General features: G+C 64.1%; 49 protein-coding genes and 1 riboswitch (2 of these 50 cut by a window edge). Of the genes, 21 read left to right on the top strand and 28 right to left on the bottom strand.

All coding sequences use genetic code 11. From position 1 onward, the window contains the following. The 3 genes from J7355_RS06785 to J7355_RS06775 all read left to right on the top strand — a co-directional run. A protein-coding gene (locus J7355_RS06785) for an acyl-CoA dehydrogenase (RefSeq protein ID WP_209061135.1) crosses the window boundary here: on the top strand, window positions 1-435 show its end. 2,037 nt of this gene lie to the left of the window's left edge; only the last 435 of its 2,472 coding nucleotides appear in the window; the start codon falls outside the window, past its left edge; the stop codon is at window positions 433-435. A 493-nt stretch (window positions 436-928) separates the two neighbouring features. Beyond that, window positions 929-4,510, top strand: coding sequence for an Ig-like domain-containing protein (locus J7355_RS06780; RefSeq protein WP_209061133.1), 3,582 nt, complete (start codon window positions 929-931; stop codon window positions 4,508-4,510). A gap of 87 nt (window positions 4,511-4,597) precedes the next feature. Further along, window positions 4,598-5,530 (top strand): OmpW family protein, encoded by a 933-nt coding sequence (locus tag J7355_RS06775; protein WP_209061132.1) that lies wholly within the window; start codon window positions 4,598-4,600, stop codon window positions 5,528-5,530. A 140-nt stretch (window positions 5,531-5,670) separates the two neighbouring features. Here J7355_RS06775 and J7355_RS06770 read toward each other — a convergent pair whose 3' ends face one another. The 7 genes from J7355_RS06770 to J7355_RS06740 are packed head-to-tail and all read right to left on the bottom strand — an operon-like array spanning window position 5,671 to window position 15,413. Next, window positions 5,671-6,222 (bottom strand): PqiC family protein, encoded by a 552-nt coding sequence (locus tag J7355_RS06770; protein ID WP_209061129.1) that lies wholly within the window; start codon window positions 6,220-6,222, stop codon window positions 5,671-5,673. Further along, window positions 6,219-7,202: an MlaD family protein gene (locus J7355_RS06765; protein ID WP_209061127.1), complete on the bottom strand. Its 984-nt coding sequence runs from the start codon at window positions 7,200-7,202 to the stop codon at window positions 6,219-6,221. The genes J7355_RS06770 and J7355_RS06765 overlap by 4 nt, the downstream gene beginning before the upstream one ends. Continuing rightward, on the bottom strand, window positions 7,203-8,036 hold the full coding sequence (locus J7355_RS06760) for an ATP-binding cassette domain-containing protein (RefSeq protein ID WP_209061126.1): 834 nt from the start codon (window positions 8,034-8,036) through the stop codon (window positions 7,203-7,205). A 2-nt stretch (window positions 8,037-8,038) separates the two neighbouring features. Continuing rightward, a complete protein-coding gene (locus J7355_RS18015) occupies window positions 8,039-9,178 on the bottom strand; it encodes an ABC transporter permease (protein WP_209061124.1) in 1,140 nt (379 codons plus the stop codon). A 31-nt stretch (window positions 9,179-9,209) separates the two neighbouring features. After that, entirely contained in the window at window positions 9,210-10,775 is a 1,566-nt protein-coding gene (locus J7355_RS06750; protein WP_209061122.1) for an efflux transporter outer membrane subunit, read from the bottom strand. Further along, window positions 10,768-13,959, bottom strand: a complete 3,192-nt coding sequence (locus tag J7355_RS06745) for a multidrug efflux RND transporter permease subunit (RefSeq protein ID WP_209061120.1) — start codon at window positions 13,957-13,959, stop codon at window positions 10,768-10,770. Before J7355_RS06745 ends, J7355_RS06750 begins: the two co-directional genes overlap by 8 nt. 2 nt (window positions 13,960-13,961) lie before the next feature. Continuing rightward, a complete protein-coding gene (locus J7355_RS06740; RefSeq protein ID WP_209061118.1) occupies window positions 13,962-15,413 on the bottom strand; it encodes an efflux RND transporter periplasmic adaptor subunit in 1,452 nt (483 codons plus the stop codon). A 126-nt stretch (window positions 15,414-15,539) separates the two neighbouring features. Between J7355_RS06740 and J7355_RS06735 the strand changes: the two genes are divergently transcribed. Beyond that, on the top strand, window positions 15,540-16,229 hold the full coding sequence (locus J7355_RS06735; protein ID WP_209061117.1) for a TetR family transcriptional regulator: 690 nt from the start codon (window positions 15,540-15,542) through the stop codon (window positions 16,227-16,229). A 13-nt stretch (window positions 16,230-16,242) separates the two neighbouring features. Here J7355_RS06735 and J7355_RS06730 read toward each other — a convergent pair whose 3' ends face one another. The 7 genes from J7355_RS06730 to tkt form a co-directional block, all read right to left on the bottom strand. Beyond that, the gene (locus J7355_RS06730; protein WP_209061115.1) at window positions 16,243-17,106 is read right to left on the bottom strand and encodes an ElyC/SanA/YdcF family protein; all 864 of its coding nucleotides are present in this window, start codon (window positions 17,104-17,106) and stop codon (window positions 16,243-16,245) included. A gap of 93 nt (window positions 17,107-17,199) precedes the next feature. Further along, window positions 17,200-18,378, bottom strand: coding sequence for a VWA domain-containing protein (locus J7355_RS06725; protein ID WP_209061113.1), 1,179 nt, complete (start codon window positions 18,376-18,378; stop codon window positions 17,200-17,202). Between the two features lie 57 nt (window positions 18,379-18,435). Then, window positions 18,436-18,825 carry a GxxExxY protein gene (locus J7355_RS06720; protein WP_209061112.1) on the bottom strand — a complete coding sequence of 130 codons (390 nt, stop codon included), beginning with the start codon at window positions 18,823-18,825 and terminating at the stop codon, window positions 18,436-18,438. 41 nt (window positions 18,826-18,866) lie between these two features. Next, a complete protein-coding gene (locus tag J7355_RS06715; protein WP_209061110.1) occupies window positions 18,867-19,709 on the bottom strand; it encodes a MoxR family ATPase in 843 nt (280 codons plus the stop codon). A gap of 158 nt (window positions 19,710-19,867) precedes the next feature. Then, window positions 19,868-21,040, bottom strand: a complete 1,173-nt coding sequence (locus tag J7355_RS06710) for a phosphoglycerate kinase (RefSeq protein ID WP_280637583.1) — start codon at window positions 21,038-21,040, stop codon at window positions 19,868-19,870. Window positions 21,041-21,089: 49 nt separating this feature from the next. Next, complete coding sequence (gene gap / locus J7355_RS06705) at window positions 21,090-22,097, bottom strand: type I glyceraldehyde-3-phosphate dehydrogenase (RefSeq protein ID WP_209061107.1); 1,008 nt, start codon at window positions 22,095-22,097, stop codon at window positions 21,090-21,092. Window positions 22,098-22,164: 67 nt separating this feature from the next. Then, on the bottom strand, window positions 22,165-24,168 hold the full coding sequence (gene tkt, locus J7355_RS06700) for a transketolase (protein WP_209061105.1): 2,004 nt from the start codon (window positions 24,166-24,168) through the stop codon (window positions 22,165-22,167). 502 nt (window positions 24,169-24,670) lie between these two features. On the opposite strand from tkt, the gene J7355_RS06695 reads away from it, so the two are divergent. Next, window positions 24,671-25,906 carry a ferritin-like domain-containing protein gene (locus J7355_RS06695; RefSeq protein ID WP_209061103.1) on the top strand — a complete coding sequence of 412 codons (1,236 nt, stop codon included), beginning with the start codon at window positions 24,671-24,673 and terminating at the stop codon, window positions 25,904-25,906. Window positions 25,907-26,183: 277 nt separating this feature from the next. On the opposite strand, the gene J7355_RS06690 is transcribed toward J7355_RS06695, so the two are convergent. Then, window positions 26,184-27,353 (bottom strand): methionine aminotransferase, encoded by a 1,170-nt coding sequence (locus tag J7355_RS06690; RefSeq protein ID WP_209061101.1) that lies wholly within the window; start codon window positions 27,351-27,353, stop codon window positions 26,184-26,186. Between the two features lie 120 nt (window positions 27,354-27,473). Continuing rightward, window positions 27,474-27,622, top strand: a riboswitch (FMN riboswitch). An 81-nt stretch (window positions 27,623-27,703) separates the two neighbouring features. Between J7355_RS06690 and ribB the strand changes: the two genes are divergently transcribed. The 5 genes from ribB to J7355_RS06665 all read left to right on the top strand — a co-directional run bounded on the left by ribB (window position 27,704) and on the right by J7355_RS06665 (window position 32,198). Then, entirely contained in the window at window positions 27,704-28,357 is a 654-nt protein-coding gene (gene ribB, locus J7355_RS06685) for a 3,4-dihydroxy-2-butanone-4-phosphate synthase (RefSeq protein WP_209061099.1), read from the top strand. A gap of 73 nt (window positions 28,358-28,430) precedes the next feature. Further along, entirely contained in the window at window positions 28,431-29,240 is an 810-nt protein-coding gene (locus J7355_RS06680) for a MerR family transcriptional regulator (RefSeq protein WP_209061098.1), read from the top strand. Window positions 29,241-29,361: 121 nt separating this feature from the next. Further along, window positions 29,362-30,312: an alpha/beta fold hydrolase gene (locus tag J7355_RS06675; RefSeq protein ID WP_209061095.1), complete on the top strand. Its 951-nt coding sequence runs from the start codon at window positions 29,362-29,364 to the stop codon at window positions 30,310-30,312. Between the two features lie 10 nt (window positions 30,313-30,322). Beyond that, entirely contained in the window at window positions 30,323-31,219 is an 897-nt protein-coding gene (locus J7355_RS06670; RefSeq protein ID WP_209061093.1) for a metal-dependent hydrolase, read from the top strand. A 61-nt stretch (window positions 31,220-31,280) separates the two neighbouring features. Then, window positions 31,281-32,198 (top strand): metal-dependent hydrolase, encoded by a 918-nt coding sequence (locus J7355_RS06665; protein ID WP_209061091.1) that lies wholly within the window; start codon window positions 31,281-31,283, stop codon window positions 32,196-32,198. Between the two features lie 91 nt (window positions 32,199-32,289). Here the strand turns inward: J7355_RS06665 and J7355_RS06660 are convergent, their stop codons facing one another. Beyond that, window positions 32,290-32,952, bottom strand: a complete 663-nt coding sequence (locus J7355_RS06660) for a TetR/AcrR family transcriptional regulator (RefSeq protein ID WP_209061090.1) — start codon at window positions 32,950-32,952, stop codon at window positions 32,290-32,292. Between the two features lie 159 nt (window positions 32,953-33,111). Here J7355_RS06660 and J7355_RS06655 point away from each other — a divergent pair, with 159 nt between their 5' ends. Then, window positions 33,112-33,924, top strand: coding sequence for an SDR family NAD(P)-dependent oxidoreductase (locus tag J7355_RS06655; protein ID WP_209061088.1), 813 nt, complete (start codon window positions 33,112-33,114; stop codon window positions 33,922-33,924). A 93-nt stretch (window positions 33,925-34,017) separates the two neighbouring features. On the opposite strand, the gene J7355_RS06650 is transcribed toward J7355_RS06655, so the two are convergent. The 7 genes from J7355_RS06650 to fadI all read right to left on the bottom strand — a co-directional run bounded on the left by J7355_RS06650 (window position 34,018) and on the right by fadI (window position 43,855). Beyond that, window positions 34,018-35,469 carry an NAD-dependent succinate-semialdehyde dehydrogenase gene (locus tag J7355_RS06650; protein WP_209061087.1) on the bottom strand — a complete coding sequence of 484 codons (1,452 nt, stop codon included), beginning with the start codon at window positions 35,467-35,469 and terminating at the stop codon, window positions 34,018-34,020. 203 nt (window positions 35,470-35,672) lie between these two features. Continuing rightward, a complete protein-coding gene (locus tag J7355_RS06645; protein ID WP_209061086.1) occupies window positions 35,673-36,236 on the bottom strand; it encodes a thioredoxin family protein in 564 nt (187 codons plus the stop codon). Between the two features lie 71 nt (window positions 36,237-36,307). Next, window positions 36,308-37,504 carry a CoA transferase gene (locus J7355_RS06640; RefSeq protein ID WP_209061085.1) on the bottom strand — a complete coding sequence of 399 codons (1,197 nt, stop codon included), beginning with the start codon at window positions 37,502-37,504 and terminating at the stop codon, window positions 36,308-36,310. Beyond that, entirely contained in the window at window positions 37,501-37,911 is a 411-nt protein-coding gene (locus tag J7355_RS06635) for a hypothetical protein (RefSeq protein ID WP_209061084.1), read from the bottom strand. The genes J7355_RS06640 and J7355_RS06635 overlap by 4 nt, the downstream gene beginning before the upstream one ends. A gap of 20 nt (window positions 37,912-37,931) precedes the next feature. Then, entirely contained in the window at window positions 37,932-40,178 is a 2,247-nt protein-coding gene (locus tag J7355_RS06630) for an acyl-CoA dehydrogenase (RefSeq protein ID WP_209061083.1), read from the bottom strand. 46 nt (window positions 40,179-40,224) lie between these two features. Next, window positions 40,225-42,468, bottom strand: a complete 2,244-nt coding sequence (gene fadJ / locus J7355_RS06625; protein WP_209061082.1) for a fatty acid oxidation complex subunit alpha FadJ — start codon at window positions 42,466-42,468, stop codon at window positions 40,225-40,227. A gap of 40 nt (window positions 42,469-42,508) precedes the next feature. After that, entirely contained in the window at window positions 42,509-43,855 is a 1,347-nt protein-coding gene (gene fadI, locus J7355_RS06620) for an acetyl-CoA C-acyltransferase FadI (protein WP_247739819.1), read from the bottom strand. Between the two features lie 187 nt (window positions 43,856-44,042). On the opposite strand from fadI, the gene J7355_RS06615 reads away from it, so the two are divergent. Next, window positions 44,043-44,657: a TetR/AcrR family transcriptional regulator gene (locus J7355_RS06615; protein WP_209061080.1), complete on the top strand. Its 615-nt coding sequence runs from the start codon at window positions 44,043-44,045 to the stop codon at window positions 44,655-44,657. Between the two features lie 297 nt (window positions 44,658-44,954). Here J7355_RS06615 and J7355_RS06610 read toward each other — a convergent pair whose 3' ends face one another. Continuing rightward, a complete protein-coding gene (locus tag J7355_RS06610) occupies window positions 44,955-45,230 on the bottom strand; it encodes a hypothetical protein (RefSeq protein ID WP_247739818.1) in 276 nt (91 codons plus the stop codon). Window positions 45,231-45,233: 3 nt separating this feature from the next. Further along, complete coding sequence (locus J7355_RS06605) at window positions 45,234-46,094, bottom strand: SDR family NAD(P)-dependent oxidoreductase (RefSeq protein WP_209061078.1); 861 nt, start codon at window positions 46,092-46,094, stop codon at window positions 45,234-45,236. 367 nt (window positions 46,095-46,461) lie between these two features. Here J7355_RS06605 and metK point away from each other — a divergent pair, with 367 nt between their 5' ends. From metK to metF, 3 genes are all read left to right on the top strand, one after another. Continuing rightward, on the top strand, window positions 46,462-47,637 hold the full coding sequence (gene metK, locus J7355_RS06600; protein ID WP_209061077.1) for a methionine adenosyltransferase: 1,176 nt from the start codon (window positions 46,462-46,464) through the stop codon (window positions 47,635-47,637). Window positions 47,638-47,735: 98 nt separating this feature from the next. Continuing rightward, entirely contained in the window at window positions 47,736-49,157 is a 1,422-nt protein-coding gene (ahcY, locus tag J7355_RS06595; RefSeq protein WP_209061075.1) for an adenosylhomocysteinase, read from the top strand. A 121-nt stretch (window positions 49,158-49,278) separates the two neighbouring features. After that, window positions 49,279-50,154, top strand: a complete 876-nt coding sequence (metF, locus tag J7355_RS06590; protein ID WP_209061073.1) for a methylenetetrahydrofolate reductase [NAD(P)H] — start codon at window positions 49,279-49,281, stop codon at window positions 50,152-50,154. An 87-nt stretch (window positions 50,155-50,241) separates the two neighbouring features. Here the strand turns inward: metF and J7355_RS06585 are convergent, their stop codons facing one another. Beyond that, a complete protein-coding gene (locus tag J7355_RS06585; protein ID WP_209061071.1) occupies window positions 50,242-50,733 on the bottom strand; it encodes a MarR family transcriptional regulator in 492 nt (163 codons plus the stop codon). A gap of 208 nt (window positions 50,734-50,941) precedes the next feature. On the opposite strand from J7355_RS06585, the gene J7355_RS06580 reads away from it, so the two are divergent. Next, a complete protein-coding gene (locus J7355_RS06580) occupies window positions 50,942-51,895 on the top strand; it encodes a D-2-hydroxyacid dehydrogenase (protein WP_209061070.1) in 954 nt (317 codons plus the stop codon). 19 nt (window positions 51,896-51,914) lie between these two features. On the opposite strand, the gene J7355_RS06575 is transcribed toward J7355_RS06580, so the two are convergent. Continuing rightward, the gene (locus tag J7355_RS06575) at window positions 51,915-52,517 is read right to left on the bottom strand and encodes a DUF938 domain-containing protein (RefSeq protein WP_209061069.1); all 603 of its coding nucleotides are present in this window, start codon (window positions 52,515-52,517) and stop codon (window positions 51,915-51,917) included. After that, window positions 52,514-53,158, bottom strand: coding sequence for a class I SAM-dependent methyltransferase (locus tag J7355_RS06570; RefSeq protein ID WP_209061068.1), 645 nt, complete (start codon window positions 53,156-53,158; stop codon window positions 52,514-52,516). Before J7355_RS06570 ends, J7355_RS06575 begins: the two co-directional genes overlap by 4 nt. 96 nt (window positions 53,159-53,254) lie before the next feature. Between J7355_RS06570 and J7355_RS06565 the strand changes: the two genes are divergently transcribed. The 5 genes from J7355_RS06565 to J7355_RS06545 all read left to right on the top strand — a co-directional run. After that, window positions 53,255-54,025: a metallophosphoesterase gene (locus J7355_RS06565; protein WP_209061067.1), complete on the top strand. Its 771-nt coding sequence runs from the start codon at window positions 53,255-53,257 to the stop codon at window positions 54,023-54,025. Between the two features lie 507 nt (window positions 54,026-54,532). Then, the gene (locus J7355_RS06560; protein ID WP_209061066.1) at window positions 54,533-55,315 is read left to right on the top strand and encodes a hydroxymethylpyrimidine/phosphomethylpyrimidine kinase; all 783 of its coding nucleotides are present in this window, start codon (window positions 54,533-54,535) and stop codon (window positions 55,313-55,315) included. Continuing rightward, window positions 55,312-55,968: a thiamine phosphate synthase gene (gene thiE / locus J7355_RS06555; protein WP_209061065.1), complete on the top strand. Its 657-nt coding sequence runs from the start codon at window positions 55,312-55,314 to the stop codon at window positions 55,966-55,968. The genes J7355_RS06560 and thiE overlap by 4 nt, the downstream gene beginning before the upstream one ends. Then, window positions 55,965-57,290, top strand: coding sequence for a glutamate-1-semialdehyde 2,1-aminomutase (hemL, locus tag J7355_RS06550; protein ID WP_209061063.1), 1,326 nt, complete (start codon window positions 55,965-55,967; stop codon window positions 57,288-57,290). Before thiE ends, hemL begins: the two co-directional genes overlap by 4 nt. 17 nt (window positions 57,291-57,307) lie before the next feature. Continuing rightward, on the top strand, window positions 57,308-57,671 hold the start of the coding sequence (locus tag J7355_RS06545) for a VTT domain-containing protein (protein WP_209061058.1). 1,718 nt of this gene lie beyond the right edge of the window; only the first 364 of its 2,082 coding nucleotides appear in the window; it begins with the start codon at window positions 57,308-57,310; its stop codon lies off the right edge, out of view.

Here is a 57,671-nt window from a genome sequence, read left to right as displayed (position 1 = left end):
TGGCTCGCGGGCTTTCTCATATTCCCGCTCGGCCTGCATGCGCGTGTGCCCGGCGACGCGCTTGGTCAGCGCATCGCGCAGCTGTTGCAGACGCCCGGCAAGACCCGCGATCGCCTGACACCCCGCTGCTATATCTCGCAGAACGAATCCGAGGGTATCGCTCTGTTCGAGCGCGCCATGCAGGCCACGATCGGCTGCTCGGATCTCCTCGGGGAAATGACCAAAGCCGGCAAGGACGGCCGCATCACCGCCGACCACCCCCGCGATCAGATCGAGCAAGCGCTGGCGGCCCATGTGTTCGACGAAAGCGAGACCGAACGCATGCGCGAACTCTACGCGCTGCAAATGGCCGTCATAAGCGTGGATGATTTCGATCCCGCCGAAATGCGGTCCGTGCGCAAGAAAAACAACGACGACAGCTCGCGCGCGGCCTGATAAAAGCAGGGCTACGCGATCTCGCCCCGCGGCATCAGGGCCGCGGAATCGATCGTGAATCAACGTCTTGGCGGGCCTTTCGAAAAACGTCTGAGCCAGGTCGCGAAAGCCGCTATTGCGAAAAAGTTTGCGCGCAGCGATGCGTGCACAAGCGCACCGCCGCATCAACGGCGTTCGTAATGCCGACCGCAGCAACGAACCGATGACAGGGTCTCGCAGGGAAAACCGTCCCCGAAATCCTTTAATTACGGGCCGCCGAACACGTGGCGAGACCTCCCTGCCCGATTGCTGCAATGCGACAAATTCTATTGCATTCAATATTTTCCCGGCACGGGTGGCGTGCAGTTCGAATCTAGTTTATTGTCGCTTTCGGGGTATTCTAAAAAGAACGCGTGTCGCAATTGACACGCCACACAGCAAGGGAGACAAAGCCGTGCTATCGATGCATTCCCGTCGGATGCGTTGTGCCGATTCTGCTCAGAATTCGGACACCATGACGCTCGCCCGCGCCTACACCGCGCGCCATCCGCGCTCCGGCCGCCTCGCGGTCGCAGCACTTCTCATCGCGGCAGCGGCCGTTCTGCCCGCCTGTTCCAGCGGCGGCGGCGGCGACAATGGTGAGCCGAACCCGCGTGACGAAGTCACCGCAAGCGGACTGAACTTTACCTACCCGTTCAACGGCCAGCAGGATGTCGTACTCGATACCCAGATGGTCGTGAACTTCGATGGCGAAGTCTCCGGCCGCACCGAAAACGCGCTGGAACTACAAATCGATGGTGAGACTGCGCAGCCGCAGATCGCGGTCGAGCAGGATGAAGATCAGCCGAATATCCTGCGTTTGACCTACACAGGCGACCTGCAGCCGGCTCAGACCTATTCGGTCGTTGCTACGCGCAGCCTTTCCGGCGGCAACACCGCGTTCGCCGACGGCGACACATTGTTCCAGTTCACCACGCGTCCTGCCGAAGGGCGCCCGGCCGACAGCGACAACCTCGAGGTTGTGAGCACGACCCCGGGCGACACCAATCCGGTCACTGATCGTACGTCGATTGTCACGACGTTCAGTACGTTCCGCGTCATTCTGAACGAACCGGTCGACCCGGCAACCGTGGATGCCGAGAGCTTCACCGTCACCGGCGACAACGGTCCTGTGGAAGGCCGTATTACTGCGCTGGGTCGTTATCTGGTATTCGACCCGATCGACGATCTGGAAGCCGGCAACTACACGATCACGGTCGCCCCCTCCGTCACGTCGCAGTTCGGCAAGACCCTGACCAGCGCCTATACGGCAACGCGTAGCGTTATCGATCCGGGGGAGCTGATCAAGGCCAACCTTGAGCTCACCCCTTCGGAGGATAACGTCGGCGATCTGCCAGCCAACAGCCTTAACGGTCTGGCGATCAACAACGTCAACATCGACTCCCAGCTGATCGGCTCTAACGACCAGCCGGCAAGCGCTTCTCCCCAGCGTAATACCGTTCAGACCGAGCTTCCGAAATCCGGCGCGCAGGGCTTCGGCGATGTCATCCCGGCCACCATCCGCGCCGGCCAGAAGATTCAGCTGACCGGACTTCGTCTGTTTTTGAACGGCGATGTGGAAACCTCGATTAACCCGAGTGGCCCGATCGATGTCAACTTCATCAGCGACGTCGACGTGACCCTCATGTCGAACGACTACCGCAATATCGAAGCGCCCACGGCTGTTCGTCTGCGTTTCGACCTCGGCATTGGCACGCTCATCACGGAAGCTGCCGGCACGCCTGAAAACATCAGGCAGTCGCTCGCCAACGGTGTCTTCAACCAGAGCGCGCTGAACATCCAAGCGGCCGGTCTGGCGACCCCCATGCCGAATGGCGATCTCAAGATTGCCACCCTGGGTACTTTTCCAATCAACGTAAACCGTACCGACAATGCAACCGTGGATCTCGAACTCACGTTGTTGCTGCCCAACGAGGCCTTCGAACAGCAGGATAAATTGGTGGCCGATACGATCGCCCCGATCGTGACAGCCCAGTCGCCCAGCGCCTGTCTGTATGCGTTCGGCTCACCGGGTTATACGGGTTTCTACACGCCCACGCAGACGAATCCCGCGCCCGCGAATCCCACGTCCTTCCCGGAAGCCTTCTGCCAAGCAACCTTGACTGGTAATCCGCCACCCAACGGTGGTCTGGGTGTCTCGGTCAACAGCTTTCCGATCGACTCGAGTCCCGCGATTACGTTCAGCGAGCCGCTGAATCCGGCTACAGTGACTGCCGACAGCATCGAACTACAGGATGAAAATGGCGAGCGCGTCGCGGCCACCTACCGAGTGGAAGGCTTCAGCGTGGTCATCGATCCCGCAGACCTGCTCACACCGGACAGCCAATACCGGCTCGTCATCAACCAGATTGAGGAGAGTCGGCCCAAGGACCTGGCCGGTAACCCGGTGAGTTTCGAAAACACGCTCGGCCCCGGTCAGACGATTGCCTTCACTACCGAACCGCAGGTGTTGACCGACTCGACACCGCCACTGCTGGGCACGCTTTCACCCGGCGTTCCTTGCGCACTGGAAGGCGGCAACTTCCAGACGCAGGCAGACGGCGCAACTGCCGGGCATTGCGTCGGCGACGATCCGGCCGACGGTTCCGAATCGACCAACTTCCCGGTATTCGAAAATCCAGCCAATGTCGCGATCGACGGTTTCTTCTCGAAGTTCGTCAGAACCGACTCGATCGTTCTTGCCGACGGTTGTCTGGCTGGCAATGGCCCGCCGGCGGGTAACAGCGCTACGGCAACCATGGCCGTTCAGCGCATGAACGGCACGCAGTGCGAAGGGGTGGTTCCCGGCGAACTGGCGTTTGGCAATAGCACCGGCAGCAGCGGCGATCTGGGCGGCAACGGCATTTATACCCGCTCGTTCTCGTTCCGGCCGAGTTCGCCCTTCGAAGAGGGCACGCGTTACTGGATCGTGATCTGCGGTACCGACGGTACGGTATGTACCGGTGTCAACCAGATTCAGGATGCGGACGGCGCGGCGCTGAATACCGATCCGTTGAACGGCACCGGTTCTACGACCGCATCAGCTCTGACACCTGCCGCCGGCGGCCCGAGCATCGTGATGCCGTTCGATGCCGTGGCCCCGACCCAGAAATACTACGCGAACCAGTTCACCCTGCCGGAAGCCGATACCAACGGTAACGGCCAGTTTGACGATGGAGAGAATGCACAACCGGGCAACCGGAGCATCGTTACCATCCTTGGCTCGGACTACAACTCCTACCTGTCCCTGACCCGGCCGATCATCATCGGCGACTCTCAGGACAGCTGCCAGGAGGAGCTAAGCAACTTCGCGACCGGCACGCTCTCAGTCGAAACTGATGCGTGCATTCAGGTGGAGTTGTTGCCGGGTGGCATCAATTCGCTGACCAGCGTCAATATCGGTGTCAGCGCCCTGACCAATCCGCTCACCGAAGTGTTGGATGGTGCTAGCGAAGCGCTTGGCGGCGACACAGCCAACTTGGCTGACCTAGGCTTACTGGGTAGCACGCTGGGTTCGCTCGGCAATCTCGCCGACACAATCCTGACCGGCGGGCAAGGCACCGGCACGATAGGCGATGCACTCGCAGGCGTTGGCAGTATCGTCGATGGCATTCTGGCTCAAGCCGGCCTCGACGGCCTGCTGGAGCCCGTACAAACGGGACGCATTCTGCTTCGATTCCCGAACGATTCCGGCGAGGATGTTGCAGACGGCGTCGCACAGACTGGGTATATCGTCGAAAAATGCCGCGGTTCTATCGCTGGCCTGCCTTACGACTTCGAACCCTGCTTCGTCGCGTCGTTGTCGTTGGTCGCGAATGCCCCCGACGGCCAAGGCGCAAGCGTCGATCAACAGTCGTTCCCGGCGAATATCGTCGGCCCTGTAACGTTCGAGCAGAACGGCCGTCTCGTGATCTCGCTGAAGAACACGAACACGATCGAACTCGAAGCCACCGCGCTGGGGTTGCTGCCGGTTACAGCCACGATTGATCCGGGCAACCTGAACTTCCAGCTGGCAGGTTCACCCACCCACGGCGGCCGGGAATTCCCGGATCGCTAACCGCTAGCGCTCGATGATCGATCCCGGCCGCGGGGAGCGGCCGGGATCCTGACTCTCTACAAGACAAACGAGACAAGGAGAAGGGAGATGATTCAGGACAACATGTCCGTACGTCGTGCGCTGGGGAAGCGAGCGGCCGTTGCGATTCTGGGCTGCGCCAGCCTGCTTGCCGCGGGCAGTGCCCTCGCTCAAGGCCAGATGCGCGACGACGATTCGTCCGATACCGTCGAGGACAAGGGCAGCCTGCTGCACCAGGTCTTTGAATATACGAAGAACAACAGCTATTTCCGTGTCGGCGTACTGCACTTCCAGTACTACGGCACCAGCTCACGACTCAAGGTCGAAAACGCCCAGGGCCTGGCAGCCCAGGGCTTCGGGTCCGGTGAAAGCCGCCTGGACCACACGGGCTCGTCCACCGGCAACCTCACCACGCTCGGCGGCACCTTCGGTATGTATATTCCGAAGACCGGCAAGCATCTGGCCATGGAAGTCACACTCGCGCCGCCGCTCAAGCTGGACTTCGAAGTCAGCAAGAATGCGATCGACGAATCGCTCGCGCCCGAAACGAATGGCGGCCTGCAAACAGGGATTCCACCGCTGGGTCAGTCCATCGGTACCCTCAAGGCGCTGCCGCCCAACCTGACCATCGTCTACCGGCCGTGGGTGGACACGATGTTCCAGCCCTATATCGGCGCCGGCGCGATGTATCTCTACACCTATGACACCGACGTGAACAACGAAGTGCTCAACGCCTATGGCAACGAGCCGACGCTGAACCTGACCAAGCCGGTCGCCTGTGTGGGCCAGCTCGGCATGGACATGAAGCTGACCGAGAAGATGTTCCTGACGGCCGATGTGAAGTACGTCGGTTGTGCCGAGGTGGAAGCCAAGGTGAACAATATCGTGGTCAACGCGCCCAATCTTAGCCCGACGGTCGGGCCGATCAATGTGGGTACCGTAAGCTCCACGAACGACTTCAAGGCCGTGCTCTATCAGCTGTCGTTCGGCATGCATTTCTAACGCTGGCCTAGCCTGTAGCGAGGCCATAAAGAAAAAGGCCGCCCAGTTGGGCGGCCTTTTTTGTGTGCGCTCCTGCCGAATAACGCGACTATCGAGTTTCTCGACTCAACGCAGATGGGCGATCCGCGACGCCCGCCGTATCAGCCCGCCTTGGCGACAATTTCGAATGCAAGTTCCCGGACCGCATCCGACATAGCCTGACCAATCGCCGCCGCATCGCGTGGCCTGGCCGGCAATGCCTGCTGGATCACGGTGTTATCGCGAGCGACCACGGTTTCGGATTTCGATTGGGTGACCTTCCAGCGCGCAGCAAGCACCACCTGCCCGGACGGCTGTGGCTCGAAGGCATCGACCACGACATCCACTTCGTAGTCGCGCCCCCGATTGCCAACGAGTTTTTCGTCGATGGTCTGCTGCAGCAGCCGTGTCATAGCCACCGGCAACCGCTCCGCCCATTTTGCATTCGGCATACGCGTAAGCACGTACTCATCGGTACGCAGCTGAATATCATAGTTGTCCAGATATTCCGGTACACGTACCCGGCGCACCTGCCAACTGCTCGCCTGACTGTTCGCGCGGGCGGTCTGCGGCGGTGATAGCAAAACCTGTTGTAACGGCGGTACACCACTACAGGCCGCAGTGGTCGCCACGAACAGCGCAGTCACACCGCCACGCACTAGTCTTGTCATCATCGCTGGCCTCCACCGAAGAGCAAAGCGTTGGGATCACGTTCGAGTGTTTCGGCAAATCGCCGCATGGAGGACGCACCGGCCGACAGATCCCGGATCGCGCTTTCCACGTCCTGGCGCGTACCCGAATTGGGGTCGGTCAGATCCTCCAGATTCTCCGAGAGCTGTTGCAGATTGGCGCTGGTCGCTTCGGCATTGTCGAGCAGCCGCGTGAGCTGTTCGTCACGCGATTCGATCTGCGTATTCACGTTATCGGTAAGTGCACGCACGCTTTCCAGCGTCTTTTCGAACTGGCGACTGTTCATGTACACGGCATCACGCGCGGCCGCGATCGCTTCGCGCGTGGTCGTCGTGGTCTTTTCGAGATTCGGGCCCATGCGGTTGAGCAACTGATCCATGTCGTTGGCCAGAGTGACCACCGATTCCATGGTCTCGTTCACCGTTTCGAGCGTTTCCTTCCACGGCAGCCCGGTCACCGTATCCTTCAGCTGCTCGATCTCGGAGGGTACCGCCGGGATTTCCGTCAACTCCATGTCGTCGCGGTTGGCAACAAACCGCGGCTTCGTATCGGGTTGAAAATCCAGGTTCACGGCCAATTGCGAGGTCACGTAACTCCAGACGACGAGTTGCGCGCGCAGGCCGCGACGCACCAACTCCTCGGTGGTCACGTCCGAGCTCGTCGGCGAGCCGTTCATCATGACCGTGTTGTTGCCGGCCATCTCGATCGTGACGCCGATACGCGCCTTGCCCACGTTCGGATCGAGCCGCAGCTGCACGTTCTTGACCGTGCCGACCTGCACGCCGCGAAACAGCACTTTCGAACCATTGCTCAGACCGAGCACGGACTGGTCGAAGAAGATGATCGCCTGACGGCTGTTGGACAGCAGACGATTGCCGCCGAGGGCGAGCACGCCCACGACGACCAGCGCGATCGCGCCGAACATGAACAGCCCGATTACGGTGTAGCTGCGATTGCTTGCCATCTAGAGAACCTCTGATCTGGCCGGAGACTCCGGACCGTCGCCCTCGGCACGCGTGCTGGCGTCCACCGACTGGCGATTGAGAAAGGCGCGCACACGCGCGTGTTCCGCGTCGGCCGCCAGTGCGCGCGGATCGCCGTGGGCGATCGCGCGGCGGCTTTCATTGTCGAGATAGATACTGTCGTCGGCAATCGTGAAGATGCTCGGCAGCTCGTGGGTCACGGCGATCACGCTCAGCTGCAGCGCGTCGCGCAGATTCATGATCAGCGAATCCAGCCGCTGCGACGTGATCGGGTCGAGGCCCGCGCTGGGCTCGTCGAGGAACAGATAGTCCGGGTCCAACGCGATCGCACGGGCCAGGCCGGCCCGCTTCTGCATGCCGCCGGACAGTTCGCTCGGCATGCGCGACTCCTGGCCGGCCAATCCTACCAGCGCGAGCTTGAACGCTACCTGGTCGCGGATTTCCGCAGCGCTCAGGCGTGTATGCAGCTGTAGCGGCAGACCCACGTTTTCGCCGACCGTCATCGAACTCCAGAGTGCAGTGCTCTGGAACAGCACACCGATACGTCGTTGCAACGCCCGGCGCTCGGCGACGTTTTCGGTCCAGAGCCGCTGGCCGTCGAAGGTGATGTCGCCCTGCGCCGCCTGTTCGAGATCGATCATGTGCCGCAGCAACGTACTCTTGCCGCAGCCCGACACGCCCATGATCACGAAGATGCTTGCCGGGCGCACATGAAACGACAGTTCATGCTGAACGACCGTCGAGCCGTACGCCAGCGTGAGGTCGCGCACGACCACACCGGAATCCGGCGGGCGCGTTCGATCCAGAACCGCCATCGCTAGACCCCCAACGCGTTGGTACACAAGGCAAAGATGGCGTCGATCACGATGATCCCGATGATCGACACCACAACGGTACGCGTGGCGGCGCGGCCCACCTCGGCCGCGTTGCGTCCCGCGCGCATGCCCAGATAACAGCTGGCGAGCGCGATGAGAATGCCGAAGCAGACCGCCTTCACGAAACCGATCACGAAGTGGCGCGCGGCGACGGCGTCCTGCAGACGGCCGAGAAAACTCGCCGGCGAGGTATCCAGCACCAGATCGGCGACGATCATGCCGCCGCCGATGCCGAGCGCGGCGGCGTAGAGAAACAGCAGCGGCATCATCAGGGTAAGCGCTGTGAGCCGCGGCAATACCAGAAACTCGAAGGGCGAGACGCCGATCATGCGTAGCGCATCGATTTCCTCGTTGGCCTCCATGGTCGCCAGATGCGCCGCGAACGTCGCCCCGATACGCCCGGCCATGATGAACGCTGTCATGATCGCCGCCATCTCGCGCGCCACCGCGATCCCGACGAGATCAGCCAGATAAAGGCCCGCCCCGAACGCCGCGAGCTGTACCGCGCCGACGAAACCGAGCACGGCGCCGATCAGCAGATTCACAACCGTGACCACCGGCAACGAAGACGCGCCCGTCTCGCGCAGCAGCGCCATGAAGTCCACCCACCGGGCCTGCGCTTTGCCGACGCTGAGCCGCGGCGTGGCCACGAAGGCGTTCCCGACCATCTCGGCGGCCCGCGTGAACGCTTCCATACGGTTGCGCCCCACCGCGCCCAGCCGCGTGAGCCAGTGCGCACGACTGCCCGGCGCCGCGTCCGCCGCGGGTGGGCGCGCAAGCGCGACCAGAGACGACACGCTTGCCGGCAAGCCGGTGAACGCCACCGCAATCTCGCGGCTGCGCAACCCCTGACTCACGGCATAGACGAGCGCGGCCACGCGCGGGTGCGCGCTCTCCAGATCGTGCCCCTCGATGGTTATAGGCGCTTCACTGTCCCCACGCGCGGCGACCAGCTCGGCGACCAGACGCTGCGACGTCGGCAATCGCGACGCGCCTCCCCAGTCGCCGCCCAGCACGAGAGCCGCGGCGCCGTTCCGGGATTCGATACGATAGAGTTGGCTGTGCGACGCGCTTTGCGGCACGGATGCTCGCGAGATCTCGAAGCGGATACCGCTATTCTGACACGGGCTGCGCGGCCGGTTCTTCCGACGCCTCCCGCGGCGTGTCTTCGTCGCTGCGGTACACGTCTCGGGCGGCTTCGAGTTCATCGTTCAGCGAGTCGCTGTTTTCTGTCCAGCCACCGCCGAGCGCCTTGAACAGATTCGCGGTCGCGGTGAAGCGATCCCGGATTGCCTCCGCCAGGTCGAGCTGACTGTTGAACAGCTGACGCTGCGCGTCAAGCACCTCGAAATAGGCGGTACGGCCCACGTCATAACGCACGTTGGCGAGTTCCAGCGTCTCGCGGTAGGCATCGACCTGTCGCTGCACCGACTCCAGCCGACGATCCGTGAGGTTCACCGCCACCAGCGCATCGCGCACTTCCGAAAATGCCTGGCGCACCGTCTGCCGATACATGATCTCGGCCGCATCCTTCTGCGCGATCGCGGTGTCGTAGTTGGCCTGTCGCCGCCCGAAATCGAAGATCGGCGCGGTGATCGCACCGGAAATGCTCTGCGTTTCGGAGTACGGCTCGAACAGATCGTCCACATCGAGCGCTTCGGTACCGATCATCGCCGTGAGATCGAAGGTCGGAAAGAACCGCGCCTTGGCGACCCCGATGCTGGCGTTGGCCGCGATCAGGGACGCCTCCGCGGCTCGGATGTCCGGCCGGCGCTCGACCAGCAACGAGGGCATGACGACCGGCAGGTCTTCTGGCAGGTGCACGTCCTCGAACGAACCCGGTTCCACGTTCGATCCGGCCATTATCTCGCGCGGCGTATGGCCGGTAAGCACGGCGAGCGACGAGCGCAGCTCGCTGGCCTGCTGCTGCAACGGCGGCAGCTGCGCCTGCGCGGTCTCCAGCAGGGAGCGCGTTTGCAGCAGCGTCAGCTTGTCGATCGCACCGTACTTGTAGCGCTGCTGATCCAGTTCCAGGCCCTTCTGGCGGGTCTTGATCGTCTCTTGGGTGACCCGGATCTGGCGCTCGAGCGCGCGCAGGGACATGTAGTTGGTGACCACGTCGCTGACCACGCCGAGGCGGATCGAGTCCTGCGTATAGGCTGACGATAGCAGCTGGGCGCGCGCCTGTTCACTGGCACGGCGCAGCCCTCCGAACACATCGAGCTCGTAGCTGAGAGTGGCCGCGACCGAGAAGTAGTTGTAGCGCTGCCCGGCCGCCTGGGTCGAACCCGAGCCCGACGATGGGCCGCCGCCTGCACCGCCACTGCCACCGCTGCTCGCGCCCAGATAGCTGGTCTTCTGGCGCGCCGCCTGCGCCTGGCCCTGGATCGACGGAAACAGGTTGGCGTTGGCCAGGCCCAGCTGAGCACGTGCCTCGCGGAAACGCGCGGCCTGCAGGGCCACGTCGAGGTTGTCGTCCAGCGCGTCGTCAATCAGTTCGTTGAGAACCGGATCGCGATAGCGCGTCCACCAGTAGGCCATGGCGTCCTGCTGGGTCTTGCTCAGCAGCGTGGCATCGAGCGCCGAGTCCGGCAGATCCATCGTCGGGCGCTCGTAGTCCGGGCCAAGCGTACACGCCGACAGTCCGGCCACCGCGAGCAGCAGAATGGCCTTACGCATTGTCATGTCCCTCGTTGTTGGCGTTGCTCGCAATCCTGCCGTTGTCTTCATCTTTTTTCTTACGCCCAATCACGCTGGACACCTTCGCGCTGCCACGTTCCACAAGGTCGTAGAACATCGGCACGAACAGAATCGCAAAGAACGTCGCGGCAAGCATGCCGCCTATCACCGCCGTACCGATCGCGTTACGGCTATTCGCCGATGCGCCGGAAGCGATGGCCAGCGGCACACAGCCGAGGATGAACGCCAGCGACGTCATCACGATCGGCCGGAAGCGCAACTTGGCTGCTTCGTAGGCCGCAGCCGCGGGCGATTTGCCTTGATCGCGGCTGATTACGGCGAACTCCACGATTAGAATCGCGTTCTTCGCCGCCAGACCGATGAGCACCAGCAGACCGACGGAGAAATACAGGTTATTGTCGATGCCTCGCAGCCACACCGCCACGAACGCGCCGAGCGCCGCGAACGGCACCGCGGTAATCACCGCCAGCGGCAAGGTCCACTTTTCGTACTGCGCGGCGAGAATCAGGAACACCATCACCATGCCGAACAGCACCGCAATGCCACCCGAGCCGGCGGCGGTTTCTTCCTGATAGGCGGTGCCGGTAAAGCTGAACTGGTAATTCTCGCCACCCAGCACGTCGGAAACTACCGACTGGATCACCGCATTCGCCTGCCCAGAACTGTAACCGGGGGCCGGCGAACCCAGGATCTTGGCCGACGGGAAGATATTGAACCGCTCGACCACGTCCGCGGCCAGGCGGCGCTCCGTACTCACCAGCGAACTGACCGGAATCATGTCGCCCGTGGTAGTGGAACGCACGAACACCTTGGCAAGATCCTCCGGCTTCTCGCGATACGGCGCGTCCGACTGGATATTGACCTGCCAGTTACGCCCCAGATAGGTGAACTGATTGACATAGAGCGAGCCGAACGTCGCCTGCAGGGTCGCGAACAGCTGATCGATCGGCACGCCCAGCGTCTTGGCTTTCTCGCGATCGACATCGAGCTTGTAGCGCGGCACGTTCGTGGTGAGCGTTGTACGCACCTGCAATAGCTCGGGCCGCTTGTTGGCCTCGGCCACCACGCGTCCGGCCGCCTCGCGGATATCATTGAAGCTCGCGCCCGCACGGCTTTGTAGATAGCCCTCGAAGCCGCCGGTCGTGGACAGGCCGATGATCGGCGGCGGATTGAAGGCAATGATCTGCGCATCGGGGATGCCGGCGCCCAACCCGAACGTCTGGCCGACGAGTGAAAATGAATCCTGGCCGTCACCGGTGCGCTCGCCCCAATCCTCGAGCGTCAGGAAGGCAATACCTGAATAGGTCCGGCGCGCGCTGGCAAGGAAGTCGTAGCCGGCAACGCCAACAATATCGGCGACGCCCGGCATGGCCTCAAGGCTTTGGTCTATGAGATCGTCGCGCACGTCTTCGGTGCGTTGGAGCGACGCGCCCGGCGGCAGAGTATAGGTCGCGAAAATATAGCCCTGGTCTTCCTGCGGCAGCAGACCACCCGGCACTTGGGTCGAGACGAGCCAGGTCGATACCAGCACGCCGACGAACAGAAGCACGCCGAACACGACACGCTTGAGCAACAGGTCGACACCCCAGAGATAGGCCCCCGTCGCCTTGTCGAACATCGCATTGAACTTGCGGAAGAACCAGTTCGGTTTCTTTTCGCGCGGCTTGAGAAAGGCCGCGCACAAGGCCGGCGTGAGCGTGAGTGCCACCAGGCCAGAAATCGCCACCGAAACCGCGATCGTGATCGCGAACTGTCGGTACATCTGGCCGGACAGCCCGCCAAGGAAACCGACCGGAATGAACACGGCAGAAAGCACCAGCACGACTGCGATCACCGGGCCGCTGACTTCCTCCATGGCCTTGATCGCGGCCTGCTTGGGCGACTTGCCCTCCTCTTCCATAATGCGTTCGACGTTCTCGATCACGATGATCGCGTCGTCGACCACGATACCGATCGCGAGAATCAAGCCGAACAGCGTCAGCAAGTTGATCGAGAATCCGAGTGCGAACATGCCCGCGAAGGTGCCGATGATCGACACCGGTATCGCCAGCAATGGAATCAGCGTCGCGCGCCAGTTCTGCAGGAACAGGAACACCACCAGCACGACGAGGATGATCGCCTCGATGAAGGTGTGTTCCACGTCCGTGATGGAGGCATCGACGAACTTAGTGGTATCGAACGGAATCTCGTATTCCAGCCCGTCGGGCAGGTTCGCGCCGAGCTCTTCCATGCGTGCGCGGATGCGCTCCACGGTGGCCAGCGAGTTCGCGCCCGGCGCGAGGTAGATCGCAAACGGAACCGCCGGATTACCCGAGAACGAGCCGCTGGTGCTGTAGCTCTGCGCCCCGAGCTCGACACGCGACACATCCCCCAGACGCAGCACCTGGCCGTTTTCCTCGGTGCGCAGGATGATGTCCTCGAACTGCTCGGCGTTGGAGAAGCGACCCTCGGTGCTTGCCGTATAGGTGAACGCGATCTCGTTGGCATTGGGCATGGCGCCGAAGCTGCCGGCCGCGAACTGCGAGTTCTGCTCGGCAAGCGCGGACTGCACGTCGGCCGGCGTGAGCTCATAGCGCGCCATCTTGCTCGGGTCGAGCCAGATGCGCATGGAATAATCCTGCGAACCGAACAGGCTCGCATCGCCCACACCTTCGACACGCTTGAGCGCGTCGATGATGTTCACCAGCGCATAGTTGCTGATATAGGTGGTGTCGTAGCTCTGATCCGGCGAGAACAGCGTGAGCACGGTGAGAATGTTGCTCGAGCGCTTGTCGACCTGAACGCCGGTATTGCGCACCGTCTGCGGCAGCTGAGACAGCGCCGCCTGCACGCGGTTGTTGACGTTGATCGTGTTCTGGTCCGGATCGGTACCGATCGCGAAGGTCACGGAGATTTGCAGCGTCCCGGCGTCGGAGGCCGTCGAGGTCATGTAGAGCATGTCCTGGACGCCGTTGATCTCCTGCTCGATCGGCGCTGCCACCGTTTCGGCAATATCCTCCGCGCTGGCGCCCGGATAGGTCGCCTGCACGACGACCTCCGGCGGCACCACGTCCGGATACTGCGAGATCGGCAAGCCGCGCATGGCCATCAGGCCCGCGAGCGTGATCACAATCGACAGAACGGTCGCGAATACCGGCCGTTCGATGAAGAAACGCGAGATCATGGTTAGCTGCCTCGGCCGACGTTGGCGGCATACGCATTATCGGCGGCGTGATACCCGTGCGCGCTGGTGCGCAGACGCGGCTGCTGCATTGTCTGTAGCGGCTCACGCGGGCTCAGCCGAAGCCGTAGCGAGGGGTTTTCGATGCCGGCCAAGGCATCGCTTGCGGCGTCGTCATCATCCGAGGACGCCGACTCGCCCGTCGTCTGCGTGCCCGACTCGCCCTGTCCACTCTGCTTCTGGCCGGGGCTCTCGCCCTGGCCTTTCGGCTGGCTCTGGTTCGAACCCGCGCCATTGGACGCATTCTCAGGTTCGGCCTTGACCGATGCGCCCGGCTTGACCTGACCGAGGCCGGATACGATTACCTGCTCGCCGCCCGACAGACCGGATTCGACGAGCCGGCCTTCCTCAACCACAGGCCCCAGCTCCACCGACACCGGTTTCGCCTTACCGTCTTCGACGATGAACACCTGTGTTTGCTGCTCGCCGTCCGAAACCGCGATGTTCGGCACCACGATTGCGTTGTTGCGCGTATCCAGACGGATGCGTGCCCGCACGTACCGGCCCGGCATCAGCGCGTTGTTGGTGTTCTTGACCACCGCTCGCAGCTGGACGGTGCCGGTTTCCGGATTGATGGTGCTCTGGGTGAAGTCCACGACCCCCTTGACCGGAAACTCGCTGCCGTCGGGCAGGATAATCGTCGCTTCGCGCGTACGCTCGTCGGTGCTTCGGTTGCCCATGGCCGCAAGCGCGGTGCGACGCGCGATCGCATCGTCTTCGGGCAGCGCGAACAGAATCTGCACCGGGTCGAGCTGGGTGATCGTCGTGAGCTGCGTGCCGCTGCTCACCAACGCGCCCTCATCCACATCGCGCAGGCTGGTCACGCCCGTCAGCGGCGCTTCGACCTTGGTGTAGCCGAGATCGATCTGCGCAGCGTCCAGGTTGGCCTGAGCCTGCTGCACCATGGCGCGCGACGTTTCCAGCTGCGACAGGGAATCGTCCCGCTCGGCTTCACTCACGGCATCGACTTCGTAGAGACGACGCACGCGATTCCATGTCCGCTGCGCCTGATTCAGGCTGGCCTTGGCGCTGGCCAGCTCGGCCTTGCGCTGGTTGACCACGGCCTGGAATGGCTTGGGATCGATGGTGAAGAGCATGTCGCCCTTTTCGACGATCTCGCCTTCGTTATAGAAGCGCCGTTCGAGAATGCCCTCGACGCGCGCGCGAACTTCGACCGTCCGCCGGCCGCGCACGCGGCCCGGATATTCCGACATCACATCCACGGTGTGCGGAATCACCGTCTTCACATCCACCGGCACGGGCGGCTGCTGCTGTTGTTGCTGGCCCTGCGGGCTCTCACCGCCGCAGGCCGCGAGCGCCACGGTCAAAGCGAGCATCCATGAAGCGCGCAGACCGAACGAGCCGCCACGAGCCGGCGCTGAATACGAGTGACGCATAGAGGTCTTCCCTAGGAAACCGAAAAACCAGGTGAGCATGGTGTTAATCATACATACATTCGAGTATGTATGTAAGTGACAATTTGCGCTATTATGAAATCATTAGCATGGCCGAGTGAAGACGGGATGGCACGCCGAACCAAGGATGAATCCGCACAGACGCGCGAACGCATTCTCGATGCCGCGGAAATCGAGATGCAGGCACGCGGCGTATCGCAGACATCGCTCGATCGCATCGCCAAGCGAGCGCAAGTCACGCGTGGCGCCATCTACTGGCATTTCGCCGACAAGCGCGCCCTGCTCGAAGCCATGGTGTCGCGTACCCACCTCCCCTTGCGCGATCTGTGCCAGTGTCTGAGTCAGCATATCCCCGGCAGCGAACCGCTTCGGCTGCTGCGCGAAATGATGCGCCACGGTCTGGAGCGGCTGGGTAACGATGCCCAGCACCGCACCGTCTGCCATATCGTGATGCATCGTTGTGAAGTTACGGAACACGGCCACCCGGCCGATGCGCTGATGCGCGCGATGTTCGAGGATGCGCGTGCCGTGCTGCTTTCATTGTGCAACGAAATCGCCGAGCTCGGCCAGCTTCGCGACGGACTCGATGCGCGAGACGCCACCCATATGATCATGGCGTTCATGTGCGGCAATTATGAATGTGTGCTGCGCCATCCGGAAACCTACGACGCCGAGCGCGACTGGAGGCCCCTCATCGACGCCTTACTCCGCGGGATTTTCGACACGTCCAGCCTGCCCGACGGGCAGCTAACACCCCGAGCGCGAGAAGCGGTCTGTCGCAGCACCGGCGGATTGTGATCGGCATTACGTGCTAACGCGTCTCTGGCGGCGCGTTCGAGGCATCCGCGTTCGGCAGCGCGGCGGTGGGTTCGTCGGCGCTCGATTCTTGCGCCGCGCGCAGTGGCGGTACCGTGCTCTGTTGTTCGTCGAGCGGCGCGCGAAAGAGGGGCCCCATCAATTGCTGCCGCACCAGAAATTCGAACGGCGCCACCGGCTCGATCTCGATCGGGCGTTCCGGGCCGAGAAACCGTGGACGCTTGGAAAGCAGGAACAGGTCGACCACGGCCTTGAATCGTGCGAGATATTCCCGTGCTTCTGCCCGAAGCGGCTGACGCCGGTCTTCCTGCGGACGGGTATAGGCCACCGCCCGCACCCCGTTGTAATGCGCGATGAACAGCGCCCGATAGTCGTGATAGCGCTGAGAGATCACCACGAAACTCTCGAGACCGAAGATCCGGCGCGCGCGCACGATCGAGTCGAGCGTACGGAAGCCGGCAAAATCGAGCGTCAGCGCCGCATCCGGCACGCCCAGCCGCCGGAGGGCCTGATACATCTTGCGCGGCTCGTTATAGGTCTTGTCCGGATTGGCACCGGACACCAGCAGATGACGAACGCGTCCCGCCGCGTAGAGCTCGGCGGCGGCCATCATGCGATGCGTGAACAGCAGGTTCTGGTTGCCGTAGCGGGTATAGGGGCTCGTACCGAGCACCACCCCGACGTCGTGCACGCCGAGACGCGCCATGTCGTCGATGATGAGGTTGCGCGTCGCGGTGACCACCCACGCATTCGCGGCCAGCAGGACGAGCAGCACAGCACCGCAGGCAGTCAGCGCGAAGCGCGCGATGCGGTTGACCGTCGCGCCGTGCGATATCAGGGATCGAATCAAGGCGGGCATGGAATCGCTACCGGCGTACCGCGGTACGCAGAATATCGGTGAATCCTAACAGCCAGCCGCCCGATGCGGGTGACAGCCGGCACCCCCGACGGCTCAGTCCGCGAGCCGATCAATCGCGGCCTCGAGGCCGTCGAGCGTCATCGCGTACATGCGGTCATCCATGAGTTCGCGCGTCATCTGGATCGACGGCGTGTAGTCCCAGCGCTGGGTCGGCTCTGGATTGAGCCATACCGCATCGGGGAAACTGTCGAGCAGGCGCTTCAGCCAGACCGCCCCGGCCTCGGCGTTCCAGTGTTCGACAGCGCCGCCCGGATAGGCGATTTCGTAGGGGCTCATGGTCGCATCGCCCACGAAGATCGCCTTGTAATCCGCCGTATAGGTATGACAGACGTCCCAGGTCGAATGCTGCTGGGTGCGCCGGCGGCGGTTGTCACGCCACAGCCCTTCGTAGGGGAAGTTGTGGAAGTAGTAGTACTCGAGATGCTTGAACTCGGCGCGCGCGGCCGAGAACAGGGACTCGACGGTGGCCACGTGATCGTCCATCGACCCACCGACATCGAAAAAGATCAGCAGCTTGACCGCGTTGCGCCGCTCCGGACGCATGTGCAGATCCAGATTGCCGGCGTTCTTCGCGGTCGCCCGGATGGTGCGATCCATATCCAGCTCTTCGTCCGCGCCCTCGCGGGCGAAGCGGCGCAGCTTGCGCAACGCCATCTTGATATTGCGGGTACCGATTTCCTGGCTGCCGTCCAGATTGGCGAACTCGCGCTTGTCCCAAACCTTGACAGCCCGGCGATGCCGCGAGCCGTCCTGACCGATACGAATACCTTCCGGGTTGAAGCCGTAGGCGCCGAACGGCGACGTGCCGGCCGTGCCGATCCACTTGCTACCGCCCTCGTGGCGCTCGCCCTGTTCTTCCAGACGTTTCTTGAGCGTTTCCATGAGCTTGTCCCAGCCGCCCATGGCCTCGATCTGGGCTTTCTGCTCGTCGGACAGCTCGAGCTGCTTCATCTTCTCGAGCCATTCGTCCGGAATATCGGTGGTGAGATCCTCGGTTGCGGCCTGGATGCCGTCGAAGTAATGGCCGAATACCTGGTCGAAGCGATCGAACTTGGTCTCGTCCTTGATCAGCGTGGCGCGCGATAGATAGTAGAAATTCTCCACGCTCATGCCGCCGACATGATGATCCAACGCCTCAAGCAACGTCAGGTACTCGGTGACCGACGGCTTGAGACCCGCTTCGCGCAGCTCGTAGAAGAATTCGATCAGCATTTTGTCTCACGCAAAGGCGCAAAGACGCCAAGGAAGAAAAAGTGCGGAATAAGCAGCCTATCTATCTTGAAGGTCATTGACGACTCGCTTTACGCCATCTCTGAACAATGACTCGCCGAAATTAATTAGCAAGCCAAGTCGCTTATCGGCTAGCCGCAAATAAGTCAGCACTTGTTTTGCGTGGACTGCCCCCATCTGCTCGATAGATTTCAGTTCGACAATGACGCGGTCTTGGACGATGAGATCCGCCCGAAACCCTTCATCGAAACGCAGATCCTTATACACGACCGGTACCGGAACCTGCCTGCGAACATCAAGCTGTTGCGCCCTCAGCTCGTGTGCGAGCACTGCTTCGTAAACTGACTCAAGCAAACCAGGCCCAAGGCCTACATGGATGTGGTATGCAGCATCGACGACGCGTCGGGCTATATCGTTCTCTTGGCTCACTCTTCTTAGCGTCTTTGCGCCTTTGCGTGAGTTCTTCTGTCCTAGCGGCGCGTCATGAACGCGAGGCGCTCGAACAGATGCACGTCCTGCTCGTTCTTGAGCAGCGCGCCATGCAGCGGCGGCAGCGCGTCGCGCGCATTGTCGGAGTGCAGCGCCTCGGCCGGGATGTCTTCGGCCAGCAACAGCTTGAGCCAGTCGAGCAACTCCGAGGTCGAGGGCTTCTTCTTGATGCCCGGCACGTCACGCACGTCGAAGAACAGATCCATCGCATCCGACAGCAGGTTCTTCTTGATGTCCGGGAAGTGCACGTCGACGATCTCGCGCATCGTGTCCTTGTCCGGGAACGAGATGAAGTGGAAGAAGCAGCGGCGCAGGAAGGCGTCCGGCAGTTCCTTCTCGTTATTGGACGTGATGATGATGATCGGGCGGTGACGCGCTTCGATCGTCTGATGCGTTTCGTAGACGTCGAACGCCATGCGATCGATTTCGCGCAGCAGATCGTTCGGGAATTCGATATCCGCCTTGTCGATCTCGTCGATCAGCAGTACCGGCTGGGTATCACAGGTGAAGCATTCCCACAGCGGCCCGGGCACGATGTAGTTGGCGATATCGTGGACCTTTTCGTCGCCGAGCTGCGAATCGCGCAGGCGCGACACGGCGTCGTACTCGTACAGGCCCTGCTGGGCCTTGGTGGTCGACTTGATATGCCACTGATAGAACGGCTTTTCGAGCGCGGCCGCAACTTCCTCGGCGAGCATGGTCTTGCCGGTGCCGGGCTCGCCCTTGATCAGCAGCGGGCGCTGCAGCGTGGCCGCGGCGTTGACCGCGAGCTTGAGATCATCGGTCGCGACGTAACGGTCGGTCCCGGTGAATTGGGTGGTCATAGGCGTATCGCTGGATTGGGGTTCGCGCGCGCCGCGCGCAAACATCTAGTGTCGTGCAAATGAAACGGCTTTTCAATTGAGCGCCGGTACGGCGCAACGCGGTACACGCGCTGCAGATGCCGTGTAAAAAAGCGAGCGCAAGCGCGCTCGCGCGAGCTTCAACCGGCTGCGCGCTGCTCGAGCACGGCGATCGCCGGCAGGGTCTTGCCTTCCAGAAATTCCAGAAAGGCGCCGCCGCCGGTCGAGATATAGGACACGTCGTCCTCGACCCGATACTTTTCGATGGCCGCAAGCGTATCGCCGCCCCCGGCGATGGAAAACGCGTCGCTGCGTGCGATCGCACGGGCGAGCACGTGCGTGCCGCCGCCGAACTGGTCGATCTCGAACACGCCAACCGGCCCGTTCCAGACGATGGTGCCGGCGTTCACGAGAATATCCGCGAAGGCATCGCGCGTGGCCGGGCCGACATCGAGAATCATCTCGTCGTCCTCGACTTCGGCGACCGGGCGCACCTCGGGGTGCGCCTCGGGCGAGACTTCGGTGGCGGCAATGACGTCGGTCGGCAACGGGATGTAACCGCCTCGCGAACGGATTTCACGATCGATCAGGCGCGCGGCGCCGACCAGATCGGGCTCGTAGAGCGACGCGCCGACGTTATGGCCTTCTGCCGCGAGAAAGGTATTGGCGATGCCGCCGCCCACGATGAGCTGATCGGCGACGTTGGCCAGGCTCTCCAGCAGCTCGAGTTTGCTCGATACCTTGGAGCCGCCCACGATGACGACCAACGGCCGCTCGGGATCGCCGAGAGCTGCTTCCAGCGACTCGACTTCCGCCGAGAGCAACGGCCCCGCGCAGGCCACCGGCGCGAACCGCGCTACGCCTTCAGTCGATGCCTGCGCGCGATGGGCGGTACCAAAGGCGTCCATCACGAACACATCGCAGAGATCGGCCATGCGGCGTGACAGCGCTTCGTCGTTGGACTTCTCGCCCACGTTGAAGCGCACGTTCTCGCACATCACGATCTCGCCCTCGCCCACCTCGACGCCGTCGAGCCAGTCCTTGGCGAGCGGAACATCGCAACGCAACAGCTCGGACAGATAGCGGGCCACCGGCGCGAGACTGTGCTCGTCGTCCGGCTGGCCTTCCTTCGGGCGACCGAGGTGCGACATGACCATGACGCGGGCGCCGGCATCGAGCGCGGCGCGGATTGTCGGCACCGACGCCTTGAGGCGGCCGGCAGAACTGACCTCCCCGTTGACGAACGGCACGTTCAGATCCTGACGGATCAGCACACGCTTGCCGGCGAGATCCACGTCTTCCATCTTGAGCATGGCGGTCATGTCGCGCTCCTCGGTTGCAGTTGTCGACGTAGCGACTGGATCAGCCGGCCTTGGCCAGCGCCAGCGCGGTGTCGAGCATGCGGTTGGAGAAGCCCCATTCGTTGTCGTACCAGGCACAGATCTTGATCAGCTTGCCGCCCGCGACCTTGGTCAGCGGCGCGTCGACCGTGGAGGACACCGGGTCGTGGTTGAAGTCCTGCGAGACCAGCGGCGCTTCGCTGTAGGCCAGCACGCCCTTGAGCTCGCCTTCCGCGGCCTTCTTGAGCACGGCGTTGACTTCCTCGACGCTGGTCTCCTTCGAGACCTGGGCCGTCAGATCGACCATCGACACGTTGATCGTCGGCACACGCACGGCAAAGCCGTCGAGCTTGCCGTTGAGTTCCGGCAGCACCAGGCCGACGGCCTTCGCCGCGCCGGTCTGGGTCGGGATCATGCTCTGGGTGGCGCTGCGCGCGCGACGCAGATCCTTGTGGTAGACGTCGGTGAGCACCTGGTCGTTGGTGTACGAGTGGATGGTGTTCATCAGCCCGTACTCGATGCCGAAAGCGTCATGCAGCGGCTTGACCAGCGGTGCCAGGCAGTTGGTGGTGCAGGACGCGTTGGAGATGATCTTGTCGTCGGCGGTGATGGTGTCGTGGTTCACGCCGTAGACGATGGTGGTGATATCACCCGCCGGCGCGGAAATCAGCACCTTCTTGGCGCCACCGTCGAGGTGCGCGCTGGCCTTGTCCTTGCTGGCGAACAGGCCGGTGCACTCGAACACGATGTCGACACCGAGATCACCCCAGGGCAGGTCGGCCGGATTGCGCTCGGCGAGCACCTTGATCTTGTCGCCGTTGACGACGAGATTATCGCCTTCGATGGAGACCTCGCCCGGGAAGCGACCGTGCGCGGTGTCGTACTGGGTCAGGTGCGCGTTGGCCTCGGCATCGCCGAGGTCGTTGATCGCGACGATCTCGATCTCGCCGTTGCGACCGGACTCATATAGCGCACGCAGGACATTGCGCCCGATACGGCCATAACCGTTGATGCCGACTTTGACTGCCATAACTACCTCTCTATCGAACTGGCCAAACGTGGTGGCCGATAAGTACTGAATGAATGCTGCGGTGGGGCTAGCCCTGCACCTGCGCGCGTAGTGCCTCGGCAACCGCGTCTGCGGTCACGCCGAACTCGTCGTAGACATCGCCGGCCGGCGCGGAGGCCCCGAAGTCGTCGACGCCGACGACCCGGCCCGCTGGGCCGACGAACCGGTACCAGGAATCGCTCACGCCGGCCTCGACCGCGACCCGCGCGGTCACGGCAGCCGGCAGTACCGACTCGCGATAATCGGCGCTCTGGGCATCGAACACCTCGACACAGGGCATCGAAACCACGCGCACGCCCACGCCCTCGCTGTAGAGCTGCTGGGCCGCAGCGACTGCCAGCTCGAGCTCGGAGCCGGTGCCGATGACGATTGCCTGCAGTTCGCCCTGCGCCTCGCGCAGCACGTAGCCGCCGTTGGCAATCGCGGCAAGCTGCGCCGCATCACGCGGCTGGTGATCGACGTCCTGACGCGAAAAGGCCAACGCCGTCGGGCCGTTCACCCGCTCGATCGCTGCCTGCCAGGCCACGGCCGTCTCGACATCGTCGCCCGGGCGCCAGACATGCAGGTTGGGAATCAGGCGCAGGCTGGCAATGTGCTCGACGGACTGATGCGTCGGGCCATCCTCGCCCAGGCCGATCGAGTCGTGGGTATAGACCAGAATATTGCGCGAGCGCATGAGTGCGGCCATGCGCACGGCGTTGCGCGCATAGTCCGAAAACGTCAGGAACGTCGCGCCGAACGGCGTGAACCCGCCGTGCAGGCTCAGCCCGTTCGTGATCGCGGTCATCGCGAATTCGCGTACGCCGTAATAGATATAGTTGCCGCTGTAGTCGCCGGCCCGCATCGGCACGTGGCCCTTGAAGTCGGTGCCGTTCGAGCCGGACAGGTCCGCGGAGCCGCCGATCAGTTCCGGCAATTCGCTGGCGTAGGCCTCGATCGCCGCCTTCGACGACTTGCGCGTGGCCGTACGCTTGCCTTCGGCTTGCACCTTCTCGATGAAGGCGCGGCACTGCGCCGGCCAGTCGCGCGGCATGTCGCCGGCCATGCGGCGTTCGAACTCGGCGGCATCCTCCGGGTACTTCGCGGCATAGGCCGCCCGCGCGTCCTGCCACTGTTTTTCGGCCGCCGCGCCCTTCTCGCGCTTGTTCCACGCGGCGTAGATGTCGTCGGGAACGGCGAAGCGGGTCTCATCGGCCCAGCCGATCTGCTGACGCGCGGCGGCGATCTCGTCGTCGCCCAGGGCCGCGCCGTGCACACCCGCAGTGCCCTGCTTGTTGGGCGAACCCCAGCCGATCACCGTCTTGCAGCAGATCAGGGTCGGTCGACCGGCCTCTTTCTTCGCGGTGTCGATCGCGGTCTTGATCTCTTCCGCGTCGTGACCGTCGACGTTGCGAATCACCTGCCAGCCATAGGCCTCGAAGCGGCCCGGCGTATCGTCGGTGAACCAGTCGTGCACCTCGCCGTCGATGGAGATGCCGTTGTCATCATAGAAGACAACCAGCTTGCCCAGACCGAGCGTACCGGCCAGCGAGCAGGCTTCATGGGAGATCCCTTCCATGAGACAGCCGTCGCCGATGAAACACCAGGTGTGGTGATCGACCAGCGTGGCGTCGTCGTGATTGAAGCGATCGGCGAGCGCCGCTTCGGCCAGCGCCATGCCAACGGCATTCGCAAGGCCCTGCCCGAGCGGGCCGGTCGTGGTCTCGACCCCCGGGGTCATGAAATTCTCGGGGTGGCCCGGCGTCTTCGAATGCAGCTGACGAAACGCCTTGATGTCGTCGAGCGACAGATCATAGCCGGCCAGATGAAGCGCCGCGTACTGCAGCATGGAACCGTGCCCGTTCGACAGGATGAAGCGGTCGCGGTCCACCCAGTTCGGGTTGGCCGGGTTCATCTTCAAGTGATCATTGAAGAGCACCTCGGCGATATCGGCCATGCCCATGGGCATGCCGGGATGACCCGAATTGGCCTGCTGGACGGCGTCCATCGACAGAATCCGGATGGCGTTGGCGAGATCACGACGGGCTGGCATCGATAATCCTCTGGCGCAGCTTGACAAAGGCCGGTCATTGTCTATTAAAGCGATTGGCCGGGCAACACGAACAGCGTCCCGAGATCTGCCGAGAGGCTCCCCTTCCGCAGCGAATCCCCGGTACGCCACGACGCCGGGATGGCGCCGAAATCCCCACCGGAATGCCATTTAATTTTGTTTTGCTGAACGAAATAACGATAAGCAAAGCGAATGCTCAATCAGAAATAAAAATTATCGTTATCAACGCATTGGGTGTTTTTTCCCATTCAGCACAGTATTGCCCGCCCGGAATGTCGCGGATATGGCGCCGCAACAATCGCTAACTGTCATTCGGCACGGGATTTTCGTGTGCTAGGTTCGATGGACGGGTACCCGGGTTACCAAAGATATTCAGCCAATATGGCACCGCAGTCAGAAAGTGCTGCAATCAGTTTGCAACAACCCACCCCGAGAGAACCCGAGCAGGTTCACAACACAAGAAATCAATGAGAGGGATCCGGTCATGGCAGATCACACCAAGCAAGACGAAGGCGAACGTCGCGTTGCCATCGTGAGCGGCTCGACGGGCAAGCCGATCAGCAACTCCCGGCGGCGCTTTTTGAGCAACGCGGGCATGTTTTCGGCCGGCCTGGTCGGCAGCACTTTGCTTGCAGCATGCAGCGACGGCGACAGCAATGTTGCGGTTGCGCAGGATAATAACGATCAGGGTAATGATGACCCACGTGATGCCGTCAGCGATGCCGCCGTTCTTCAGTTCGCCCTGAACCTAGAGTATCTCGAAGCGGAATACTATCTGCGTGCCGTGAACAACGGCATGGGACTGCAGGACGATACGATCTCCGGCATGGACGGCGGCATGTCGCCCGGCACCGTGATTGGACCGCGCACCACGAGCGTCGATTTCATGAGTGAAGGCTTGATCGGTCGCTACGCGGCAGAGATCGCCTCCGACGAACTTGATCACGTACAGTTTCTGCGCACCGGCCTGCAGGGCGCGGGCGGGCTGATTGCCCGGCCGGCGATCAACCTTCGGGCCTCTTTCGATGCGGCCGCGACGGTGGCGCTTCAAAACGCCGACGCGATCAACAGCGATACGACGGCGCTGTTTGATCCGTACGGTAGCCCTTTGGCGTTCTTGATCGGAGCGTTCATTTTCGAGGACGTTGGCGTGAGTGCCTACAAAGGCGGCGCCCGATTCTTGAGCAACCCTGACTTCCTCGAAGCCGCCGCCGGTATTCTTTCGGTGGAGGGTTACCACGCCGGCTTGGTACGTACGGTCCTGACCGCGCGTGCCGAGGATGGTGCAACCGTGACTTTCCCGCTACGGGATAGCGACGGGAACGATGCGGGCACGACCGACCCGATCCCGCTGTACACGGTTATTACCGCAATTTCGGACGCCCGCGATCTGGTCGACGGCGATACCGATCTCGATCAAGGCATCGGCGACAGCGACTCGACCGTGGATATTTATGGTACCGACGTCGACGCGACGAACATCGTGCCAACCGATGATAGCGGTATTACCTTCTCTCGCACGCCGGCGCAGGTACATAACGTCGTGTACCTCAATCCAAACGCGGTGTCGCAAGGCGGCTTCTTCCCCGAGGGAACGCGCATTCCGGCCATGCCCTCATTGACGACGAGCGGCGGTAGCGCTCCCATGGGCGGAGATGACACGAGCATGGACGACCCGGATAGCGACACCGACACGATGGAAGAGGCCAGCAACAGCTAGGATGGCCGTTGTTATTTGAGTTTTGCCAACGGCGAACGAAGCCCCGGCCCAGGCCGGGGTTTTTTTGGTCAATGCATCGCGGCAGCAGACGGGTCGCGTACGGCGACCCGCTAAAAAACTGCAGATCCTCCGCGCCGGCGCACCGCGGCATGTTCGCCGTCGAGGCACGCGAGAGAGCCGTACCGACCGATTACATAGCGCGAACCTGTTTGCTTATGCCGGCGCCTGACGCGATCGCACCAAATGGTCAAGGATGTGTTGGCGCGAGCAACGATAGCTAGCACTGATCCCGCGGCGCATTATCGAGGGATACTAGCCGACTAGCGCCCGCCTCGAGCGTCGCGTCGCTCTTGGCGAAACAGAGCCGGATGAGGCGCGTATCGGGCGGCGTTTCGAAGAAGGGGCTCAAGGGAACGGCGGCAACGCCGGCCTCGCGTACCAGCCACTGCGAGAACGCGATGTCGTCGACGTCACGCACCGCTGAATAGTCGACCAGCTGGAAATAACCGCCCGGCACCGCCTGCAGCATCAGCGGCGTGTCGGCGAGCAATGCCCGAAAGCGATCCCGCTTGGCCTGGTAGAAGGCAGGCAGTTCGAGGTGATGTTCGGGCGCTGCTTCCAGCATCTGTGCGAGTGCCCACTGTGCCGGGGCGAACGAGGCGAAGGTGAGGTATTGATGCACCTTGCGAAGCTCCGCGGTCAGCGCCGGCGGCGCCACGCAGTAACCGATTTTCCAGCCCGTGCAGTGGTAGGTCTTGCCAAACGAACTGATCACGAAGCTGCGCGCGGCCAGTTCGGGATGGCGCGCCACGCTCTGGTGCAGCGCGCCGTCGAAGACCATGTGTTCGTAGACCTCGTCCGACAACAGCACAATCGAGGTGTCGCGCAGCAGGGCCGCGAGTTGTTGCAGGTCGGCCGCGGCGAGTACCGCGCCGGTCGGATTGTGCGGCGAATTCACGATGAGCATGCGCGTGCGCGACGTGATCGCGTCGGCCAGGCGCTGCCAGTCGATCGCGAAACCGGGGCGCTGAAGCGGCACGCGAATGGCGCGCGCCTGTTGCAGTTCGATCGCCGGGACATAGCAGTCGTAGGCCGGGTCGAGAACAATCACGTCATCGCCGGCACGAACCGTCGCCGCGATCGCCGCGAAGATGGCCTCGGTGGCACCCGAGGTGATCGTGACCTCGGTGTCAGCATCGGTCGCGCGCCCGTAGAGCGACTCGGTCTTTTTCGCCACCTGTTGCCGCAACGCCGCAACGCCGATCCCGGGCGGGTATTGATTGCGCCCGTCGGCCACCGCGCGCGACAGCGCGTCGCGCAGCGCCATCGGCGGTTCGAAATCCGGAAACCCCTGACCGAGATTCACCGCGTCGTATTCCTGCGCCAGCTGGCTCATCACACTGAAAATGGTCGTGCCGACCTGCGGCAGCTTGGTTTCGATCTGCATGAAGAATCCGACGCCGAAGACAGGCCCGAATGCTAGCACTCCAACTGCCAGCCACCGGGAGATCACGGCCGCATCAAGCGCGGCGACCTGTCCGGTGCGTGCACGATCGGCTATACTCGACGCCGTCTTCAGGGCGGGGTGCAATTCCCCACCGGCGGTATGTCGTTCACGACGAGCCCGCGAGCGCCTCGAGCATCTTCGTTCGAGGGTCCGCAGATCTGGTGCGATGCCAGAGCCGACGGTTACAGTCCGGATGAAAGAAGACGCATGGCGGCAAGCCGGGCCACGTTCCGGTGCACGTCCTCAGCGCCTGTCGCCCTGGAACGTTGACTCATTGCAGAGGACGTTTCATGCCCCGTCACAATTTCAGCCACGACTTCAACAATCACCCGCGCCTCGCGGCCGCGATCGCGGCCTATCGCGCCGGCGATCCGGTGCTGCTGCTCGACGACGCCGACCGCGAGAACGAGGCCGACATCGTCGCCGCCGCGGAGAACCTCAAGACCGAAACCATGGTGCGCATGATCCGCAACGGCAGCGGCATTGTGTGCCTGTGCCTCGATCAGGCCAGTGCCGACGCCCTGGCGCTCGAACCGATGGTGCGCGACAACCAGGCCCGGCACGGGACCGGTTTCACCGTATCCATCGAGGCCGCCAGCGGCGTGACCACGGGCGTCTCCGCGGCGGATCGCGTGCGCACCATCGCGGCCGCCCTGGCCTCGGTCGAGGGGCCGCGTCAGATCGTGAGCCCGGGGCATGTCTTTCCCCTGCGCGCACGCGATGGCGGCGTGCTCGAACGCCGTGGTCATACCGAGGGTTCGCTCGACCTGGCCGTACTCGCCGGACTGCGTCCTGCATCCGTGCTCTGCGAACTGATGAACGACGACGGCACCATGGCCGGCAATGACGACATCGAACGCTATGCCGAAGCGCATAGCCTGCCGGTGCTCACCATCGAAGAGATCGCCGCCTACCGCAGCGAACGGACCGCGCGTTGCGCCTGAGGCGAGACGCGCGCAGGCCCGCCCTGACGGGCCTGCGGATGACGCGAACCCGGCGGCCGGCTATCCTTTGGCCATGAGACGCGTTTCCAGAAAATCAGCCGCCGAGGTCAGCGAGACCGAAGCCCCGGCCGCCGCGCCGCCGGAGTTCTCTATCGACGCGCTCGCGCGCGAGACCGGCAGCACCGTGCGCAACATTCGCGCCTATCAGGATCGCGGTCTGTTACCGCCGCCGGAGCGCCGTGGCCGCAAGGGCATCTACAACGATGCCCACCTGTCGCGGTTGCGCATCATCAACCGGCTGCTCGAACGCGGCTACACGCTCGCCAATATCTCGGAGTTGATCGAAAGCTGGGAGCGCGGCAACGATATCGGTCGCCTGCTGGGCCTGGAAACCGCGGTGGCGAGTCCGTGGACCGACGAGGTACCCGACTACGTCACCATGCCCCAGCTGCTGAAGAAATTCGGCGGCAAGTTCTCGCGCACGGCACTCAACAAGGCGATCGAACTCGACGTCATTCGTCCCGAGGGCATGCGTTATCGCGTGCCCAGCCCGCGCATGCTGCACGCCGGCGCAGAACTGGTGGCGGTCGGCATTCCGCTTGAGGACATGCTCGACGTGGTGGCGTATCTGCGCCGCAACGTCGAACAGGCGGCCGACGAAATGGTGCGCCTGGTCGCGATTCATGTCTTCGACAAGTACGGCGAGGGCCAGCTGCCGCCCAAGGAAGACATGCCGGAGCTGGCCGATCTGGTCTGGCGTTTTCGTCCGCTGGTCGAGATGGCCGTGCTGCCCGAGGTTGCACGCGCGATGGGCAAGGCCGCCGACCAGCATCTTGGCGATCGTCTCGCACTGCTCATGGAGCATCTGCACGACGCGCGATAGCGCGTAGATCGCCGCCAATCCCGGCGCCCGGCATGCATTGATGCCGCAGCGCAACAATCAAGTTGCGTCCCATCACTCTTTGTGACATCGTTTGATGTAATGATTACATCAGGCATGGCATATGGGTGAATCCAACAACAACGCCGAGGCGCACGACGATACGGTCTTCGTGCGCGGCGATGGGGTGGATCTCGCCTGTCATGTCTGCGGCCCCGCGGACGCACCGGCGCTCGTTTTCGTGCACGGCTATCCCGACAACCACCGCGTATGGGACCGGCTCGTGGCGGAACTGGCCGCGCACTATCGCTGCGTGCGCTATGACGTGCGCGGTGCCGGCGAGTCGAGCCGCCCGAGCGACACCGGCGCCTATACGCTCGACCACCTCCAGGCGGATCTGCAGGCCGTCATCGACTGGGCCAGCCCGAACGCGCCGGTACATCTGATCGGTCACGACTGGGGCTCGATCCAAACCTGGGAGTCGGTCACGGATCCTGCCATGGCCGATCGCATCGCCAGCTACACGTCGATCTCGGGCCCCTGTCTCGACCATGTCGGGCACTGGCTGCGCAGCCAGTGGCAGGCGGACCGCAGTGGCCTGCTCAAGCAGATGCGCAAGTCCTGGTACATCCTCGCGTTTCACATGCCGTTCGTCCCGGGACTGCTCTGGCACGGCGTGCTTGGGCGTCGCTGGCATGCCATCGCGAGCCGCCTGGAAGGCCAGTCGCTGCCGGAGAACCCGAGCCAGACGCGCGATGGCGCGGACGGTATCCGCCTGTACCGCGCGAACATTCTCGAACGGCTCCGGCACCCGCGCGCGCGCCATGCACAGGCGCCCGTGCAGGTGATCACCCCGCAGCGCGATCCATTCGTCGGCCCTGGTTTCGTGGTCGGCCTCGATCGCTGGGTCGAGTCGTTGACCGTCACCCCCATCGACGCCGCGCACTGGGCGATCCAGACCCATCCGCAGACGATCGCCGCGCACTGCCGCGAGTTCGTGGCGGGCCATACCGACAAGACGCGGACCGCGACCGCCTCGCCGGCGCGAGACGAACGCGCACGCAGTGGCGCCTGAGGAGATTTTCATGAGCAAGACCACGGCCGATATCGACAACGCGTTCACCGGCTACAGCGGTCCGGTCATGCCCGAGCGGCGTGACCTGCATTTCCTGCCGCCGGGCGATCGCATCTGCAACTGGCACCAGGCCGGGCCGAACGTGACCCAGTTCATGAACGCGCTGAGCCTGTTCTTTCCGGCCGGCGAGCGCATGTTCATCGATGCTGTGCGCGCCTATCGCGACGAGATTCCGGATCCCGATCTGCGCAAGGCCGCGACCGCGTTTATCGGTCAGGAAGCCATGCACTCGCGCGAGCACATCGAATACAACCAGCTCATGGAGGCCGCCGGTCTGCCGGCCTGCGAGCTGGATGCCCAGGTGTGGGCTCACACCGAGTACGTGAAGAAGCACAGCAGCAAGGTGACCCCGCTGCTGATGACGATCGCGCTCGAGCATTTCACCGCGCTCATGGGCGACACCCTGTTGCGCCACCCCGAGCAGATGGCCGGCTCGCAGGAAGACTACGAGCGCATGTGGCGCTGGCACGCACTGGAGGAAGTCGAGCACAAGGCTGTGGCCTACGACGTGTACGAAAAATGCGTCGGCCGCGGACCGAAGGCCTATGCCATGCGCAGCGCGATCATGCTCACCACCACGGCCACCTTCTGGCCGCACGTGATGCTGTTCTACCGGCGCCTGGCCGCGGCCGACCCGGCCTGCGTGAAGGCGGGCTGGCGCGGGCATCTGCACCTGGCCAACTTCATGCTCGGCCGGCCCGGCTATCTCCGCAAGCTGTTGCCGGAGTATCTGGCCTATTTCAAATACAGCTTTCACCCCTGGCAGCAGAACAACGCCGACCTGCTCGCCGAAATCGACACGCTGGTCGACGAGGCGGAATCTGCCTATGCCGGCCACGCCGCGTGAACACGCACTACCAACACCGCGCCGAACACGGCGCAACCGACACCCATCCAAGGAGGGCGACATGAGCAAGAACGCAACCGCCATGAACAAGAAGACGCGCTACACCGAGCGCGAGATCCCGCACAGCGACAACGTCACGGTCATGCCCGAGCGGCGCGACCTGCACTTCCTGCCGCCGGCCGATCGCATCTGCGACTGGCACAAGGAAGGTCCGAACGTCACCCAGTTCATGAACGCCATGTCGCTGCTCTTCCCGGCCGGCGAGCGCATGTTCATCGACGCTGTTCGCAGCTATCGCGATGAGATTCCGGATCCGGATCTCAAGAAGGCGGCCACCGCCTTCATCGGTCAGGAGGCGATGCATTCGCGCGAGCACATCGAGTACAACGAACTGCTCGAGAACGCCGGCCTGCCCGCTCACAAGCTCGATAACTTCACTTGGAATCTGCTCGACGGCATCAAGGCCCGCACCTGGAAGTCGATGCCGCTGGCGGCCACCATCGCGCTCGAGCACTACACGGCGCTCATGGGCGACATGCTGCTACGCTATCCGGAAATGATGCAGGGCTCGCAGGAGGACTTCGAGCGTATGTGGCGCTGGCACGCGCTCGAGGAAGTCGAGCACAAGGCCGTCGCCTACGATGTGTACGAGAAATGCATCGGCCGCGGCCCGCGCAACTGGGCCGAGCGCAGCTTCGCGATGACGCTTGCCACCGCCTTGTTCTGGCCGATACTGATGAGTTTCTACTGGCAGATGGCCCAGGCCGACGAGAACTGCCGCAAGCAGGGCTGGCGCGGCCACCTGAAGCTTGCCAACTTCATGTTCGGCAAGCCTGGCTTCATCCGCAAGATGCTTCCGGAGTTCGCCAGCTACTTCAAGTACAGCTTCCATCCGTGGCAGCAGAACAATGCCGACCTGCTCGCCGAGATCGACGGGCTGGTCGACGATGCCGAGGCGGCCTACGCCACCCATCACTGATCGGCGGCCGACGCCTGCCCGCTGCAAGAACGGCGCGGCATTCACCGCGCCGTTCTTATCGCACAACGCCTGGCCGCCGCACGGTCAAGCGCTAGGCGCGGTCCTGCGCCCGAGACTGGCGCGCCATCGCGACATAAAGCGCGAGACTCGATTCAACCACGACCTCGAGCGGGTCACCATAGCGGTTGAGCGTCCAGTACATCGCGATATGGATGGTCGACCCCACCAGGCCGGTCGACAGAATCCGGGCATCGGTACCGCTGCCCTCGCCCAGCGCGAAGATGCTACCGACCAGCTCCTGCAGCATGCGCGTGAAATTCTGTGTCGTCTCGCGGTAGAGGCGGTCGATATCGCCGCTGATACCGAAGATTTCGATCAGCAGGATCCGAGCCGTGCCGGGCTGCCGGTACATCGTCTCGAAGAAGACATGCAGGCCCGCGCGAGCGGTCGCTTCGGGCTCGGCAGGCGCAGCGTCGATCGCGGCCACCACGTCGTCCTCCAGACGCTTGACCAGGGTCTTGTAGACCTCGGCGAACAGCGCCTCGCTGTTGGCGAACGACTCGTAGAAATAGCGCTCGGTCAGGCCCGCCTCACGGCAGAGCGACTTGACCGTTGCGGCACGAAAGCCGTCGCGGCCGAAGACGGCGATGCCGGCTTCGACAAACTGCGCGCGCCGCTTGCTGCGCCGCTCGTCGAGACTGCGGCCGCCGTACGCGCGACCGCGGGACGATGAGGAGGATATTCGGGTCGTCATGCCGCCATATTGACATTATTCGTTGTCAAACGTAATTTGACATTGATCATTGTCAGTTTCGATCTATCAATGGTGCGCGCTCTGGGTCTCGCCGCGTGCCTCGGCCCGCCGATACCAACCGGCCGCCGACCCGGTATTTACAGAACAAAAGGACAAGGCATGAAGGACCTCAAGGACAAGGTCGTGGTGATTACCGGCGCAGGGTCGGGCATCGGCCGCAGCCTGGCCGAGCAGTGCGCGCGCCGCGGCGCCAAACTCGCGCTGTGCGATGTGAACGTCGAGGGCCTGGCCGAAACGCGCGCCCGCTGCGACAAAGCGTCGGTATTGACGGCGCCGCTGGACGTGTCCGACCGCGCAGCCGTGGACGGCTTTCGGGACGCCGTGGTGGCCGAGTACGGTCGCGTGGATCTCGTGATCAACAATGCCGGCGTCGCCCATTCCCAGACCATCGAGGACACGAGCTACGAAGACTTCGAATGGATCATGGGCATCAATTTCTGGGGTGTGGTGTACGGCACCAAGGCGTTTCTGCCCGAGCTCAAGAAGCACCCCGGGGGCGCACTGGTCAACATCTCTAGCGTCTTCGGGCTGATCAGCGTGCCGACCCAGGGCACCTACAACGCCACCAAGTTCGCGGTACGCGGCTTTACCGAAGCCCTGCGCCACGAGACGGCCGACACCGACCTGCATGTCATGTGCGTGCACCCGGGCGGCATCAAGACGGGCATCGCGCATGCCGCGCGTTTTTATGTCGGCCCCAACGGCAGCAGCGACCAGTCCAAGTCGGCCACCGAATTCGTCGACAAGCTGGCGCGCACGACGCCCGATCAGGCAGCCCGCAAGATCCTAGCCGACCTGGCAAAAAAGAAGGGCCGCTGCCTTATCGGGGTGGACGCACAGATCATCTCGGCGGTCTCACGGCTGGTGCCGGTGAACTACTGGCGCCTCATGGGACGCCTGATACCGAGCTGAAAGCCCTCACGCACCGAGAACACGCACAAAAAAGCCGCGCAGATCGCTCTGCGCGGCTTTTCGCTTTTATAGGCCGTACGACCAGGCGATCAATCAGACCGCGGCCGTGGTCACAAAACGCGTCTCGAGATAGGACTCGATCGCCTCGCTGCCGCCTTCCGAACCGTAGCCGGAATCCTTCACGCCGCCGAACGGCGTTTCGGGCAAGGCCAGGCCCAGATGGTTGATCGAGATCATGCCGGCCTCGATCTCCTGGCCGAGCCGGTGCGCGGTCTTCATCGAAGACGTAAACGCATAGGCGGCGAGCCCGTACGGCAGCCGATTGGCTTCGGCGATCGCTTCATCCGTGTCCTTGAAAGTATTGAACACGGCGACCGGGCCGAACGGCTCCTCGTTCATGATCTTCATCTCGGGCGTCAGGTTGGTGAGCACGGTCGGCTCGAAGAAATAGCCCGGCCCGTCCGCAGTCTTGCCACCCAGACGCACGTCGGCGCCCTGCTTCTTCGCGTCGTCGACCATGTCGCCCACCGCGCCCGGCCGGCGATCGTGCACGAGCGGGCCCATGCGGGTGTCTTCTTCCAGACCGTTGCCGACCTTGATCGAACCGGCGGCCTTGACGAACTGATCGACAAACTCCTCGTACACGCCTTCCTGCACCAGAAAACGCGTCGGCGCGATGCACACCTGCCCAGCGTTCATGAACTTGCCGATGCTGGCCATCTTCACGGCGCTCTTCATGTCGGCATCGTCGAAGATCATGGTCGGCGCGTGGCCACCCAGCTCCATGGTGTTGCGCTTCATGTGCGCGCCGGCGAGTGCCGCGAGCTGCTTGCCCACGGCCGTGGAGCCGGTAAACGAGATCTTGCGAATCACGGGATGCGGAATCAGGTATTCCGAGATCTCCGCGGGCACGCCATAAACCAGGTTCACCACCCCGGCCGGCACACCGGCATCCACGTAGCAGCGGATCAGTTCGGCCACGGAGGCCGGCGTTTCTTCCGGCCCCTTGAGGATGATCGAGCAGCCTGCTGCCAGCGCGATCGACACCTTGCGCACCGCCTGATTGAGCGGAAAGTTCCACGGCGTGAACGCCGCAACCGGGCCCACCGGATGCTTGCTGGCGATCTGTTGCACGTTGTCCGCACGCGCCGGAATCACACGGCCGTAGACCCGCTTGCCTTCCTCGGCGAACCAGTCGAGCGTACCGGCCGCGCCCAGCGTTTCGCCGCGTGCCTCGGCCAGAGGCTTGCCCTGCTCGAGCACCATGAGGCGCGCGATATCGTCGGCCCGCTCGCGCAACAGGGCGGACGCCTTGTTCAGGATGGCCGCGCGCTTGACCGCAGGCACGCTGCGCCACTGCTTGAAACCGGCATCCGCCGCTTCCAGTGCAGCGTCCAGATCGGCCTGGCGCGCATGGGCGTGCTGGCCGATGGTCTCGCCCGTCGCCGGGTTGATCACGGGCAGCGTGTCGCCGCCCTGCGCCGCTTTCCACTCGCCGTTGATCAGCAGCGATACGTCGGGATAGGTGGGGGGATTACCGGTCATGCGTTCTCCTCGTCATGCTTTGCATCGTTATCAATCGGTGCAAACCATACACGCTCGGCGCATGGCACGCCCACGCCGCCGATCCGCCGTCGATCCGCCGTCGATCCGGCGTGGCTTCGCGCGGCCCGACGCCTGGCCGGCGCCCCGTTTCGGCGGCGCCGGCATGAACGTCATTCAGACCAGTTGTGGATTCCCGATGGTGCTCAGGCCGCCTTCCATTTAATGCTGCAGCCCTGGCTGGGCACCTGGACATCTTCGGGGATCATGTCGCCCTCGAGCAGCGCATCGAGCGACGCGCGCAGTTCCGCGCCGGTGACCGCACCCCCGTTCTTCGGTCGCGATTCATCGAACTGCCCGCGATAGGCGCACTTGCCCTGGGCATCGAACACGAAGAAATCGGGCGTGCAGACGGCGTCGTAGGCCTTGGCGACCGCCTGGCTTTCGTCGTAGAGATAGGGAAAGGCGAATTCACGGCTTTCGGCGAAGACTTCCATCTGCTCGGGGCCGTCCTCCGGACGCTCGCCCACATCGTTGGAGGAGATCGCGACAAAACCCACGCCTTGCGGCTGATAGTGGTTCGCCACGGCCACGATCTCGTCGATGATGTGTAACACATAGGGGCAATGGTTGCAGATGAACATCACCACCGTGCCCTTCTCGCCTGCGACGTCGGCAAACGAGATGGTCTGGCCGGACACCGTATCCGGCAACGAGAATTCGGGCGCTTTCTTGCCCAGCGGCATCATGGTGGAATCGGTCAGGGACATTGGCGTTCCTTGTCTGGTGGTCTGCTTCGCAGTCTATCCATTCCGCTGGAACAGCCCCAAATCATCGCGCTCTAATCGCGATCGAGCAGCCGCCGGTTGTCTGCCCCCAGGGCCGGGCTGGCTGGCAGCGGATCGCGCGGGATCCCGTCGAATTGCAGTGGACAGCCGAGCGTATCGTCCTGCGCCATGGCGCGTGCCTGCACCTGCGGATGCGCCAGCGCCTCCTCGAGAGTCAGCACCGGCGTCGTGCAGGCGTCGGCGCCGTCGAGCAAGGCGACCCAGGCATCGCGCGGGCGCGTACGAAAGAGCGCGCCCAGCCCCCAGTGGACCGGTTTGGTGAGCCGTCGCGCGCGACGCGGATCGGACAGTGCGGCGCTGACCCGGTCGGCCCACGTCCGGCCCTGCTTCGCCGCGGCCGGCTTGATCGCGCGCGGCGGTTTCGTTTTCCCGGCCGGTGCCGGCGCGCGCGCCGGTTTGCCCGCAAACGGGCGCAGCGCCTCGAGCAGCCGCCCGAAGAATTTCGGCTCGAGCGCGCCGACGGCCAGATAGCGCCCATCGCGGCACTTGTAGACCCGGTAGTTGGGCAACGCGCCCGTCAGGGTATCCGCGCCGCGCGGCTGGCTCCGGCCGAACTGCGCGCGCGTGGCCATCGCCACCGACTGCAAGGCCAGCGAACCGTCGAGCATGGCCGCATCCACGAAACTGCCCCGCCCGCTCGCCCGCGCACCGATCACCGCCGAGAGCACGCCCACGGCACAGGTCAGCGCGCCGCCGGCCAGATCCGCGATCTGTACGTTCGATATGCCGGGCGGCCCGCCTGCCGTGCCGTTCTGATCCAGCACACCGGACAGCGACAAATAATTCAGATCATGGCCGGCTGCCTCGCGCAGCGGGCCGGTCTGGCCGTAGCCGGTCAGCGCCGCATAGACGAGCTTCGGATTGATCGCGGCCAGCGTGTCGTAACCGCAGCCCAGGCGTTCCATCACACCCGGACGGAAGGATTCGATCACCACGTCCGCTTCTGCAACCAGCCGCTTGAACGCGTCGACGTCCGCAGCCGCGCGCAGGTCGAGCGTGATCGACGACTTGCCGCGATTGACCTGCTCGAACAGCGCTGGCGACAGGGATCGCGCATAGTCGCCACCGTCCGGGTCCTCGATCTTGATGACTTCGGCGCCGAGCTGGGCGAGCAACTGGGTCGCGTGCGGCCCGGGTAACAGCCGGGTGAGATCCAGCACGCGCACGCCGTCGAGCAACGAATTGCTCATCGCGGCGACATCGGCCGGCGCACACCGTATTCGACCAGGCCGGCCGTGATCAGCAGCGTGGCAAGCATCGAGTTCCAGGCCACGAAGCGAATGAAGCCGCCCCACTCGACCCAGGCGCCGGTCACGCCAAAATAGAGCAGATAGACGCAGGCGCCGCCGTTGCTGACGATGCCGGTCCAGATCGCAGCTGGCGCCTGACGACCGCGCAACGATTCACGCAGCCCGAAAACATAGCCGACGCACAGGGCGAGATAGGCCCAGCCGAGCATGCGTACGAACATGGGCTCGGCCACGGCCGGAAAACCGGCCGCCGCGAGCCAGTCTGCGGGGAACAGGATCAGCGGCGCACACCAGACGAGCACGGTCGCCGCGATCTTGAACACGAAAACGATGGACAGAGCATTCATGACGCGCGCCAGCCTATGGCTTATGCGGCCCGGGATTTCGTCGCGCCGGTTTGTTGCACGGCCCGCGCGAAGAACGCGTCCTCGCTGAACACGTCGACTTCGATCGCCGCCAGCCGCGCGACACGGGCCGCATCCACGCGCTCCGCCTCGGCGGCGTCGATGATGCCCTGCTCGCGCGCGGCGTGCGCCAGTGCGTCGGGCTCGCCGGCCTCGAGTCGCCCCGCCTTCTGCGCGGCCTTGATACGCTCGACAAGCGGCGCGGTATCGGCAACGCGATGAAAGGCGTCGAACAGCCGGCCGACGCCTGAATCCATGTTCTCCGGCATGAAGATGTCGGCGTTCAGGCGCGCGCTCTGTTCGTCGACGCGCTGCGAAATCGACGCGGCGGCCATCGCCTGGCTGTCGTTCGGCAGCCGGGCAAGACGATTCACCCGCAGCAACGGCAGGAACACGCCACGCAGCAACTTGCCGAGGGGTCCGTCGAAGTTTTCGTAGATGCCTTCGAAGGCGTCCTGCACCTTGGCCAGGGCCAACCGCACGCTGTAATGCACGAGCGCCAGATCCGCCTGTTGTCGGCCTTCGGCCTCGAATCGCCGCAGGGTGGTGAACGCGAACAGCATCCAGGCCAGCACATCGGCATAGCGGCCGGTGAGATTGCCGCGCATCTTGAGTTTGCCGCCGACGAAGAACAGCGCCAGATCGGTGAACAACGCGAAACGCGACGCGGCCCAACCGAGCTTCTTGTAATAGCGCCGGGTCGCACGATCGACATCCGGCACGCGCACGAACGCGCCGCGCGTCAGGCCGTGGCCGAAAGTGCGCCCCATGTTTGCGAAGAAGTGGCCGATCCAGCCGCGCATGCCTTTCGAGAACGCCTTGGCATCGTCGTTCTCGACCGCGTGCACCACGTTGAGCGCATGCGGGTGGCAACGGATCGCGCCCTGGCCGAAGACCATGAGCGTGCGCGTCATGATGTTCGCGCCTTCCACCGTGATCGCCACCGGCGCGCTGCAATAGCCGCGGCCGATGATGTTGTTCGGCCCCTGCATCACCCCGGCGCCGGAAAACACGTCCATGGCATCCGTCGCGGACTGGCGCGCCAGCTCCGTGGTATACGCCTTCATCACACCGGAGACCACCGGCGGGTCGATACCATCGTCCACCGCCGTGCAGCCGAGCACGCGCGCGCCTTCGGTCATGTAGGCCAGCGCGTTGAGACGACCGATGGGCGTGGCCACGCCCTCCATGCGCCCGATCGGCAGACCGAACTGCTGGCGCACCATCGAATAGGCCCCGGTGGCCGCGGCCACGGTACGGATACCGCCCACCGCCGTCGCCGGCAGCGACACCATGCGTCCGCCGGCCAGGCTCTCCATGAGCATGCGCCAGCCGCCGCCGGCCTGCTCGCGCCCGCCCAAAATGTTGTCGGCGTTGACCACCACGTTCTCGCCGACCAGCGGGCCGTTGGGAAACGCCTCGCCGATCGGCTCGTGACGATCGCCCTGGGTGAGCCCCGGCGTGCCGCCGTGAATGAGCACGACGGTGATGCCGGGTTCGGTGCCCTTGCCGAGCAGATTGTCCGGGTCGCGCAGGCGACAGGCCAGCGAGATCAGGTTGGCGACCGGGCCGAGCGTGATATAGCGCTTGCGAAAGTTCAGCCGCAGGGAGATGTCGCCGTTGTCATCGCGAAAGGCCTCGGCGTCGGCCGTGATCGACGCGGCATCGGAACCGGCCGTCGGCTCGGTCAAGCCGAAGCACGGCAGATACTCGCCCCGGGCCAGCCGCGGCAGATAATGCTCCTTCTGATCGGGCGTGCCGTATTCCACCAGCAGTTCGGCCGCGCCGAGCGTGTTCGGAATGACGACATACGCCGAGAGAATCCCGGAATGCGGCGTGACCTTGGCCATGATCGCGGAGCGCGCGAGCGTGGAGAACTGCTTGCCGCCATAGGCCTTCGGAATGATCAGGCCGAAAAAGCCCTGCTCGGCCATGTAGTCGATGATGTGTTGCGGCACCCGACGCGACAGGGCGATCTCGTTGCAATCGGCACGCGAAAGCAGTTCGTTCACCGGGCCGTCCATGAAGGCCTGCTCCTCCGCGCTGAGACGGCCATAGCGGGCGTCGAGCATGCGGCGAAAATCGGGCCGCCCGCCGAAGAACTCGCCGTCGATCCAGACGTCGCCGGCTTCCAGGGCCTGGCGCTCGGTATCGGAAATGTTGGGCAGGACGTTATTCGTCTGCATCCAGTGCATGAGTTTTTCGAACATGGCTAGCCTCCGGGCGGTGCGCTGTGCGTCGATGGCGCGTGTCAGATCAGGGGTAGAAGCCACGATGCGATTCGGACGTGGCTTTCGCCATCGTCTTGAGAATCGGCGCCGGCTCGAAGCGTGGGCCGTGCTTTTCGGCCAGCGCGTCCAGACGGTCCACGAACAGCGCCACACCCATCGTGTCGATATAGCGGAACGGCCCGCCGGTGAACGGCAGAAAGCCCAGGCCGAAGATCGCGCCGATATCGCCATGCATGGGCTCGCGAATGATCTTTTCGGACAGGCAGTGCGCCGCTTCGTTGGCGAACAGGAGCGTGCAGCGCTCGACGATCTCGGCGTCGTCGGGCGCGCGGCCGCCGTCGCGCTCGCCGGCAAGAAGCGTGTCCAGATCAGCGTTGATCGGACGTTTCTCGCCTTTTTTCTTTGGCGCGGTGTAGTCGTAGAAACCCTTGCCCGACTTGCGGCCCAGATGGCCGGCCTCGATCATCTTCGCCGAGGCATTCGGTGCGGCCATGCGCTCGCCGAAGGCCGCTTCCAGAATCGGGCCCACTTTCACGCCCACGTCGACCCCGACTTCGTCGAGCAGCGTCATGGGGCCGACCGGAAAACCGTGATTGACCAGCGCCTCGTCGATCTGGCGCACGCCTGCGCCTTCGGCGAGCAGCCGCGCCGCCTCGTTGAGATAGGGCGACAGCGCGCGGGTGGTATAGAAGCCCGGACCGTCGGCGACCACGATCACCGTCTTGCCCTGCGCCTTGCCGAAGGCGACCGCGGTGGCGATCGTCTTCTTGGCGGTCTTCTCGGTCGCGATGATCTCCAGCAGCGGCATCTTCTCTACCGGCGAGAAGTAATGCAGCCCGATCACGTTCTCCGGGCGCTTGGCTTTCGCCGCGATCTCCGAAATCGGCAGCGACGAGGTGTTGGTCGCGAAAATGCAGTCGGTATTGCCGCGCGCGTCGGCCGCGGCTTCCACGTCGGCGAGCATTTGCTGCTTGAGTTCGAGATCCTCGAATACGGCTTCGATGACGATGTCGCAGGCGCCGATGCCGCTGTAATTGGTCGTGCCGGTGACCTGATGCAGACAACGATCGGCCTGCGCCCGGGTCATCGCCTTCTTCGCCACCCGCTTGGCATAGAACGCGTTGACGTGCTGCATGCCGCGGGCCAGTCCGTCGTCGCTCACGTCCTTGAGCCGCACCGGCAGGCCGGCCTTGTCGATAGTGACGGTGGCAATGCCCGCGCCCATCAAGCCCGCGCCCAGCACGCCGATCTGGCGGACTTCGCGTGGCTTGACGTTCTTGGCCACGAACGTCGCTTTCTTGAGCGCCTCGGTGGCGTGATAGACATGCCGCAGCGATTTCGAAACCTCACTCATCGCAAGATCACCAAAGGCTTTCGCTTCCGCGGCGTAGCCGGCCTTCACACCTTTCGCATAACCGGTCGCCACCACGTCGATGATGCGTTCGGGCGCCGGGTAATGGCCTTTCGTCTTCGATTGCAGTTGCTTGCGGGCCTGGTCGAACAACACGCGCCGCCCCGGCGTTGTGTCTTCCAGTGCGGCAGTGGTGAGACCGGCGACGCCCGCGCCGACCCGCTCGCGTGCCCGGCCGATCACCGAAGCCGAACTCGTGAGCGAGCGTTTGCCCGCGGAGCGGGCCTGCCGAATGGCCTCGTCGAGCAGGGCTTCCGGTGCCACGACGCCGTCGACAAGGCCCAGCTTCTTCGCCTGGGCCGGGCGCAGCTTGCGACCGGTGAGCATCAGGTCGAGCGCGGACTGAATGCCCACCAGCCGCGGCAGTCGCTGGGTGCCGCCCGCCGCCGGCAGCAGGCCGAGCATGACTTCCGGCACGCCGAGCGTGGTCGCCGGCGTATCCGCCGCGATGCGCACATCGCAGGCCAGCGCCATTTCCAGACCGCCGCCGAGACAGCTGCCCGCGATCGCCGCCACCACCGGTACATGCAGCCTGGACAAGCGCTTGAAGCCCGCTTGCGCGGCCAGCGACAACGCTTCGACCTCGCTGGCGGATTTCACGCCGTTGAACAGGCCGATATCGGCGCCGGCCATGAACGAGCCGGGTTTGTCCGAGATCAGCACCACGCCGATCACTTCGGTGTCGTGCTCGAGTTTTTCGAGCACATCATCGAAGGCATCCGCGAAATCCGCCTTGATCGTGTTCTGGCTCGCGCCCGGCACGCCGAAGCGCAGCACGACGATGCCGTCCGCGTGTTTCTCGAGCTTGAAGATATCGTCGCCCGCCGGCGCCTGCCTGGTTGCTGTCGCTGTACTCATGTTCGGGTATCGCTGTGCAAGTCTTTAGAAAATTCGCCGCCTAGTCGCGCTCGAGAATCATGGCGGCTCCGATCCCGCCGGCCGCGCAGGCCGTGGTCATCGCCAGCCCGCCGCCGCGGCGCTTGAGCTCGTGTGCGGTCTGGATGAGGATGCGCGCGCCGGTGGCACCGAACGGATGGCCGTAAGCGATGGAGCCGCCGTTGACGTTGAGGATGTCGCGGTCGATCGTGCCCAGCGGCCCGCGGCCGGTCATCTCCTTAAGATAGGTCCGGGATTCCATGCCGCGAATATTGGCCTCGACCTGGGCGGCGAACGCTTCATGCATGTCGATGAGCGTGAGATCGGACAGCGACAGGCCGGCGCGCTCCAGCGCCACGGGTGCTGCAAGTACGGGCCCCATCAGCAGGTCGCGTTCCGGCGTCTTGGCGGCAAACGCATAGCTGCGGATATAGGCCAGCGGCTCGTAGCCGAGCGCCTTGGCACGCGCCTCGCTCATCAGGATCATGGCCGCCGCGCCGTCGGTGAGCGGGCTCGAATTGGCCGCGGTCACGCTGCCGAGCTTCTTGTCGAACACCGGCTTGAGCTTGTCGTAGCCTTCGCGCTGGCTGTTCTTGCGCACGAGGTTGTCGTCGGAGACCGGCACGGTCTTGTCGCCCGCGCTCACGAACGCGGTCATACGCTGTTCGTCGAGACGGCCGTCAGCAAGCGCGGCCGCCGCATTGCTGTGCGAGGCATGGGCCAGATCATCCTGCTCGGCGCGGGTCACGCCCCAGGTCTTGGCCATCTGCTCGGCGGATTCGCCCATCGTCTTGCCGGTGGAATACTCGGTGATCGACGGCTTGCGCGGAACCAGGTCTTTCGGGCGCAGCCGCGACAGGATCTTGAGCCGGTCGCCGTTGGTCTTCGCCTGCGAGGCATCGCGCAGCGCATCGGCCATGCGCTTGGACAACGGTACCGAGATATCCGAGGTGGAATCCGTACCGCCGGTCATCACCACGTTGGCGTGGCCCAGGGCGATGGCCTCGGCGCCGCTGGCCGCGGTCTGAAAGCTCGTCGCGCAGGCGCGGGTGATGGAATACGCGTCGGTACGCGGGTCCATGCCCGACGCGAGCACGATCTCGCGGCCGATGAACGGCGCCTCCGGCTTCATGACCGTCATGCCGAAAATGGCCTGTTCGATCTCGCCGGCCGCGAGCCCGGTGCGCGCCAGGACTTCAGCCGCGGCCATCGCGCCCAGGTCCACGGCGTCCGCATCGCGAAACGCCGTGGCAATGCGTGCAAACGGCGTACGCACGCCGGCCACGATGGCGATACGCCCACCCGGGCCTTTCATCGCCTGGGAATCCGACCGACCCGCGCTCCGGGTCTTCGCGCTCTCTGCCGCCATGAGACTGTCCTGTTCGAATCTTGAACCGTGTGACGTAACACTATTTACACTTGCTGCATCGCACTAAGGCGACGCGCTTTCGCGTATTGATAGTCTTTGTCATCGCCTGATGTCAACAATTGTGGAAAACAATATTTTCTTTATTACTGTAGTGTAATTCTATGTACACGCAGATAATGCCCGTCTCATGAGCGATTCAACGATTCCATACCGGCCGGCGACCACGACTGCCGCCGTGGCTGCACGCGAACGAATCGAGGCCGCAGCGCTCGATCTGTTCGCCGAGCGCGCCTTCCACGAAGTCCGGCTGGATGAAATCGCGCGCGCCGCCCGCGCCTCGTTGCAGACCATCTATCGCCATTACGGCGACAAACAGGCCTTGCTCGATGCCTGCGTCCTCAACTGGGCGAACGCCCTCGCGGCGCGCATGACCGATCACCTCATAGGCATCGAGACCTACAAGGACCGGCTACGAAAGGTGTTCTGGGTCGTGCTCGACTTCTTCGAGCAGCACCCTAAGGTCGCGCGCATGATCCTCGGCTCGGTCTACCCCGGCGCGATGCGCTACGACGTGACGGCCGAACAGCGGCGGCTGACCAATCTGTTCATGGAAGTGCTGGCCGAGGGCCGCGAACGCGGCATTCTCAACGACCAGGTCAGCGAAGCGATCCTGCTCGACTATTTCTACGGCGTGCTCGCGCGGCTGATTCAAATGCAGAACCTGCGCCAGCAGGAACCGCCGCTGTCGCAACAGGTCAACGTGCTGTTCGAAATGCTCTGGCGGGCGATCGCCAAGCCGTAAGCGTTGCGCGCCCCCGGATGACGCCCCACGCTCAGCGGCCGCCCGAAAGCGCACCGGCAGTGCCTGACGGCGACGACTTTTCCGGTCGCGCAGTGACGCACGCACTCGTTTCTGGCGCCCGTTCAGCGCCTATCGGCGACAACGATTGAAATCGCTGGCCTCGCGGTCTGTTTAAGTAGTGTGTCTCGACCTGGCATGGCGCGCGGCCGTGCGCGTGATAGCCACCATCTTGAATACGCTGGGCTTGCTTTCTACCGCCGCCATCAGTGATCCGAGATCGAGCGGCCTGGTGGCCGCTTACCCCTCCGCCGTTCTGGAAAACGTCGGGTCGTAGCGAATCGCGCGATAGTCCTCGGCGACGAAGTGCGCCATCTGCTTCTTGTACTGGGTGGCGAAACCCGGATACATGGTGGCGTTGAAACCGTCCTCGGTGAGATACCAGCTCGAACAGCCACAGTTCCAGTTGGTCCTCGCCAGGCGCTTTTGCAACGCGGCGTTGTGTTTGGCCTGGGCGTCTTCACGAACATCGAGCGCGCGCAGGTCATATTCCAGAATGGTGCCGATGCCGCGCACGATTTATTCGCAAGCCGAAACGCGAGCGCGATCGGGCGTGTCGTTGGCGGCAAACCGATTGATGAAACCCGCGCCCTTCGTATACCCGGCCGGCAGCAGACGCTTGAGACGCCACACCAGACGCGCGTCGAACTGCGGCAACACGTAAAGCTGACCGCGATCGAGACCGGCCAGCGCGCTCTTGACCACCGTGTCGGCCGGGACACCCGTCCAGCGCATGAGGTTGTCGGCAATCTTCGACGACGACGCGCTGATACGCCCGGCTTTCATGATGTTGGTCTGCACGAAGGTGGGACACAGTGCGGTGACACGGATGGGTGTGTCCGCCAGTTCCGCGGCGAGCGTTTCCGTGACGGCCAGCACGGCCGCCTTGCTGGCGTTGTAGGCGCCCATGCGCGGCGCCGCCGCGAAGCTCGCGGTCGAGGCGACATTGATGATGCCGCCGCGCCCTGCTTCGCGCAGCCTGGGCGCGAAGACGTGACAGCCGTGGATCACGCCCCACATGTTGATATCGAGCACCCATCGCCAGTCGGCCAGGGTTATTTCGCCGATCGCGTGGCCGCCGGCACCCACACCGGCGTTGTTGATGACCAGGTCCGCGGGCCCGCCAAACCACGCTTCGGCGGTGTCGGCGAGTGTTTCCACGTCGTCGAGTTTCGTCACGTCGCAGACCGTGGCCAGCGCGCGGCCGCCTTCGGCTTCGATACGTGCGACCGTGACTTCGGCCTGCGCCTTGTCGATATCCGAACACACGACGGCGCCGCCACGGGCGGCCAGCTCGATGGCAAAGGCCTGACCGATGCCGCTACCGGCACCGGTGATCACGGCGTTCGCCTGGCGGGAAAGTTTTCTGGAACGAAACATCGCGGCGTCCTCGGCAGTTGTTGTCTTTTTTTAGTGTGACATTGTTTGATGTCACGTTACCGGGCGCCGTCACCGAACGCAATCGCTTTCTGGCGGAAGCGTCCTCGCGGCGTTCGCCCTGTTCTGCGCGCCACCGCAAAAACCGTCTCGCCGCAGCCGTAGAGCGCGGCACCCAGGTGTATGCGCGCCGTAAAGCAAGTCAGCTCAACAACTTCGCGCGATCACGAGACATGCAGAACCTGGAACGAGCCGCGGCCGCAGCGCCCGACAGCGATATGGCTTCATGCCGATTTGCCCGTCGACATGGAAACCGGCGAGGGTCTTACGTATACTCAAATCCGTTCATCCGGATAGAGAGATAACGTCTATGAGCCGACACCTGTTTACGTCCGAATCCGTTACCGGCGGGCACCCCGACAAGCTGTCCGACCAGGTTTCGGATGCGATCCTGGACGCCTATCTCCAGCAGGACCCGACCGCCAAGGTCGCCTGCGAGACCGCCACGAAGACCGGCTTCGTCATGGTCTTCGGCGAGATCAAGACCGACGAGAGCAAGAACGTGAACGTGCCGGTCGAAAAGATCGTGCGGGACACCGTGCGCGATATCGGCTACACCAGCTCCGACATGGGCTTCGACGCCGATAGCTGCGCGGTCATGAACGTGCTCGGCGAACAGTCGGCCGATATCAACCAGGGTGTGGATCGTGGCGACCCCAAGGAACAGGGCGCCGGCGACCAGGGCCTGATGTTCGGCTATGCCTGTGACGAGACCGACGTGCTGATGCCGGCACCGATCACCTATGCGCATCGTCTCGTGCGTCGCCAGGCCGAGCTGATGAAATCCGGCAAGCTCGACTGGCTGCGCCCGGACGCGAAGTCGCAGGTCACCTTCGAATACGAGAACGGCAAGCCGGCCGCGATCAACGCCGTGGTGCTCTCCACGCAGCATGATCCGAGTATCTCGCAGGCCGATCTGAAGGAAGCCGTTCAGGAAGAGATCATCAAACCGGTGATCGGCGAATGGCTGACCGACGACCCGACGATCCATATCAACCCGACCGGCAAGTTCGAAGTCGGCGGCCCGCTGGGCGATGCCGGCCTGACCGGGCGCAAGATCATTGTCGATACCTATGGCGGCATGGCCCGCCACGGCGGCGGCGCGTTCTCCGGCAAGGACCCGTCCAAGGTCGACCGCAGTGCCGCCTATGCCGCGCGCTATGTGGCCAAGAACGTGGTCAAGGCCGGGCTCGCCTCGAAGTGCGAAGTCGCCCTGTCCTATGCCATCGGCGTGGCCGAGCCGACCTCGATCTGGGTCGAGACCTTCGGCACCGGCAAGGTCGACGACGAGAAGCTCACCCAGCTGATTCGCGAACATTTCGACCTGCGTCCCTACGGCATCCTCACGATGCTCGATCTGCAGCGTCCGATCTACTACCCGACCGCGGCCTATGGCCATTTCGGTCGCGAAGACGTGGACCTGCCCTGGGAGCGCACCGACAAGGCCAAGGCGCTGGCCGAGGACGCCGGCCTGCAGGCCGCCTGAGGCGCACCACACCCCGACACACGCCCTGCCCCGACAGCGCGCCATGCCGGCGCGGCGGGGCGGGTCGTCCCGAAAGATTCCATCAGGAGTAACCGAATATGAGCACACCTGCCGAGAAGATCGATCAGGATTACGTCGTCGCCGACATCTCGCTGGCCCCGTGGGGTCGTCGCGAGATCGAGATCGCCGAAACCGAGATGCCGGGTCTTGTCGCCCTGCGCGAGGAATTTGGCGACCAGCAGCCGCTCAAGGGCGCACGTATCGCCGGCGCGCTGCACATGACCATCCAGACGGCCGTGCTGATCGAGACGCTGGCCGCACTCGGCGCCGATATCCGCTGGGCGTCCTGCAACGTGTTCTCCACCCAGGACCACGCGGCGGCCGCCATCGCCGACCGCGGTATTCCGGTCTACGCCTACAAGGGCGAGTCGCAGGAGGAGTACTGGGAATACATCCACGCCATCATGGACTGGCATGACGGCGGCCTGCCGAACCTCATCCTGGACGATGGCGGCGACGCCACGACGCTGGCCACCTTCGGCGTCAAGGCCACCGAGGATCCGTCCCTGCTCGACAACCCGGGCTCGAACGAGGAAAAGGCGCTGTTCAAGGTGATGAAGAAGCGCCTGGCGGAGCAGCCGGACTTCTATACCAAGCTCGGCAAGGCCATCACCGGCGTGTCCGAGGAAACGACCACGGGCGTGCATCGCCTGTACCACATGGCCAAGGAAGGCGGCCTGACCTTCCCCGCCATCAACGTCAACGACTCGGTCACCAAGTCCAAGTTCGACAACCTCTACGGCTGTCGCGAGTCGCTGGTCGACGGCATCAAGCGCGCCACCGACGTCATGGTGGCCGGCAAGGTCGCCGTGGTGTGTGGCTACGGTGACGTCGGCAAGGGCTCCGTGCAGTCGCTGCGCGGTCTGGGCGCGACCGTATGCGTGACCGAGATCGACCCGATCAACGCCCTGCAGGCAGCCATGGAAGGCCTGCGCGTCGTGGATCTGGACGACCCGGGCGTGGTCGAGCAGGCGGATATCTTCGTGACCGCCACCGGTAACTACCACGTGATCAACCACGATCATCTCAAGCGGATGAAGAACGAGGCGATCGTGTGCAACATCGGTCACTTCGACAACGAGATCGACGTGGCCTCGCTCGAGCAGTACGAGTGGGAAGAGATCAAGCCGCAGGTGGACCACATCACCTTCCCGGACGGCAAGAAGATCATTCTGCTGGCCGAAGGCCGCCTGGTGAACCTGGGCTGTGCCACCGGCCACCCGAGCTATGTGATGTCCAACTCGTTCACCAACCAGGTGCTGGCCCAGATCGAGCTCTGGAACCATCGCGACCGCTACGAGAACAAGGTCTACGTGCTGCCCAAGCATCTCGACGAGAAGGTCGCCAAGCTGCATCTGGCGCGGGTCAACGCCAAGCTGACCAAGATGACGCAGTCGCAGGCGGACTATCTCGGCGTGCCGGTCGACGGCCCGTACAAGCCGGACCACTACCGCTATTAACGGCTGTTCGGCCGCCTGATAGCGCAGGCCATTGCATCGACCCGGCCCGCGCACCGCGTGGGTCGGGTTTTTTTATGCGGCGGGCAGCCACAGCGCCCTGCCCCTGCTCGTGGATGACGACATGACGCATATCTCGCAGAACTCTTTCAGTATCGAATTCTTTCCGCCCAAGGGTCCGAAAGGCGCCGCGCGTCTCGACAAGGCACGCGCGGAACTCGCCACCCTGGGCCCGGATTTCTTTTCGGTGACGTTCGGCGCCGGCGGCACGACCCGCTCGGGTACGCTGGAGACGGTGCAACAAAGCATGGAAAGCACCGGCATCGCCGCGGCACCGCATCTGTCCTGTATCGAAGGCACTTACGAGTCGATCGACGAACTGCTGGACAACTACAAGAGTGCCGGCGTGGATCGCATCGTCGCGCTGCGCGGCGATCTGCCCGAGGGCATGGACAAGCCCGGGGTGTTCAGCTACGCCAACGAACTGGTTGCCTATATCAAGGAACGCCACGGCGACGATTTCCATCTGGAAGTCGGCTGCTACCCGGAATATCACCCGCAGGCGCCCACCCCGGCCGACGACGTGGACAACTTCGTGCGCAAGGTGAACGCGGGTGCCGATTCGGCGATGACCCAGTATTTCTACAACGCCGACGCCTATTTCAACTTCATGGATGAAGTCACGGCCCGGGGCGTGGATATCCCTATCGTGCCCGGCATCATGCCGATCACCGACTTCGGGCAGGTCTCGCGCTTCTCGGCCATGTGCGGGGCGGACATTCCGCGCTGGATCCGCCAGAAGATGGAAGGCTACGGCGACGACAAGGCCTCGGTGCAGGCCTTCGGCCACGAGGTGGTCACGCGCCTGTGCGAACAGCTACTGGCCGGCGGCGCCCCCGGGCTGCATTTCTACAGCCTCAACAAGGCCGCGCCGACCGTTGCGCTCTGGCGCGATCTCGGATTGCCGGTACCGCAAGGCCGCGCCAGCCAGACCGGCTGAGCGGCCATACGCCGCGCCCGCATGTTCGCCGCCGACGTGTGTGGTCGGCGGCGACGCCACGGGCTATAGCGAAGACGATGGGACGTCCTATGAGACGTCGTTGAGTTCCTCGCGCATGGCGTCGTTGAAACGCGCCGTCAGCCGCGCGAACTCCTGGCGCTCCTGCTCGGACCATTCGTCGAACGCCTTCTCCACGCGTTCGAGACGCCGATCACGCACGCGCGCCGCGGCATCGCGGCCGGCATCGGTAATGGTCACGAAACCGCCGCGACGATCGTCGGGATTGTCGAGCTTGTCGACCAGGCCAGCCTGCTTCATCGCCGCCACCTGGCGGGTTACGGTCGATGCGTCCAGATTGACCTGCTCTGCCAATGCGCCCACCGACTGGCGATCCTTGCGCTCGAGCAGGATCAGCAGCAGATAGTGGGCACGCTCGAGACCGAAGTTGAAACGCCGCCGCGCGGCTTCCAGCCGGCGGACCAGAAACGCCAGTTCGTATTCCAGCGCTTCCACAGACGGGCAAGTCGTGGGCAGATGGTTTCCCAGCGACTCGTCGTGTTCTTCTGTCCTGTGGATCATGGTTGATTCGTCAGCCTCGGTTGAATACCCGGAAAATGTCGGATTCCGCCCCCTTTCGGCGAACGCTTGCATCTTACACGATGTACGCGACACATGATTTCACACCGCGGGAAGCCACGTGAGAACACGATGCGACCCTCGATCGGCGCAGCGTTATCGGCACGCCTCGGTTACGATCCGCATTGTATATCGAAATTAGGGAGTTGCGATGCAAGGCTGTTTTCTGGATGCCGGTTCGATGGGCGACGGCCTCGTCTGGTCGTGTCTGGAGTCCAGCGTCGAGGACTGGCGCTGGTACCACAACACCACCGGCGAGACCGTCGTCGAGCGCCTGCAGGGCGTGGATATCGCGGTCACGAACAAGGTGGTGCTCGATGCCGACACGATCGCCGCCGCCGATCGTCTCAAGCTGATCTGTGTGGCGGCCACCGGCTTCAACAACGTCGATACCGCCGCCGCGGCGGCGCACGGCATACCGGTCGTCAACGTCACCGGCTACGCGACGCCGGCCGTCTCCCAGCACGTGCTCGCGCTCATGCTCGCCCACGCCACGCGCTGGGCCAGCTACGACGCCGCGGTCAAGCGCGGCGACTGGGCAGCCGGCGAATTCTTCTGCCTTCTCGACTACCCGATCGAGGAGCTCGACGGCCAGACCCTCGGTCTCGTCGGCCACGGTGAACTCGGCCAGGCGGTGGCCCGTCTCGCCGAGGCCTTCGGCATGCAGGTGCTGGTGGCGGAGCGCCCGGGCGCGCGCAGTGTCCGCAACGGCCGCGTGGCCATCGAAGACGTTCTCGAACGTGCCGACATGATCAGCCTGCACTGTCCGCTCACCGAAGACACCCGGCATCTCATCGACGCCGATGCCCTGGCGCGAATGAAAGACAGCGCATTTCTCGTCAACACCGCCCGCGGCGCGATCGTGGACAGCGACGCGCTCATCCAGGCGCTGCGCAACGGCACCATCGCCGGTGCGGCGCTGGACGTGCTCGACGAGGAACCGCCGCCCGCCGATCATCCGCTCACCGATGCCACGATTCCGAATCTGATCGTCACCCCGCACAGCGCCTGGGGCAGCCGCGGCGCGCGGCAACGCATGCTCGAGGGCGTGGCCGCCAATATCGACGCCTTCCGCAACGGCGAGTCCCGCAACCGGGTGAACTGACCCCGGTCATGGCAAGGCCTTAGACGTCGCGCTTGCGCCAGACCAGCAGGCGGTTGTCGCTCGGCATGGCGATATCGTCGACACGGGTCAGCGCGCCACGCGCGGCGAGCGTATCCAGGGCCTCGATCTCGCGCAGGCCCATGGCCGGGTCGCGAGCCCGCAATGCGGCATCGAACGCCGCGTTGCCGGGCTCGGGCGCGACGCCTGCGCGCAGGAACGGGCCGTAGAGGCACAACAAACCGGCCGGTGCCAGTGTTCGCGCCGCGCCGGCGAACAATGCCTCGACGGCGACCCAATCCATGATGTGCGCGACGTTGGCCCCGTAGACCGCGTCGAAGGGGCCGTCGGGCCAGCGGCCTCGCACGTCCAACGCCAGCGGTGCCGGCAGATGGCGTTCCTGGCGATCCGCCAGCGCCGCGACCAGCCGGCGGTGATGGCCCGGCGCTTCGCTGGTCTGCCAGACGGTCTCCGGCAGCCGCTGCCGGGCATGGCGTGCATGGGTCGCGTCGCCCGCGCCGACCTCGAGCACGCAATGCGCATCACGCAGCCACGGCAGCAACGCATCGAAGATCGGACGCTTGTTGCGTTCGGCCGCGCTGTTGTCGCCGATCTGCACACTCATCGCTTGCGCGCCAGCGTGAGGCCGTCGCCGATCGGCACCAGACTCAGGTCGATACGTTCGTCGCCGTGCAGATAGCGGTTGAAGTCGCGGATCGCCTGGGTATCGGTACTGCGATCGTCGGGGTCGATGACCCGACCGTGCCAGAGCGTGTTGTCGGCAATGATCAGACCGCCTGCGTGCACGAGCGCGAGCGCGCGCTCGTAGTAGTCGATATATCCGGCCTTGTCGGCGTCGATGAACACGAAGTCGTATTGACCCGCCATGCCGGCCGCGATCTCGTTGTCGAGCGTGGCCAGCGCCGGGCCGAGCCGCAGCTCGATACGATCGGCCAACCCGGCCGCCGCCCAGTCGCGCTGGGCACGCTGGGTGATCTCGGCGTCGATATCGCAGGCCAGCAGCCGACCGCTGGCCGGCAGGCTCTGCGCAATCCACAGACTCGAATAGCCGGCATAGACGCCGATCTCGATGCCGCGGCGCGCGCCCATGAGCTGGACGAGCAGGGCAATCAGCTGGCCCTGCTCCGGATCGACCTGCAAGTTGGCATCGTCCCGCGCCGCGGTGACGCGCCGATTTTCGACCATGATGTCGGTTTCGCGCAGGCTCGCATGGCGTAGATAAGTGACCAGTTCGCTGTCGAACATGAATCCCTCCGCAAGGCCGGACGGACGGACCGGCGCCCTTTCCGTGACGTGTCTTCATGGCAGCATACCCCCATGCCAACACCGGGTTAACCACGCATGCCGCCCTCTGTCCGACTCGTCCACCTCACCGACTTTCACCTGCTCGGCGAGGCCGACGCCCGGCTGCACGGCTGGCACGTGCAGCGCGCCCTCGAGCTCGTGCTCGACGATATCTGCCATGCGGTCCCTGACGCCGCGGCGTTCGTGCTCGGCGGCGACCTGGTCGACGACGAAACCGCCGCGGGCTATGCGCGGCTCGATGATCGTCTCGCCGCACTCGGGCGTCCGGTGCTCGCCATGGCCGGCAATCATGACGACCCGGCGCGCATGGCCGCCCATCTGCGCCATGCCCGCGTGCATACGCGGCTGGAAATCGGCGGCTGGCAGCTTTTTGCCCTGAACAGCCATCTGGACTCAAGCGAAGCGGGACGTGTCGGCGCCCGACAGCTGCATGACCTGGACGCGCAGCTCAGCCGGCACCCGAACCCGGCGCTGGTGTTCGTTCATCACCCGCCCTGCCCGGTGGGCAGCGCCTGGATCGACGCCATCGGTCTGCAGGATCGCGACGCGCTTGCCGCCGTGATCGAGCGACACCCGCATGTGCGGGCGATCGTCTGTGGCCATGCCCATCAGCAGGCAGCGCTCACGTTTGCGGGCCGGCCCTGCTTCGTCACGCCTGCGACCATGCGTCAGTTCCTGCCGCAGTCGCACGGTTTCGCCGAAGACGCGCAGCGCGCACCGGGCTATCGCGTGCTCACGCTGACACCCGACGGCGACATGACATCGCGCGTGCGTCGCGTTGAAGCCGCACGGCTGGCCTGTGGATAAAACTGGGGACGAATTGCGGACGCGCGAGCCGGACCTGACCGGCCCGGGCTCAAAGGGGCGGCAACCCGGGCATTCGAATATTATTTTTATTTATTTTCAGAATTTTACGAACAAACACAATGTGACGCTAAGCGTCATATCAGACCTTTTCGCCAACGGCAACCGTGTTGACACTGTGCATAACCCGCCTCTCGGCGCAGACACTCGATGAGCAAAACGAGCTAAACGGTTGAGCTCAAACGCTAAAGAACAGAAATACACAGAAGCTGTGGATAAGTGTGTGGAAACTGTTCGGACGAGTGCCGTTAAACGGCATGTTCTCAGTAATTTCCCCGAAGCGGCGATTTTGTAACCAGCTCGACACACGCATTTATTATCAGATACTTGCGATATTTCAGAAGACGAGTACGCCTGCACCTGAAAAATTTTCACCGCGCTCCGACGACGCTCGTTTTCTACTGTGTATAAGCCCGCCGCCGGCGGGCGCCGATGATAGACTCGGCGTCCATGAAACGTCCCAATATTCTGGTCATTGCGGGCCACGATCCCAGCGGCGGCGCCGGTATTCAGGCCGACATCGAAGCCGCTGCGGCGAACGGCGCCCATGCAGCCACCGTGATCACCCTGCTGACCTGTCAGGACACCACCAATGTCCATGGCGTCGAGGCAGTGGCGGCGGATTTTTTCGACCGCTGCCTCGAGACCGCGCTGGCCGATATGGACTTCGCCGCTATCAAGGTCGGCGTGATTGCCAACGCCGAACAGGTGATGCGCATCGTCGACCTGGCCGAACGCCTGCCGAACGTCCCGCTGGTGGTGGACCCCGTGCTGCGCGCGGCCGGTGGCGGCACGCTCGCCGACGACAGCGTCGGTCAGGCGCTGCGCGACCACCTGTTCGCGCACGCCGATGTCGTCACGCCCAATGCCGGCGAAGCGCGCCTGCTCTGCGACGGCGAGGCCGATATCGACCGCTGCGGTGCGCGCCTCAGCGCCAACGGCCGCTGCGCCTTGATTACCGGCGGCGACGAAGGCGACAGCGAAGTCATCAACCGCGAGTATGTCGCCGGCGAACCGCGCGAAATGCATCGCTGGCCGCGGCTGCCCGGCGTGTTCCACGGCTCGGGCTGCACCCTGGCCAGCGCCCTCGCCGCCCAGCTTGCCCACGGGCACGATCGTGCAACCGCAGTGCGCCGCGCCCAGGCCTACGTCTGGCGCACGCTCGACAACGCTTTCGCGGCCGGCCGTGGCCAGCACATTCCGGCACGCATCCAGCCCGCGCGCGACTCATGAGCGCACGCGGGCTCTACGCCATCTACGATCGCACCACGCTGGACGACGACCTGGCGCGGGTGGATGCCGTGCTCGCCGCGGGCGCGGTCTGGCTGCAGTATCGCGACAAGCGACCCGACGCGCCCGACCGGACACTGCTCCAGGTCTTGCGTGAACGCACCCGGGCCGCAGGCACGGCACTCATCGTCAACGACGACTGGCGGTTCGCGCGCGCCATCGGGGCCGACGGCGTGCATCTGGGCCAGAGCGACGGCAGCGTCGCCGAGGCGAGAGCCGCCCTGGGCCCGGATGCCATCATCGGCGTGAGCTGCTCGGCCCGTATCCAGCGGGCACGCGACGGTATCGCGGCCGGTGCGAGCTATGTCAGCTTCGGACGCTTTTTCGACTCGCGCACCAAGCCGGACGCGCCGCCGGCCGATCTGTCCGTGCTCGGCGAGGCACGCGCGCTCGGCGTACCGGTGGTCGCCATCGGCGGTATCGATACGCACAATGCGGGCGACGTGATCGCCGCCGGCGCCGACCTGATCGCGGTGTCCGGCGCGCTGTTTCAGGCCCCGGACAGCGGCGCGGCCGCACGCCGGCTATGCGCGCTGTTCGACCGGACAGCGGCGAGCCCAGTTACAGCACATGATTGTTCAGGAGATCTTCGATGACCCAGACCGCGAACGCCCAGTGGCAGCGCCCCGGCCCCCGCTCTGCCGAATTGTTCGAACGCGCCGCCCGCGTGACCCCCGGCGGCGTGAACTCGCCGGTTCGCGCCTTTTCCGGCGTGGGCGGCACCCCGGCCTTCATCGATCGCGCCCAGGGCGCCTATATTCACGATGTCGACGGCAACGAGTACGTCGACTATGTCGGCTCCTTCGGGCCGATGATTCTCGGCCATGCGCACCCGGCGGTGGTCGAGGCGGTCCAGACACAGGCGGCCAAGGGCCTGTCCTTCGGCGCGCCGACCGGGCTCGAGACGGAGCTTGCCGAACTGGTCTGTTCGATGGTCGACTCGATCGAGTCGGTACGCATGGTCAATTCGGGCACGGAAGCAGCGATGACCGCGCTGCGGCTCGCGCGCGGCCACACCGGCCGCAAGAAGGTCATCAAGTTCGCCGGCAACTACCATGGCCACGTGGATGCGTTGCTGGTCAACGCCGGCTCCGGCGCGCTCACGCTCGGTATTCCCGGCTCGCCGGGCGTACCCGAAGCGGTGGTGCAGGACACCCTGGTTGCCACCTATAACGATCTCGACTCGGTCGCCGAGGCCTTCAAGGCGCATGGCGACGACGTGGCCTGCGTGATGGTCGAACCCGTGGCCGGCAACATGAACTGCGTGCCCCCGGAAGACGGCTTCCTGCAAGGCCTTCGCGACCTGTGCGATCAGTACGGTGCGCTGCTGGTGTTCGACGAGGTGATGACCGGCTTTCGCGTGCATCCCGGCTGCGCCCAGGCCCATTTCGGCGTGACGCCGGACGTTACCGCGCTTGGCAAGATCGTCGGCGGCGGCATGCCGGTTGGCGCGGTCGGCGGGCCCAGCCAGGTCATGGAAACGCTGGCGCCGACCGGGCCGGTGTACCAGGCCGGCACCCTGTCGGGCCATCCGCTGGGCATGGCCGCCGGTATCGCCACGCTATCGCGGCTCAAGGACGGCAGCGTGCACGAGGCCATCGCGCCTAAACTGGACAGCCTGCTGGCCGGCCTGCAGGCGCGCGCAGACAAACACGGGGTGGCGTTTGTCACCCAGCGGGTCGGCGCGATGTTCGGCCTGTTCTTCACCGACGCCGCGCGCGTGAGCCGTTTCGACGACGTGGCGGCCTGCGACACCGACAAGTTCGCTGTCTTCTTCCACACCATGCTCGATCACGGTGTCTATCTGGCGCCGTCGGCCTTCGAGGCGGCGTTTATCTCGCAGGCCCATGACGACGCTGCGATCGCGCGTACGCTGGAGGCTGCCGACGCGGCGTTCGTCGCCGTCGCGCAAGCGTAGCGCCGCCCACGACCCGGATGGGGCACGACCTGTTCGCGGCCTTGCTGGCCTGGGTCAGCGCACACCCCTGGGCGGCGCTGGCCCTGGTCTTCGCGATCGCGCTCGGCGAATCGCTGTTCGTGTTCGGCCTGCTGGTGCCGGGCGCACTGTTCATGTTCGCGTTCGGTGCGCTCATCGGGGCCAACCTGCTGCCGCTGGGCGCCACCTTCGCGTTCGCCATTGCCGGCACCCTCGCCGGTGACGGCCTCAGCTATGCCCTGGGGCGACGTTATGTCGGGCGGCTGACCGCCCTGCCGGGGTTTGCGCGCGCCCCGGTGCTTGTCGCCCGCGGTGAACGTTTTCTCGGCGATCACGGCGGCAAGGCCATCATCCTTGGCCGCC

This window comes from Endozoicomonas sp. G2_2 (assembly GCF_017744135.1).
In the GTDB taxonomy this organism is placed as follows: Bacteria; Pseudomonadota; Gammaproteobacteria; order Nevskiales; family Salinisphaeraceae; genus Salinisphaera.
This window is presented reverse-complemented; position numbering and strand designations above follow the sequence as displayed.

Excerpts from the sequence above, each read along its gene's own strand:
- hemL (WP_209061063.1), top strand. The coding sequence starts at position 55,965 with ATGACCCAGACCGCGAACGCCCAGTGGCAGCGCCCCGGCCCCCGCTCT.
- thiE (WP_209061065.1), top strand. The coding sequence starts at position 55,312 with ATGAGCGCACGCGGGCTCTACGCCATCTACGATCGCACCACGCTGGAC.
- metF (WP_209061073.1), top strand. The coding sequence starts at position 49,279 with ATGACGCATATCTCGCAGAACTCTTTCAGTATCGAATTCTTTCCGCCC.
- J7355_RS06670 (WP_209061093.1), top strand. The coding sequence starts at position 30,323 with ATGAGCAAGACCACGGCCGATATCGACAACGCGTTCACCGGCTACAGC.
- J7355_RS06635 (WP_209061084.1), bottom strand. The coding sequence starts at position 37,911 with ATGAATGCTCTGTCCATCGTTTTCGTGTTCAAGATCGCGGCGACCGTG.
- ahcY (WP_209061075.1), top strand. The coding sequence starts at position 47,736 with ATGAGCACACCTGCCGAGAAGATCGATCAGGATTACGTCGTCGCCGAC.
- J7355_RS06695 (WP_209061103.1), top strand. The coding sequence starts at position 24,671 with ATGGCAGATCACACCAAGCAAGACGAAGGCGAACGTCGCGTTGCCATC.
- J7355_RS06690 (WP_209061101.1), bottom strand. The coding sequence starts at position 27,353 with ATGCAGATCGAAACCAAGCTGCCGCAGGTCGGCACGACCATTTTCAGT.
- fadI (WP_247739819.1), bottom strand. The coding sequence starts at position 43,855 with ATGGCGGCAGAGAGCGCGAAGACCCGGAGCGCGGGTCGGTCGGATTCC.
- J7355_RS06630 (WP_209061083.1), bottom strand. The coding sequence starts at position 40,178 with ATGTTCGAAAAACTCATGCACTGGATGCAGACGAATAACGTCCTGCCC.
- tkt (WP_209061105.1), bottom strand. The coding sequence starts at position 24,168 with ATGCCAGCCCGTCGTGATCTCGCCAACGCCATCCGGATTCTGTCGATG.
- J7355_RS06645 (WP_209061086.1), bottom strand. The coding sequence starts at position 36,236 with ATGTCCCTGACCGATTCCACCATGATGCCGCTGGGCAAGAAAGCGCCC.
- J7355_RS06730 (WP_209061115.1), bottom strand. The coding sequence starts at position 17,106 with ATGCCCGCCTTGATTCGATCCCTGATATCGCACGGCGCGACGGTCAAC.
- J7355_RS06780 (WP_209061133.1), top strand. The coding sequence starts at position 929 with ATGACGCTCGCCCGCGCCTACACCGCGCGCCATCCGCGCTCCGGCCGC.
- metK (WP_209061077.1), top strand. The coding sequence starts at position 46,462 with ATGAGCCGACACCTGTTTACGTCCGAATCCGTTACCGGCGGGCACCCC.
- J7355_RS06710 (WP_280637583.1), bottom strand. The coding sequence starts at position 21,040 with ATGCTCAAGATGGAAGACGTGGATCTCGCCGGCAAGCGTGTGCTGATC.
- J7355_RS06640 (WP_209061085.1), bottom strand. The coding sequence starts at position 37,504 with ATGAGCAATTCGTTGCTCGACGGCGTGCGCGTGCTGGATCTCACCCGG.
- J7355_RS06660 (WP_209061090.1), bottom strand. The coding sequence starts at position 32,952 with ATGACGACCCGAATATCCTCCTCATCGTCCCGCGGTCGCGCGTACGGC.
- J7355_RS06615 (WP_209061080.1), top strand. The coding sequence starts at position 44,043 with ATGAGCGATTCAACGATTCCATACCGGCCGGCGACCACGACTGCCGCC.
- J7355_RS06650 (WP_209061087.1), bottom strand. The coding sequence starts at position 35,469 with ATGACCGGTAATCCCCCCACCTATCCCGACGTATCGCTGCTGATCAAC.
- J7355_RS06565 (WP_209061067.1), top strand. The coding sequence starts at position 53,255 with ATGCCGCCCTCTGTCCGACTCGTCCACCTCACCGACTTTCACCTGCTC.
- ribB (WP_209061099.1), top strand. The coding sequence starts at position 27,704 with ATGCCCCGTCACAATTTCAGCCACGACTTCAACAATCACCCGCGCCTC.
- J7355_RS06725 (WP_209061113.1), bottom strand. The coding sequence starts at position 18,378 with ATGCTGATCGAATTCTTCTACGAGCTGCGCGAAGCGGGTCTCAAGCCG.
- J7355_RS06605 (WP_209061078.1), bottom strand. The coding sequence starts at position 46,094 with ATGTTTCGTTCCAGAAAACTTTCCCGCCAGGCGAACGCCGTGATCACC.
- J7355_RS06675 (WP_209061095.1), top strand. The coding sequence starts at position 29,362 with ATGGGTGAATCCAACAACAACGCCGAGGCGCACGACGATACGGTCTTC.
- J7355_RS06680 (WP_209061098.1), top strand. The coding sequence starts at position 28,431 with ATGAGACGCGTTTCCAGAAAATCAGCCGCCGAGGTCAGCGAGACCGAA.
- gap (WP_209061107.1), bottom strand. The coding sequence starts at position 22,097 with ATGGCAGTCAAAGTCGGCATCAACGGTTATGGCCGTATCGGGCGCAAT.
- J7355_RS06765 (WP_209061127.1), bottom strand. The coding sequence starts at position 7,202 with ATGGCAAGCAATCGCAGCTACACCGTAATCGGGCTGTTCATGTTCGGC.
- J7355_RS06715 (WP_209061110.1), bottom strand. The coding sequence starts at position 19,709 with ATGACCACCCAATTCACCGGGACCGACCGTTACGTCGCGACCGATGAT.
- J7355_RS06585 (WP_209061071.1), bottom strand. The coding sequence starts at position 50,733 with ATGATCCACAGGACAGAAGAACACGACGAGTCGCTGGGAAACCATCTG.
- J7355_RS06580 (WP_209061070.1), top strand. The coding sequence starts at position 50,942 with ATGCAAGGCTGTTTTCTGGATGCCGGTTCGATGGGCGACGGCCTCGTC.
- J7355_RS06575 (WP_209061069.1), bottom strand. The coding sequence starts at position 52,517 with ATGAGTGTGCAGATCGGCGACAACAGCGCGGCCGAACGCAACAAGCGT.
- J7355_RS06775 (WP_209061132.1), top strand. The coding sequence starts at position 4,598 with ATGATTCAGGACAACATGTCCGTACGTCGTGCGCTGGGGAAGCGAGCG.
- J7355_RS06570 (WP_209061068.1), bottom strand. The coding sequence starts at position 53,158 with ATGTTCGACAGCGAACTGGTCACTTATCTACGCCATGCGAGCCTGCGC.
- J7355_RS06750 (WP_209061122.1), bottom strand. The coding sequence starts at position 10,775 with ATGCGTAAGGCCATTCTGCTGCTCGCGGTGGCCGGACTGTCGGCGTGT.
- J7355_RS06735 (WP_209061117.1), top strand. The coding sequence starts at position 15,540 with ATGGCACGCCGAACCAAGGATGAATCCGCACAGACGCGCGAACGCATT.
- J7355_RS06740 (WP_209061118.1), bottom strand. The coding sequence starts at position 15,413 with ATGCGTCACTCGTATTCAGCGCCGGCTCGTGGCGGCTCGTTCGGTCTG.
- J7355_RS06760 (WP_209061126.1), bottom strand. The coding sequence starts at position 8,036 with ATGGCGGTTCTGGATCGAACGCGCCCGCCGGATTCCGGTGTGGTCGTG.
- J7355_RS06560 (WP_209061066.1), top strand. The coding sequence starts at position 54,533 with ATGAAACGTCCCAATATTCTGGTCATTGCGGGCCACGATCCCAGCGGC.
- J7355_RS06655 (WP_209061088.1), top strand. The coding sequence starts at position 33,112 with ATGAAGGACCTCAAGGACAAGGTCGTGGTGATTACCGGCGCAGGGTCG.
- J7355_RS06745 (WP_209061120.1), bottom strand. The coding sequence starts at position 13,959 with ATGATCTCGCGTTTCTTCATCGAACGGCCGGTATTCGCGACCGTTCTG.
- fadJ (WP_209061082.1), bottom strand. The coding sequence starts at position 42,468 with ATGAGTACAGCGACAGCAACCAGGCAGGCGCCGGCGGGCGACGATATC.
- J7355_RS06770 (WP_209061129.1), bottom strand. The coding sequence starts at position 6,222 with ATGATGACAAGACTAGTGCGTGGCGGTGTGACTGCGCTGTTCGTGGCG.
- J7355_RS06665 (WP_209061091.1), top strand. The coding sequence starts at position 31,281 with ATGAGCAAGAACGCAACCGCCATGAACAAGAAGACGCGCTACACCGAG.